At 73.3% G+C, this 55,901-nt stretch carries 49 protein-coding genes and 1 pseudogene (2 of these 50 cut by a window edge); 25 read left to right on the top strand and 25 right to left on the bottom strand.

The window, feature by feature from the left end; genetic code table 11:
* Positions 1-20, top strand: the 3' portion of a protein-coding gene (locus tag ABZ721_RS06190; RefSeq protein ID WP_358787402.1) for a polyprenyl synthetase family protein. 1,033 nt of this gene lie to the left of the window's left edge; 20 of the gene's 1,053 nt are visible here — the last part of the coding sequence; its start codon lies beyond the left edge, outside the window; it ends in the stop codon at positions 18-20.
* Positions 21-48: 28 nt separating this feature from the next.
* Positions 49-1,212 carry an oxygenase MpaB family protein gene (locus tag ABZ721_RS06185; protein WP_358787401.1) on the top strand — a complete coding sequence of 388 codons (1,164 nt, stop codon included), beginning with the start codon at positions 49-51 and terminating at the stop codon, positions 1,210-1,212.
* A gap of 16 nt (positions 1,213-1,228) precedes the next feature.
* Here ABZ721_RS06185 and ABZ721_RS06180 read toward each other — a convergent pair whose 3' ends face one another.
* Positions 1,229-2,455: a cation:proton antiporter gene (locus tag ABZ721_RS06180; RefSeq protein ID WP_358787400.1), complete on the bottom strand. Its 1,227-nt coding sequence runs from the start codon at positions 2,453-2,455 to the stop codon at positions 1,229-1,231.
* Positions 2,456-2,551: 96 nt separating this feature from the next.
* A complete protein-coding gene (locus ABZ721_RS06175; RefSeq protein ID WP_358787399.1) occupies positions 2,552-3,403 on the bottom strand; it encodes a LysR substrate-binding domain-containing protein in 852 nt (283 codons plus the stop codon).
* A gap of 81 nt (positions 3,404-3,484) precedes the next feature.
* Here ABZ721_RS06175 and ABZ721_RS06170 point away from each other — a divergent pair, with 81 nt between their 5' ends.
* The gene (locus tag ABZ721_RS06170) at positions 3,485-3,847 is read left to right on the top strand and encodes a DoxX family protein (RefSeq protein ID WP_358787398.1); all 363 of its coding nucleotides are present in this window, start codon (positions 3,485-3,487) and stop codon (positions 3,845-3,847) included.
* Positions 3,848-3,877: 30 nt separating this feature from the next.
* Here ABZ721_RS06170 and ABZ721_RS06165 read toward each other — a convergent pair.
* Both ABZ721_RS06165 and ABZ721_RS06160 read right to left on the bottom strand, forming a co-directional pair.
* Positions 3,878-4,843, bottom strand: a pseudogene (locus ABZ721_RS06165) (formylglycine-generating enzyme family protein).
* Positions 4,844-4,988: 145 nt separating this feature from the next.
* Entirely contained in the window at positions 4,989-6,383 is a 1,395-nt protein-coding gene (locus ABZ721_RS06160) for a sulfatase (protein ID WP_358787397.1), read from the bottom strand.
* A 542-nt stretch (positions 6,384-6,925) separates the two neighbouring features.
* On the opposite strand from ABZ721_RS06160, the gene ABZ721_RS06155 reads away from it, so the two are divergent.
* Genes ABZ721_RS06155 through ABZ721_RS06145 form a run of 3 tightly spaced genes read left to right on the top strand, consistent with a single transcriptional unit; the run spans position 6,926 to position 10,531 of the window.
* Entirely contained in the window at positions 6,926-8,287 is a 1,362-nt protein-coding gene (locus ABZ721_RS06155) for a bifunctional o-acetylhomoserine/o-acetylserine sulfhydrylase (protein ID WP_358787396.1), read from the top strand.
* Positions 8,284-9,480 (top strand): homoserine O-acetyltransferase, encoded by a 1,197-nt coding sequence (locus ABZ721_RS06150; RefSeq protein WP_358787467.1) that lies wholly within the window; start codon positions 8,284-8,286, stop codon positions 9,478-9,480. The genes ABZ721_RS06155 and ABZ721_RS06150 overlap by 4 nt, the downstream gene beginning before the upstream one ends.
* 25 nt (positions 9,481-9,505) lie before the next feature.
* Entirely contained in the window at positions 9,506-10,531 is a 1,026-nt protein-coding gene (locus ABZ721_RS06145) for a sulfotransferase (protein ID WP_358787395.1), read from the top strand.
* A 54-nt stretch (positions 10,532-10,585) separates the two neighbouring features.
* Here the strand turns inward: ABZ721_RS06145 and ABZ721_RS06140 are convergent, their stop codons facing one another.
* The 6 genes from ABZ721_RS06140 to ABZ721_RS06115 all read right to left on the bottom strand — a co-directional run bounded on the left by ABZ721_RS06140 (position 10,586) and on the right by ABZ721_RS06115 (position 16,445).
* The gene (locus tag ABZ721_RS06140) at positions 10,586-11,644 is read right to left on the bottom strand and encodes an LLM class flavin-dependent oxidoreductase (RefSeq protein WP_358787394.1); all 1,059 of its coding nucleotides are present in this window, start codon (positions 11,642-11,644) and stop codon (positions 10,586-10,588) included.
* Positions 11,641-12,402 carry a GNAT family N-acetyltransferase gene (locus ABZ721_RS06135; RefSeq protein WP_358787466.1) on the bottom strand — a complete coding sequence of 254 codons (762 nt, stop codon included), beginning with the start codon at positions 12,400-12,402 and terminating at the stop codon, positions 11,641-11,643. The genes ABZ721_RS06140 and ABZ721_RS06135 overlap by 4 nt, the downstream gene beginning before the upstream one ends.
* Before the next feature lie 2 nt (positions 12,403-12,404).
* On the bottom strand, positions 12,405-13,550 hold the full coding sequence (locus tag ABZ721_RS06130; protein WP_358787393.1) for an FAD-dependent oxidoreductase: 1,146 nt from the start codon (positions 13,548-13,550) through the stop codon (positions 12,405-12,407).
* A gap of 68 nt (positions 13,551-13,618) precedes the next feature.
* Entirely contained in the window at positions 13,619-14,647 is a 1,029-nt protein-coding gene (locus ABZ721_RS06125; RefSeq protein ID WP_358787392.1) for a transporter substrate-binding domain-containing protein, read from the bottom strand.
* A 38-nt stretch (positions 14,648-14,685) separates the two neighbouring features.
* The gene (locus tag ABZ721_RS06120) at positions 14,686-15,462 is read right to left on the bottom strand and encodes an amino acid ABC transporter ATP-binding protein (protein ID WP_358787391.1); all 777 of its coding nucleotides are present in this window, start codon (positions 15,460-15,462) and stop codon (positions 14,686-14,688) included.
* A complete protein-coding gene (locus ABZ721_RS06115; RefSeq protein ID WP_358787390.1) occupies positions 15,459-16,445 on the bottom strand; it encodes an amino acid ABC transporter permease in 987 nt (328 codons plus the stop codon). Before ABZ721_RS06115 ends, ABZ721_RS06120 begins: the two co-directional genes overlap by 4 nt.
* A gap of 870 nt (positions 16,446-17,315) precedes the next feature.
* On the opposite strand from ABZ721_RS06115, the gene ABZ721_RS06110 reads away from it, so the two are divergent.
* Both ABZ721_RS06110 and ABZ721_RS06105 read left to right on the top strand, forming a co-directional pair.
* Positions 17,316-18,239: a glutathione S-transferase C-terminal domain-containing protein gene (locus tag ABZ721_RS06110; RefSeq protein WP_358787389.1), complete on the top strand. Its 924-nt coding sequence runs from the start codon at positions 17,316-17,318 to the stop codon at positions 18,237-18,239.
* 123 nt (positions 18,240-18,362) lie between these two features.
* Positions 18,363-18,722 (top strand): hypothetical protein, encoded by a 360-nt coding sequence (locus ABZ721_RS06105; protein WP_358787388.1) that lies wholly within the window; start codon positions 18,363-18,365, stop codon positions 18,720-18,722.
* A gap of 57 nt (positions 18,723-18,779) precedes the next feature.
* On the opposite strand, the gene ABZ721_RS06100 is transcribed toward ABZ721_RS06105, so the two are convergent.
* Complete coding sequence (locus ABZ721_RS06100) at positions 18,780-20,495, bottom strand: sodium:proton antiporter (protein ID WP_358787387.1); 1,716 nt, start codon at positions 20,493-20,495, stop codon at positions 18,780-18,782.
* Positions 20,496-20,751: 256 nt separating this feature from the next.
* Here ABZ721_RS06100 and ABZ721_RS06095 point away from each other — a divergent pair, with 256 nt between their 5' ends.
* Positions 20,752-22,260, top strand: coding sequence for a serine/threonine-protein kinase (locus ABZ721_RS06095; RefSeq protein WP_358787386.1), 1,509 nt, complete (start codon positions 20,752-20,754; stop codon positions 22,258-22,260).
* Between the two features lie 34 nt (positions 22,261-22,294).
* On the opposite strand, the gene ABZ721_RS06090 is transcribed toward ABZ721_RS06095, so the two are convergent.
* Complete coding sequence (locus ABZ721_RS06090) at positions 22,295-22,837, bottom strand: DUF4383 domain-containing protein (protein WP_358787385.1); 543 nt, start codon at positions 22,835-22,837, stop codon at positions 22,295-22,297.
* 248 nt (positions 22,838-23,085) lie between these two features.
* Here ABZ721_RS06090 and ABZ721_RS06085 point away from each other — a divergent pair, with 248 nt between their 5' ends.
* Genes ABZ721_RS06085 through ABZ721_RS06075 form a run of 3 tightly spaced genes read left to right on the top strand, consistent with a single transcriptional unit; the run spans position 23,086 to position 26,474 of the window.
* Entirely contained in the window at positions 23,086-24,603 is a 1,518-nt protein-coding gene (locus tag ABZ721_RS06085; RefSeq protein WP_358787384.1) for a hypothetical protein, read from the top strand.
* A 55-nt stretch (positions 24,604-24,658) separates the two neighbouring features.
* Positions 24,659-25,831, top strand: coding sequence for a hypothetical protein (locus ABZ721_RS06080; protein ID WP_358787383.1), 1,173 nt, complete (start codon positions 24,659-24,661; stop codon positions 25,829-25,831).
* A 4-nt stretch (positions 25,832-25,835) separates the two neighbouring features.
* Positions 25,836-26,474, top strand: coding sequence for a TetR/AcrR family transcriptional regulator (locus ABZ721_RS06075; protein ID WP_358787382.1), 639 nt, complete (start codon positions 25,836-25,838; stop codon positions 26,472-26,474).
* Positions 26,475-26,504: 30 nt separating this feature from the next.
* On the opposite strand, the gene ABZ721_RS06070 is transcribed toward ABZ721_RS06075, so the two are convergent.
* Genes ABZ721_RS06070 through ABZ721_RS06060 form a run of 3 tightly spaced genes read right to left on the bottom strand, consistent with a single transcriptional unit; the run spans position 26,505 to position 28,971 of the window.
* Positions 26,505-27,275, bottom strand: coding sequence for a methyltransferase domain-containing protein (locus ABZ721_RS06070; RefSeq protein ID WP_358787381.1), 771 nt, complete (start codon positions 27,273-27,275; stop codon positions 26,505-26,507).
* Positions 27,276-27,280: 5 nt separating this feature from the next.
* Positions 27,281-28,117, bottom strand: a complete 837-nt coding sequence (locus ABZ721_RS06065) for an LLM class flavin-dependent oxidoreductase (protein WP_358787380.1) — start codon at positions 28,115-28,117, stop codon at positions 27,281-27,283.
* Positions 28,114-28,971: an alpha/beta hydrolase gene (locus ABZ721_RS06060; RefSeq protein WP_358787379.1), complete on the bottom strand. Its 858-nt coding sequence runs from the start codon at positions 28,969-28,971 to the stop codon at positions 28,114-28,116. The genes ABZ721_RS06065 and ABZ721_RS06060 overlap by 4 nt, the downstream gene beginning before the upstream one ends.
* Before the next feature lie 96 nt (positions 28,972-29,067).
* On the opposite strand from ABZ721_RS06060, the gene ABZ721_RS06055 reads away from it, so the two are divergent.
* Entirely contained in the window at positions 29,068-29,964 is an 897-nt protein-coding gene (locus ABZ721_RS06055; RefSeq protein ID WP_358787378.1) for a LysR family transcriptional regulator, read from the top strand.
* A 92-nt stretch (positions 29,965-30,056) separates the two neighbouring features.
* Positions 30,057-30,479 carry a PPOX class F420-dependent oxidoreductase gene (locus ABZ721_RS06050; protein ID WP_358787377.1) on the top strand — a complete coding sequence of 141 codons (423 nt, stop codon included), beginning with the start codon at positions 30,057-30,059 and terminating at the stop codon, positions 30,477-30,479.
* Between the two features lie 29 nt (positions 30,480-30,508).
* Here ABZ721_RS06050 and ABZ721_RS06045 read toward each other — a convergent pair whose 3' ends face one another.
* Entirely contained in the window at positions 30,509-31,156 is a 648-nt protein-coding gene (locus ABZ721_RS06045; protein WP_358787376.1) for a class I SAM-dependent methyltransferase, read from the bottom strand.
* A gap of 171 nt (positions 31,157-31,327) precedes the next feature.
* On the bottom strand, positions 31,328-32,605 hold the full coding sequence (locus ABZ721_RS06040; RefSeq protein WP_358787375.1) for an MFS transporter: 1,278 nt from the start codon (positions 32,603-32,605) through the stop codon (positions 31,328-31,330).
* A 169-nt stretch (positions 32,606-32,774) separates the two neighbouring features.
* On the opposite strand from ABZ721_RS06040, the gene ABZ721_RS06035 reads away from it, so the two are divergent.
* From ABZ721_RS06035 to ABZ721_RS06010, 6 genes are read left to right on the top strand one after another with little or no spacing between them, the layout of a single operon-like run.
* Complete coding sequence (locus ABZ721_RS06035; RefSeq protein WP_358787374.1) at positions 32,775-33,806, top strand: ABC transporter substrate-binding protein; 1,032 nt, start codon at positions 32,775-32,777, stop codon at positions 33,804-33,806.
* On the top strand, positions 33,796-34,932 hold the full coding sequence (locus ABZ721_RS06030; RefSeq protein ID WP_358787373.1) for an iron ABC transporter permease: 1,137 nt from the start codon (positions 33,796-33,798) through the stop codon (positions 34,930-34,932). Before ABZ721_RS06035 ends, ABZ721_RS06030 begins: the two co-directional genes overlap by 11 nt.
* Positions 34,929-35,720: an ABC transporter ATP-binding protein gene (locus ABZ721_RS06025; RefSeq protein WP_358787372.1), complete on the top strand. Its 792-nt coding sequence runs from the start codon at positions 34,929-34,931 to the stop codon at positions 35,718-35,720. Before ABZ721_RS06030 ends, ABZ721_RS06025 begins: the two co-directional genes overlap by 4 nt.
* The gene (locus ABZ721_RS06020) at positions 35,717-36,571 is read left to right on the top strand and encodes a DUF364 domain-containing protein (RefSeq protein WP_358787371.1); all 855 of its coding nucleotides are present in this window, start codon (positions 35,717-35,719) and stop codon (positions 36,569-36,571) included. Before ABZ721_RS06025 ends, ABZ721_RS06020 begins: the two co-directional genes overlap by 4 nt.
* Positions 36,568-37,605 carry a GHMP kinase gene (locus ABZ721_RS06015; protein ID WP_358787370.1) on the top strand — a complete coding sequence of 346 codons (1,038 nt, stop codon included), beginning with the start codon at positions 36,568-36,570 and terminating at the stop codon, positions 37,603-37,605. The genes ABZ721_RS06020 and ABZ721_RS06015 overlap by 4 nt, the downstream gene beginning before the upstream one ends.
* Positions 37,526-38,593 carry a pyridoxal-phosphate dependent enzyme gene (locus ABZ721_RS06010; protein ID WP_358787369.1) on the top strand — a complete coding sequence of 356 codons (1,068 nt, stop codon included), beginning with the start codon at positions 37,526-37,528 and terminating at the stop codon, positions 38,591-38,593. Before ABZ721_RS06015 ends, ABZ721_RS06010 begins: the two co-directional genes overlap by 80 nt.
* Here ABZ721_RS06010 and ABZ721_RS06005 read toward each other — a convergent pair.
* Positions 38,544-41,327, bottom strand: coding sequence for an AAA family ATPase (locus tag ABZ721_RS06005; protein WP_358787368.1), 2,784 nt, complete (start codon positions 41,325-41,327; stop codon positions 38,544-38,546). The genes ABZ721_RS06010 and ABZ721_RS06005 overlap by 50 nt on opposite strands.
* Before the next feature lie 148 nt (positions 41,328-41,475).
* Between ABZ721_RS06005 and ABZ721_RS06000 the strand changes: the two genes are divergently transcribed.
* Both ABZ721_RS06000 and ABZ721_RS05995 read left to right on the top strand, forming a co-directional pair.
* Positions 41,476-42,216, top strand: coding sequence for an ABC transporter ATP-binding protein (locus ABZ721_RS06000; RefSeq protein ID WP_358787367.1), 741 nt, complete (start codon positions 41,476-41,478; stop codon positions 42,214-42,216).
* Positions 42,210-44,657: an FtsX-like permease family protein gene (locus ABZ721_RS05995; protein WP_358787366.1), complete on the top strand. Its 2,448-nt coding sequence runs from the start codon at positions 42,210-42,212 to the stop codon at positions 44,655-44,657. Before ABZ721_RS06000 ends, ABZ721_RS05995 begins: the two co-directional genes overlap by 7 nt.
* A 13-nt stretch (positions 44,658-44,670) precedes the next feature.
* On the opposite strand, the gene ABZ721_RS05990 is transcribed toward ABZ721_RS05995, so the two are convergent.
* Entirely contained in the window at positions 44,671-45,330 is a 660-nt protein-coding gene (locus ABZ721_RS05990) for a helix-turn-helix domain-containing protein (RefSeq protein ID WP_358787365.1), read from the bottom strand.
* A 116-nt stretch (positions 45,331-45,446) separates the two neighbouring features.
* On the opposite strand from ABZ721_RS05990, the gene ABZ721_RS05985 reads away from it, so the two are divergent.
* Positions 45,447-46,568, top strand: a complete 1,122-nt coding sequence (locus tag ABZ721_RS05985) for a serine hydrolase domain-containing protein (RefSeq protein WP_358787364.1) — start codon at positions 45,447-45,449, stop codon at positions 46,566-46,568.
* Positions 46,569-46,589: 21 nt separating this feature from the next.
* Here ABZ721_RS05985 and ABZ721_RS05980 read toward each other — a convergent pair whose 3' ends face one another.
* The 5 genes from ABZ721_RS05980 to ABZ721_RS05960 form a co-directional block, all read right to left on the bottom strand.
* Entirely contained in the window at positions 46,590-48,341 is a 1,752-nt protein-coding gene (locus tag ABZ721_RS05980; protein WP_358787363.1) for a beta-galactosidase family protein, read from the bottom strand.
* A 111-nt stretch (positions 48,342-48,452) separates the two neighbouring features.
* Positions 48,453-49,937 carry a ricin-type beta-trefoil lectin domain protein gene (locus ABZ721_RS05975; RefSeq protein ID WP_358787362.1) on the bottom strand — a complete coding sequence of 495 codons (1,485 nt, stop codon included), beginning with the start codon at positions 49,935-49,937 and terminating at the stop codon, positions 48,453-48,455.
* Between the two features lie 33 nt (positions 49,938-49,970).
* A complete protein-coding gene (locus tag ABZ721_RS05970; protein ID WP_358787361.1) occupies positions 49,971-51,314 on the bottom strand; it encodes a sugar ABC transporter substrate-binding protein in 1,344 nt (447 codons plus the stop codon).
* An 80-nt stretch (positions 51,315-51,394) separates the two neighbouring features.
* Entirely contained in the window at positions 51,395-52,348 is a 954-nt protein-coding gene (locus ABZ721_RS05965) for a carbohydrate ABC transporter permease (protein ID WP_358787360.1), read from the bottom strand.
* Positions 52,349-52,350: 2 nt separating this feature from the next.
* On the bottom strand, positions 52,351-53,307 hold the full coding sequence (locus ABZ721_RS05960; protein WP_358787359.1) for a sugar ABC transporter permease: 957 nt from the start codon (positions 53,305-53,307) through the stop codon (positions 52,351-52,353).
* Positions 53,308-53,565: 258 nt separating this feature from the next.
* Between ABZ721_RS05960 and ABZ721_RS05955 the strand changes: the two genes are divergently transcribed.
* On the top strand, positions 53,566-54,663 hold the full coding sequence (locus ABZ721_RS05955) for a LacI family DNA-binding transcriptional regulator (protein WP_358787358.1): 1,098 nt from the start codon (positions 53,566-53,568) through the stop codon (positions 54,661-54,663).
* A 15-nt stretch (positions 54,664-54,678) separates the two neighbouring features.
* On the opposite strand, the gene ABZ721_RS05950 is transcribed toward ABZ721_RS05955, so the two are convergent.
* Positions 54,679-55,278, bottom strand: coding sequence for a TetR/AcrR family transcriptional regulator (locus ABZ721_RS05950; RefSeq protein ID WP_358787357.1), 600 nt, complete (start codon positions 55,276-55,278; stop codon positions 54,679-54,681).
* A gap of 110 nt (positions 55,279-55,388) precedes the next feature.
* On the opposite strand from ABZ721_RS05950, the gene ABZ721_RS05945 reads away from it, so the two are divergent.
* A protein-coding gene (locus tag ABZ721_RS05945; protein ID WP_358787356.1) for an NADP-dependent oxidoreductase crosses the window boundary here: on the top strand, positions 55,389-55,901 show its 5' portion. 498 nt of this gene lie beyond the right edge of the window; 513 of the gene's 1,011 nt are visible here — the first part of the coding sequence; the start codon lies at positions 55,389-55,391; its stop codon lies off the right edge, out of view.

Here is a 55,901-nt window from a genome sequence, read left to right as displayed (position 1 = left end):
CGACCGACCGCACCCACTGACGGCCCCCCACCCCACCGGAGCGAAACGATGACCTACACCCCGGCATCCCTCGACGCCCTGCGCACCCACGGGGACGAACTGGCCGACGCGACCGTGGCGACGCTGTTCGAGCGCGGGGAGGTCGGCACGTTCAACACCCTCATGCGCTACGTCTCCACCGTCGGCCAGGACCTTCCCGACGGGCTGCCCGAGGTCGCCCGCGAGTACCTGCACGCGACCAGCACCCCGCCGCACTGGGTGGACTGGGCCGAGATGGAGAAGGCCCGGCTGTTCTTCATCGACAACAACGTCCACATCTCCACCGCCCTGTCGTTCGCCGCGATGCCCGCCTGCTACGTCGTCCCCCACATCGCCCGGCTGCTGTCGGCCACCCACTCGCTGCAGTACCCCTCCAAGCGGATGGCCGAGACCGGGCAGTTCACCGTCTACCTGATGCAGCCCGACGCGTTCGAATCCGGCAGCCGCTTCATCCCCGCCGCGCAGAAGGTGCGCCTGCTGCACGCCTCGATCCGCCACCACCTGCAGCGCGAGGACCGCTGGGACACCGCGGCCCTCGGTACGCCGATCTGTCAGGAGGACATGATCGGCGGGCAGATGATGTTCTCCATCCAGGTCCTCGACGCCCTGCACCGCCTCGGTATCCACATGAGCAACGAAGGGGCCGACGCCTACTACTACGCCTGGAAGGTGGTCGGCGCCATGCTGGGCATCGACCAGGAGCACGTCCCGCAGGATCTGCGGGAGGCCCGCGTGTTCTCGGACCTGTACATGACCCGCCACATGGGCCCCAGCGAGGAAGGCGCCCAGCTCACCCGGCAACTCATCGACCTGTACGAGGAGGTCGTTCCCGGTACCTTCTTCGACCCGGTCGTGTCCGCGCTGATCCGCTACCTGATCGGGGACACCTGCGCCGACTGGCTGGCCGTTCCCCGCACCTCCTGGGACACCGTCGTCAAGGCGGCGCCGGCCCTGCTGGGGGTGCTGGAGAGCATCGAGGACCGCTCACCGCTGGCGGCCTGGGCGCTGGACCGGGTCGGGCACCTGACGAGCGTCCTCGAACTGTCGAGCCTCACCCGCGGCCGTGTCATGCACTACGCCATCCCCGAACAGCTCAAGGGCGACTTCGGCGTCAGCACCAGCGTGCCGCCCAGGAGCCGCTGGACCCCGCCGCCGGCGACCGTCACCGGGTGACCGCACGCCGGCCCGATCACCAGCACTCGGAGACCGCGGCCCCGTCGTCGGTCCGGTCGTCCGTCCTGCCGCCGGGCCGCCCGCCGGCGCGGATCCTGAGCGCGATCAACGGGAAGATCAGCACCGAGAGCATCGCCGCGCCGACCAGCGCGGCGGCCTCGCTCGAGCTGATCACCTTGTCGTCGAGGCCGATCGTGGTGATCGCGACGACCAGCGGGAGCGCGGTCGAGGCGTAGAGGGTCAGCGCCCGGCGGTCGGGCACGGACAGGTCCTTGGGGGCCAGCAGGTACACCGGCGCCCCGCGGACCAGCAGGAACAGGATCAGGAACACCGGCAGCAGGAGCAGCGCGCGGCCCCCGCCGAGCAGCGCGTCCAGGTCGAAGTCGATGCCGGTGACGATGAAGAACACCGGGACCAGGAAGCCGAAGCCGATGGCCTCGATGCGCTCCAGGGTCTGCGTGGCGCTCTCGGGGGAGGCCCCGGCCAGGATCAGGCGGGTGATCAGGCCGGCGGCGAACGCGCCCAGCAGGATGTCCACCCCGAAGCTCTCGGCCAGCGCCACCATGCCGACGAGCAGCAGCATGACCAGCCGGACCGAGAACTGCCCGCTGCTGTGCAGGGTCTTGGCGACCACGGTGGCGAACCACGGCGGCCGGGGGCGCAGGGCCCACACGATGGCCAGGGCGGTGACCAGTGCGAACGCGGCGAGGAGGGCGGCCGATCGGCCGGGGGAGCGGCCGCTGAGCAGCAGGGCGGTGGCGATGATGGGCCCGAACTCGCCGACGGAGCCGACCGCCATCATCACGGTGCCGAAGCGTCCGCCCAGGTCGCCGCTGTCGCGCAGGATCGGCAGGACGGTACCGAGCGCGGTGCTGGTCAGGGCGGTCCCGATGACCAGGCTCTTGGTCACCTCGCCGCCGGTGAGGGCGAAGGCGAGGCCCAGTCCCAGGGCCAGGGAGGTCAGCCAGGCCCAGGCGGAGCGGCGCAGGGTGTCGCCGCGCACCAGGCCGAACTCGATCTCGTAGCCCGCCAGGAAGATCAGCATCGCCAGCCCCAGCTCCGACAGCGCCTCCACCACCTCGCCGGGGTGCGCCCAGCCGAGCACGTCCGGCCCGATGAGCACCCCGAGCAGGATCTCGAAGATCACCAGCGGGACCGGCAGCCACCGGGCGAGCCGGAAGGCCAGTACCGGGGCCAGGACGGCGATGGCCATGATCAGGAGGAGCGTTCCCGGATGCGTCATGGGGACCATTGACGCGTGCGGGACGATTCGGGGCAATGCGCCGTGCCGCGCGGGCCGGACGCTTCACACCCCGGCGGCAGCACCGCGGCCGGGTGCTCAGCGGCGGTAGGCGGCGGTCGCGGCCTCGACGAAGGGGCGGATGAGGGGGTTGGGGTCGTGCTCGTTCCACGCGGCGACCACACGGCTCGGCGCCATGTCGATCAGCGGGACGACGGCCAGTTCCGGGGGCAGTTCGTGGCCGAGCGGGGCGAGGCCGACCGTGCCGTTCCACAGCACGGCCTGCAGGCACTCCTGGACGACGCGCACCACGGGCCCCTCGCGCGGCCGGCCGCCGTTCCAGTACGCCTGCCAGATCGGGTCGGTGCCGGGCGGGAACTGGAACCAGTGGCGGTCGTCCAGGGCGGCCAGGCGCAGCCGGTCGTGGCGGGCCAGCGGGTCGTCGGCGCGCAGCACAGCGCCCACCGGGTCGCTCCGCAGCTCACGCACCGTCAGGGCGGTCTCGTTGAACGGCGCCCGGGTCAGGGCGACGTCGACCAGTCCGGCGCGCAGTCCGCAGGTGGGGTCGGTGAGGTCGGTGTCGCGGATGCGGATGTCGAGGCCGGGGTGGCTCCGGCGGTAGGCGGCGGCCAGTCTGCCGGCTCCGGGGTCGGTGCTGTCGCCCAGGATGCCGACGGTGAGGGTCGCGCCGCCGGCTGCCGCGCTGACGCGCGCCCGGAGGCGGTCGGCCTGCTCCAGCAGGGCCCGCGCCTCGTCGAGCAGCACCGCACCCACCGGGGTGAGCGTGACGCCGGCCGGAGTGCGGGTGAACAGCAGGGCGCCGACCTCGGCTTCCACCTGTTTGATCGCCCGGCTCAGCGGCGGTTGGCTGATGTGCAGGCGGGCGGCGGCCCGGCCGAAGTGCAGCTCTTCGGCGACCGCCACGAAGTAGCGCAGGGTACGTAGCTCCACGCTGCAACGATACCTCCCGGGTATCAGCCTCGCGGAAGTGGTCTTGGACAGTCCCGGGGTGCCGCCCCGTGAATGGGACCCATGGACATCGCCTACTGGATCCTCGCCGGGCTGCTCGCCCTGTTCTACCTCTACGCGGGTGCGCTGAAAACGATCCGCAGCCGGGAGCAACTGCGGCCGATGATGGCCTGGGTCGACCGGATGCCGCTGCCCGCCGTGCGGGCGCTGGGGGTGGTCGAGATTCTCGGCGCGATCGGTCTGATCCTGCCGCCCCTGACCGGGATCGCCCCCTGGCTGGCTCTGGCGGCGGCCATCGGGTTCGTGCTCCTGCAGATCGGCGCGATCGCCGTGCACCTGACCGGTGAGGACCGCCAGGTCGCCATGAACGCCGGACTCGTCACCGCCGCGGCTGCCCTCGTGTGGACGGCCACCACGTGGCTGTGACCGAGCGCGGTGCCCGACCCGGCGGTGATGTCAGGAACGCGCCACTCGGAATCCGATGTTGCCCGTCGAGCTGTCGGGCGTGTTGGAACTGCGCGCTCCGACCCGGTAGCGGTTGCAGTACGAGACGTGGCACAGATGGGAGCCGCCGCGCATCACCCGCGCCGTCCCACCGGGCGGGCCGGTGGGCGCGGTCCGGGGGCCGGAGGCGTGGAAGTCGGGGCTGAACCAGTCGGCGCACTACTCCCAGACGTTGCCGACCGTGTTGAACAGGCCGAAGTCGTTGGGGCGGTGGGAGCGCACCGGTGTGGTGTCGTTGCGGCTGCCGGGCGCCGGCCGCGGGAAGTCGCCCTGCCATACGGTGAGCATTCTGCGCCCGCCCGGGGCGAGCTCGTCGCCCCACGGGTAGCGGCGGCGGGCCAGGCCGCCGCGCGCGGCGTACTCCCACTCGGCCTCGGTGGGCAGCCGGGTGCCCGACCAGGCGCAGTAGGCGAGCGCGTCGTGCCAGGAGACGTGGACGACCGGGTGCTGCTGGATGTCCAGGACGCGGGAGCCGGGACCGCGTGGGGCCCGCCAGTTCGCGCCCGTGACCGCCCGCCACCACGGTGTCCCGTCGACCGCGGGCGATCCGGCTCGCGCATGCGGCGGCAGGAAGCCGTCGAAGACGTAGCTGAACCCGAAGCGCTCCGCCTCCGTGACGTGGCCGGTGGCCTTCACGAACGACGCGAACTCGGCGTTGCTGACCGCGGTCGCGGCGACCGAGAAGGCACCCACCTCCACCTCGCGCACCGGGCCCTCCCCGTCGGCCGCGACGGCGTCGGGGTCGTCGGAGCCCATCCAGAACCGGCCGCCCGGCAGAGCGATCAGCTGCCGTCGGGCCCGCCGGGCCGGACCGTGCTCGGGGGCCGCGGGGTGCCCGGCGACCGGCTGCGGGTCCAGCGCGCCCCGGGCCGCCGGAGCGGCCGGGGCGCAGCAGGAGGGGTGCGGCGCGCTGGTCATGGCGGGAGCCTCCCGGGCACGGCTGGCGGGGTGGTCGACACGGCGAGGAGAACACGAGGAGAACCCGCGAGGAGAGCGGGCGAGGAGCGCCGGCGGGGCGGTGCGGGCACCGGGGCGGTGGGGACGCCCCGGTGCCGGTCCTGGGTCAGGCCGCGCGGTCGGCGGCCAGCTGCGCGGCCAGCGCCGGGATGCCCAGCCGCCGTTCGTCCGCGGGGGTGGCGCCGTGGAGCAGGTTGGTGAGCTGATGCGGGTCCGCCACGAGGTCGTAGTACTCGCGGAACTGCACCGCGCCGGTGCCTGCCTCCCGCCCGTTGTCGTCGGTGTGCAGGGCGTAGTACTCCGTGTACTGCTTGGTGGTGCTCTTGTAGGAGGACCAGGTGTGCGGGTTGCCGCCCGGCCCGCGGTGCCACCACTCGACCAGCAGGTGGTCGCGCTGCGCCGTGCCGAGCAGCGACGTCCCGTCGTGCAGCGGGTCGGGCGCGAGGCCGGCCGCGTCGAGGACGGTCGGCGCGATGTCGATGTTCGCGACCAGCCGGTGGTCCACGGTGCCGGAGCCGAGGCCGCCGGCCGGCCACGAGAGGTAGAACGGCACCTGCACCGCGGGCACGTACGGCACGGACTTGGCGCCCCAACCGTGGTCGCTCCAGCTGTAGCCGTTGTCCCCGAGGTAGATCACCAGGGTGTTGTGGAGCTGGCCGAGGGCGGCCAGCCTGTCATGCAGCGCCTTGACCGTGTCGTCGACCGACAGCAAGGTGCGCAGCTGGTTGCGGCGCACGGTCTGGCCGTCGGCCGGCGTGCGGTCGGCGTTCTGGATGTAGGGCGGCTTGTCGCTGCGGTCCGCCTCCGGCACCGACGGCCGGCCGTTCCAGGCGGGGACCGGGGTGTTGGCGTACTTCGGCTCCGGGGTGTTCGGGCCGTGCGGGGCCTTGGGCGCCACGAAGGCGAACCAGGGGCGGTGGTCGGTGGCCGCCTTGTCCAGGAACTGCAGCGCCCGGTTGCGGATGACGGTGGTGCTGTAGCCGGGCACCGTGCGCACGGTGCCGTTGTCGTTGTACGTGCCGTCGTTGTAGGTCACCGGCGCCGACAGCAGCCACTCCTCGAAGTACGGCGGGTTGTCGGTGTTGTGCCAGGCGTTGAGGTACTTGCCGAACAACCCGTTCCGGTAGCCGGCCTGTTGCAGGGCGCGCTGGAAGGTGGTCGCCTGGTCCAGGTTGTACGGGCTGCTGTTGTCCCGCACTCCGTGGTGGCGGGCGTGGCGGCCGCTGAAGATCGAGGACCGGGAGGGTGCGCACAGCGGGGTGGCGACGTGCGCCTGGGGGAAGTCGACGCCGCCGTCCACCAGCCAGCCGACCGTGTGGGGCGTGGCCCACTCGGTGTGCAGCGGCTGGTCGTCGGTGAGGATCACCAGGATGTTGGGGCGGGCCACCGCGGCGCTCGGCGCGGCGGCGGCCGTGCCGGCGAGGGCGCCGGCCGCCGCGACGGCGGTGGCGCCGGCGAGGAAGCCCCGCCGTCCGAGGTCTGGCTGGTCGTTCCGACTCATGGTGAAGGCCTTTCTCGTGGTGCGCCCGGCACGGCGCACGTAAGGCACGACAGGGGAGGGGAGACGGCAGCCCGCGGTGCGTCCACCGCGGCTCGCCGGAGCGAACCTAGGAGGGCCCGGGGCGCGGATCAAGGGCAAGGAGCGGGCCGCTACAGGCATTTCATGTGCTCGCAGCAATCCTGCAATCGGCGGGACGCGGCCTCGCCGGCGCCGCCGGCGAAGTGCTGGTGCGGACGTCGTCCCTGTGGTTGGCTTGGTCCATGACCCTGCTTGTGACCCGCCGCCACGTGGACTACGGGCGCGTCACCAGCACCGGTTGTCGCGCCGTGCGCTGACGCCACGCTCCCGGCGTCCTGCCGCCCTCTCCGGCCGCTGATCACCCCCGCCGCTCCGCGCCTCCCGTGCGCTCCGCGCCGTCCGCGCCATGCCGCGCGGCCCGGACGGCCGGCCCTGTCGTGCCGGCGTCCCGCCCGCACCTGTCAGCCCGCATGCCCGTCAGCCCGTAGGCCCGTACCTCTGTACGCCCGTACCCAGGGAGAACCATGAGCCAGCCCCTCGACTCCGTCACCGCAGGCCACACCCCGGAGGAGACCCCCGCAGGACCCGACACCTCGGCGTGGTCCTTCGAGACCAAGCAGATCCACGCCGGAGCCGCGCCGGACCCGACGACCGGGGCGCGGGCGGTGCCGATCTACCAGACGACCTCGTTCGTCTTCCGGGACACCCAGCACGCCGCCGACCTGTTCTCCCTCGCCGAACCCGGCAACATCTACACCCGGATCCACAACCCCACCCAGGACGTCTTCGAGCAGCGCATCGCCGCGCTGGAGGGCGGCGTCGCCGCCGTGGCGCTGTCGTCGGGACAGGCCGCGGAGACACTGGCGATCCTGACGGTGGCATCCGCCGGGGACCACATCGTCTCCAGCACCTCGCTGTACGGCGGTACCTACAATCTGTTCCGGCACACCCTGCCGAAGTTCGGCATCGAGGTCACCTTCGTCGACGACCCGGACGACGCCGAGGCCTGGCGGGCGGCCGTGCGGCCCAACACCAAGGCGCTGTTCGCCGAGACGCTGGGCAACCCGCGCGGTGACGTGCTGGACGTGCGGGCGGTGGCGGACGTCGCCCACGCGGCGGGCGTTCCGCTGATCGTGGACAACACGGTGCCCACGCCGTACCTCCTGCGGCCGATCGAGCACGGCGCCGACGTGGTCGTCCACTCGGCGACGAAGTTCATCGGCGGGCACGGCACCACCATCGGGGGCATCGTCGTCGACGGCGGCACCTTCGACTTCGGGGCGCACGCCGAACGCTTCCCCGACTTCAACGAGCCCGACCCCAGCTACCACGGCCTGCGCTACTGGCCCGCCCTGGGCCCGAGCGCCTACGCCGTCAAGCTGCGGGTCCAGTTGCTGCGCGACCTCGGTCCGGCCATCGCACCGCACTCCGCCTTCCTGCTCCTGCAGGGGGTGGAGACCCTCAGCCTGCGGATCGAACGGCACTCGGCCAACGCCCAGGCGCTCGCCGAGTGGCTGGAGCAGCGCGACGAGGTCGCGGCCGTCCACTACCCGGGGCTGCCGTCCAACCGGTGGTACGAGGCCGGGCAGCGCTACCTGCCGCGCGGCGCCGGCGCGGTCCTGAGCTTCGAGCTGCGCGACGGCGTCGAGGCGGGCAAGCGGTTCGTGGACGCCGTCGAACTCTTCAGCCATCTCGCCAACATCGGGGACGTGCGGAGCCTGATCATCCACCCCGCGTCCACCACCCACAGCCAGCTGGACGAGCAGCAGCTCGCGGCCACCGGTGCCGCTCCCGGCCTGGTGCGGCTGTCGGTCGGCCTGGAGAACCTCGCCGACCTCAAGGCGGACCTGGAGGCGGGCTTCCGCGCGGCCAAGGGCGTGTCCTGACCGGCGTCGCGGGCACCGCGGTCCTTCTCCCGCCGGCCTCCGGGGCCTGGCGGGAGGGGGACCCGCCCGGCGGCCGCCGGTGGCACGCGCGCACCGCGCCGCTGCCGCTGGAGGCCGGCGGTGAACTGCCCGGCGTCCGACTGGCGTACGAGACCTGGGGGCGCCTGGCGCCCGACGGCGCCAACGCGGTCCTGGTGCTGCACGCGCTGACCGGGGACAGCCACGTCACCGGACCCGCCGGGCCGGGCCATCGCACCCCCGGCTGGTGGCAGGGGCTGATCGGGCCGGGCCGCGCGCTGGACACCGACCGCTGGTTCGTCGTCGCCCCCAATGTGCTGGGCGGCTGCCAGGGCAGCACCGGGCCGGCCTCCCGGCGGCCGGACGGGCGGTTCTGGGGTGGGGACTTCCCGTTCCTGACCCAGCGGGACCAGGTCGCGGCGGAGGCCGACCTGGCCGACGCGCTGGGCATCGGTCGCTGGGCGCTGGTGCTGGGCGGCTCGATGGGCGGGATGCGCGCCCTGGAGTGGGCCGTGTCCCACCCCGAGCGCGTCGACGCGCTGCTGCTGCTCGCGTGCCCGGCGGCGGCGAGCGCCGAGCAGATCGCCTGGGCCGACATCCAGCTGCACGCCATCCGCGCGGACCCGAACTGGCGCGGCGGCCACTACCACGACGCGGGGCCCGGCCACGGTCCGCACGTCGGCCTGGGCCTGGCCCGCCGGCTGGCCCATGTGACGTACCGCAGCGAGCCCGAACTGCAGGCGCGGTTCGGCCGCAGCCCGCAGGGCGCCGAGGACCCGTGGCGCGGTGGCCGCTACCAGGTGGGGTCCTACCTCGACCACCACGCCGCCAAGCTGGTCGACCGGTTCGACGCCGGCAGCTATGTCGTCCTGAACGAGGCCATGAACAGCCACGACGTCGGCCGGGGCCGTGGCGGGACCGGGGCCGCGCTGCGCCGGGTCACCGCCAGGACGCTGGTCGCCGCCGTCGACACCGACCGCCTCTACCCGCCGGCGCACCAGGCGGAGCTGGCGGCCGGCATCCCGTCGGCCGACCGGCTGCGGGTCATCCGCTCCCCGTACGGGCACGACGGGTTCCTCATCGAGACCGGCCAGGTCGCGGCGCTGGTCCGCGAGCTCACCTCAGTGGGAGGATCGACGCCACCGGGCCGGGGCACGTCCCGCCCGGTTCCGTGAACCCCTGCCGAGGGAGCATCCGGCCGTGCGTCAGCTGACCTTCGTCGTCGGGACCGGCCGCACCGGGTCCACCGCGCTGTCCGGGCTGCTGCACGCCCATCCGGACGTGCTCAGCCTCAACGAGTACCTGGCGTCGGTCGGCTCCGCGGCCCTCGCCGACGGCAGCCTCGACGGCCGGGCGTTCTGGCAGCTGCTGGCCGCGCCCAACCCGACCTTCGAGACCATGATCCGCAGCGGGTACCCGATGCCCGAGTTCCTCTACACCCGCCGCCCCGGCCGCTTCGCGACGGCCACCACCGGCATCCCCGCCCTGTCCCTGATGGTCCTGCCCCATCTCACCGACGATCCCGACGCCCTGTTCGACGCGCTCGCAGCCCAGGTCACCGGCTGGCCCGCCCGCACCGCGACCCAGCACCACCACGCGCTGTTCGACGCGCTGTGCGCCCGGTTCGCCCGCTCCGCCGTCGTCGAACGCTCGGGGTACTCCGGCCACCGCATCCCGCGCTTGCGGGCGGCCTTCCCGCAGGCGCGGTTCGTCCACCTGTCGCGCAACGGGCCCGACTGCGCCCTGTCGATGAGCCGCCACCCCGGCTACCGGCTGATCTTCCTGCAGCGGGAGATCCTGGCCCGCGCCGGTGTCGCCCATCCGGCCGAACTGACGCCCGACCACGTTCGCTCCCTGCCGCCGGAGTTGTCCGCCCTGTTGGCGGACCGGTTCGACGCGGCCCTGGTCCGCGACCGCGCCCTGCCCACTCCCGCGTTCGGCGCCCTGTGGTCCGAGCTGGTCGCCGAGGCGGCCGGCCTCCTGTGCGAGGTGCCCGCCGCGCTGCGCACCACGCTCACCTACGAGGACCTGCTCGACGACCCGCGCCGGGAGCTGACCCGGCTGGCCGCGTTCGTCGGCGTCGATGCCCGTCCGGGCTGGCTGGAGGCGGCGGCCCGGACTCTGGACCCCGGGCGTGCCGGTGCGTCCTCGGGGCTGCCGGCCGCCGAGCTGTCCGCGCTGCGCGCCCAGTGCGTCCGAGGTGAGCGGGTGCTCGCGGGCGGGTGAGCGGGCTCCCCGGGTGGCGGCCGGCCCCGGGTGCGCCCGGGGCCGGGCGGTTCCTCAGGCGAGGACCGGGCCCCAGGCGAACGGCGGGTCGGGGATGTCACGGCGCAGGACGGGGGCGATGTCCGACTGGAAGAGCTCCAGCGAGGCGCGGTGCGCCGCGGGGTCGAGGCCGCTCGCGTCCGCCGGCAGATGGAGCACGCTGTGCCCGAACCGCTCGTGGTAGCGGTGCACCTTGTCGATCACCTGCTGGGGGCTGCCGATCAGGGCCGAGCTGCGCTCGACGAAGTCCTCCAGGGTCGCGAAGACCGGCTCGAGACCGAGCCGCTTCTGGAAGGCCAACTGCCCGGCGAAGACCGGCCGGTACGCGGCGACCGCCTCCTGGGACGTGCGGGCCGCGTGGTACCCGGCGCTGCCGGCGCCGACCACGGCCAGGGCGGGGTCGTGGCCGTAGTGGGCCCAGCGCTCGCGGTAGTGGCGGATGAGTTCGGCGTAGGGCTCGATGGGGTTGGTGACGTTGGCGGAGAACAGCGGGTCGCCGTAGCGGGCGGCCAGGTCGACGGAGTCGCGGCTGGTGGCGCTGCCGTGCCAGACCCGGACGGGCTGCTGGTACGGCCGGGGCCACACCTCGGCCGCGGTCAGGTGCGGCCGGAAGCGCGGCTCGGCGGTCACCTTGTCCTGCCGCCAGATCCGCCGGAACAGCTCGTAGCCCTCGGCGTTGCGGTCCCACTGGTCCTCGGCGGTCACCTGGAACAGCTCGCGCTGGGCGGTGCCGTTGCCCTTCCCGATGATCAGCTCCAGGCGGCCGGCGGACAGGTGGTCCAAGGTCGCGTAGTCCTCGTAGGCGCGGACCGGGTCGAGCAGGCTCAGGGTCGTCACGGCGGTGAACAGCCGGATCCGGGAGGTGAGCGCGGCGATGTGGCTGAGCACGACGGGCGGCGAGGAGGAGATGAACGGCCGCTCGTGGCGTTCGCCGACGCCGAAGCCGTCAAATCCGAGCTCCTCGGCGAGCACCGCGTTGTCGATCGCCTCCCGGAACCGGTCGTAGGTGGGCCCCAGGACCCCGGTCACCGGGTCGGGGGCGTGCACGATGAGGGTGATGGCCAGGAACTTCATGACGCCACCCGCCCGGCCGGTCCGGCGGCAGCGCCGCGGGGCGTCCGTACGCGGTAGAAGGCGGAGCGGCGGCGCAGGGTGAAGCCGAGGGACTCGTAGAGGGCGATCGCCCCGGTGTTGGCGGCGGACGCGTGAAGGAACGGGGTGTCGCCGCGGTCCCTGATGCCCGCCGCGACCGCCCGCACCAGCCGGGTGGCCAGGCCGCGGCCCTGGTGGGCGGGGTCGGTGCAGACCGCGCTGATCTCCGTCCAGCCCGGCGGGCGCAGCCGCTCACCGGCCATGGCGATCAGGCGTCCGCGGTGCCGGATGCCGAGGTAGGCACCGAGTTCGACGGTCCGGGGCAGGAAGGGGCCGGGCTGGGTGAGCGCGATCAGTTCCAGGATCTCGGGGACGTCGTCGGGGCCGAGCCGTACCGCGTCGGGGGCCGGTTCCGCGCGCAGCGCGGTGTCGACCAGTTGGACGCCCTGGATCTCGTCGAGGACCTCCCAGCCTTCGGGGACGGCGGTGACGCCGGAGACCGGTGTCGCCGTGTCCGGGCCGACGAGGGCGGCCAGGTCGTCCCAGGCGCCCGGATCACCCGGATCGGCGAGCGCGGTGAACGGGGAGACGTCGGTGGGGTAGCGGGCGGCACGGCCGGAGCGCTCGGCGAACCGGTGGTGCGGGCCGGTGAGCGCTGCCCAGGCGGGGTTGTCCAGGATGTGCGGGGGAGCGGACGCGGTCTGCGTCGGGAGTGAGAACCGGTGGGTGTCGGCGGCCAGGGTCAACGGGGGTCTCCGTTCGTGAAGCGTGGTGCGGGACGGCCGGGGCCGGCGGGCGCGTGGCGGCCGAGGGCGAACCGGTCCAGGCCCGGTGCGCCCCCGACGAGGTCCGCGGCGAGGGCCCCGACGAGGGCGGCGAACTTGAAGCCGTGGCCGGAGAAGCCCGCCAGGACGGTGAGCGGGCCCTGCCGGTCGATGACGAAGTCCTCGTCCGGGGTGGTGGTGTACAGGCAGGTGGCGGCGGCCGGGGCGGTGGCGTCGACGCCCGGCAGCCAGCGTGACGCGTACTGCCGCAGCCGCGCCAGGACCGCGGCGTCGACGGTGCGGTCGCGGTGGTCGGGGTCGACGACCGGGCCCACCCCGTGGAAGCCGACCTTGACGCCGTCGGTGCTGCCGAGGCCGTAGACCGCGGTGCCGGGCGGCAGCCCCGCTCCGGGGTGGTGGATGAAGCTGGGCCAGCCGAGCGCGTCGGCGGCGGGGAAGTGGGCCGGCTGTTCCTGGGTGACCCGCAGTGGCGGCAGGCCGGTGAGCGGGCCGGCGATCCGGCCCGGCGTCCAGCTCCCCGCGGCGAGCACCACGCCGTCGGCGATGACCGCCTCCTCGCCGTCGGTGATCACCTCGGCCCGCTCCCCGCGTACCGCGAGCCGGGTGACCTTGACGCCGTGCCGGATGCGGGCGCCGTGCTGCCGCGCCGCCTGCTGGAAGGCGGCGACCGCGTTGTCGGCGTGCAGGCGCCCCGCCTCGGGATGGAACAGGGCGCCGGTGTCGGCCCGCAGCCCCGGCCACCGCTCGGCCGCCTGCGCCGGGGTGAGGAGGTGCGCCGGGCGTCCGAGCGCGCTCAGCGCGTCGTGCAGGGCGGTGGTCACCGCGGCCGGGCCGTGGTCGACCGCGCCCGTCAGCTCCAGCAGCCGCCGCCCCGTCTCCTCCTCCAGCCTGCGCCACAGCGGCAGCGCCCGTGCGGCCAGCGCCACGTAGAAGGGATCGGGGTAGGCCAGCCGGAAGATCCGCGACGTGCCGTGCGAGCTGCCCCGGTCGTGGCCGGGCGGGAACTGCTCGAACAGTGTGACGCGTGCGCCGCGGGCGGCCAGGTGCCAGGCGGCGGACGAGCCCATGGCCCCGCCGCCGACGACGACGATGTGGCGTGACACGCGGGTGACTCCTTTCGTGGAGGCGGGGTGGGCCGGTCGCCCCCTCGGGCTGCCAGGCTGCCAGGCTGTCAGGAGTTGTCGAGCGGCAGCCCGGGAGGGTTGACCTGCGAGGTGGGGACGGCCTCGTTGGCCAGGTTCCAGGCGGCGAGCCACTGGGCGTACTGACCGTTCTGGATCAGGTGGTTGATCGCCTCGGCGATCGGCCGGGCCAGTCCGCTGTCCTTCTTGGAGGTGGCGGCGATCAGACCCTGCAGGGTGGTGCCCGCGCCGGAGATCGTGCCGGCGTTGCGCGTCGGACGGCTGGTGGAGGCGTTGCGGGCGACGTGGTAGGCGATGCCGGGGTTGGGGCCGAAGTAGGCGTCGATCTTGCCGCTGGACAGGGCCAGGTAGCTGCCGTTGAGGTCGGGGAAGTACTTGACGGTCAGCTGCTTGCCCTGCGCGCGCAGCTTCGCCTGCCACTCCAGGAGGATCTTCTCCTGGTTGGTGCCGGCCCCCACCGCGACCGTCTTGCCCGCGAGGACCTGGTAGTCGCCGGTGAAGGTCCACGTGCTGCTCTTGAGGGCCTCGAAGCCGAGGTTGTCCTGTCGGTAGGAGGCGAACTCGTACTTCTTCTTGCGTTCCTCGGTGTCGGTGATGTTCGAGAAGCCCACGTTGGTCCTGCCGCTGTCGATGCCGACGAACAGGTTCTCCCAGGTGAAGTTCTTCACCACGGGCTTGAGGCCGAGGACCGCCGCGACCAGTCGGCCGAAGTCCGGCTCGGATCCGGTGAGCGTGCGCTGGTCACTGCCGATGAAGTTCAGCGGGGCGGAGCCGGCCGGCAGGGCGCCGATGCCGATGACCAGCTCGCCGCTGTCAAGGACTGCCTTCGGCAGGTGGGCCCGGATCGCCGGGACCACCGGCACTGTGAGGTCGGTCTGCCGCGCGGCACCGTTGGACAGCGCGCCGACGGTGACCGTCCCGGGCGCGTTCTTCCCGGTGGAGGGGGCGGAGGCGGCGCTGTCGCCGCCGCAGCCGGCCAGCCCGGCGGCGAGCGCGGTGACGGCGGTCGCGGCGAGGAGGCCGCGGGAGAATCTGCTGCGCAGACGCGTGCTGGGCATGACGGTGTCCTTGTCCGGTGGTGGGGAGGGGTGCGGGGTCACAGGACCTTGCTGAGGAACTCTCTGGTCCGCGGGTGCTGCGGGCGCTCCAGCACCTCGGCGGGCGGGCCCTGTTCGACGATGCGTCCGCCGTCGAGGAAGACGATCCGGTCAGCGACCTCGCGGGCGAAGCCGATCTCGTGGGTGACGACGATGAGCGTGGTGCCGCCGCGCGCCAGGTCCTTGATGACGGACAGCACCTCGCCGACGAGTTCCGGATCCAGCGCCGAGGTCGGTTCGTCGAAGAGGATCACTCCGGGGCGCAGCGCGAGGGCGCGGGCGATCGCCACCCGCTGCTGCTGGCCGCCGGACAGCTGCCGCGGGTACGCGCCGCACTTGTCGGCCAGCCCCACCCGGTCCAGCAGGGTACGGGCCCGTGCCAGCGCTTCGGGCTTGCGCAGCAGTCCGGTGGCCACGGGGGCCGCGGCGACGTTGTCCAGCACGGTCAGATGCGGGAAGAGGTTGAAGTTCTGGAAGACGAAGCCGATCCGGCTGCGCTGGGCCAGGATCGCGCGCTCGCTCAGCTCCTTGAGCCGCTCGCCGTGCCGGCGCACGCCGATCAGTTCGCCGTTGAGACTGGCGTAGCCGACCTCCGGCTTCTCCAGGTGGTTGATCACCCGCAGCAGGGTGGACTTGCCGGAGCCGGAGGGGCCGACGATGACGGTGACCTCCCCGGGCCGCACCGTCAGGTGCACGCCGTCCAGCACCTGGTGCGCGCCGTACCACTTGTGCACGTCATGGACCTCGACGGTGGCCGGTTCGACATCGGTGGTCATATCCGCGCCTCCCGTTGTGCGCGGGCCCGCAGGTCCCGGGCCCCGGCACGCAGCTTCTGCAGCGGAGTCGGGGCGACGGTGCGCAGCGCGCCGCGCGAGTAGTGGCGTTCGACGTAGTACTGCACGACCGACACGACGCTGGTGAGGATCACGTACCAGACGGTGGCCACCAGCAGCAGCGGCACGATGTCGCCCGGGTAGGTGCTGCCCATGCTCTGCACCGAGCCGAACAGGTCGAGCAAGGAGACGTAGAAGACCAGCGAGGTGCTCTTGACCAGGCCGATCAGCTGGTTGACGTAGGAGGGGACGATGGCCCGCAGCGCCTGCGGGAAGACGATGCGGGCGAACTGGTAGCGCCCTGGCAGGCCCAGCGCGGCGGCCGCCTCGTGCTGGCCCTGGTCGACGGAGAGGATGCCGGCGCGCACCACTTCAGCGGCGTAGGCGGCCTCGTTCAGACTCAGCCCGACGACCGCGATCACGAGGTCCGTGGCCAGTTCGGACTCGTCGAAGCGGACGAACGCCGGGCCGAAGGGCACGCCGACGCTCAACGACGGGTACAGGGCACTGAAGTTGTAGAGGAACAGCAGCACCACGATCAGCGGCACCGACCGGAACAGCCAGATGTACACCCAGGCGGTCGCGCGCAGCACCGGACTTCTCGACAGCCGGGCCAGGGCGAGCAGGACGCCGCCCAGCAGCCCCAGCAGCGCGCTGTAGAACGCCACCTGCAGGGTGATGAGCAGCCCGTCGAGGATCACCGGCCGCACGAACCAGTACCGGAAGCGGTCCCACTGGTAGAAGGGGTTGGTCGCCAGGCCGTGGGCGACCTGCGCGACGAGTACCAGTACGACGGCGGTGAGCAGCCACCGGCCCGGGTGCCGCAGCGGCAGCACCCGCTGCGCGGACGGGGGCCGGGGCACGGGGGTGGGGGCGTCGGGCGGAGCCGTGCCCGAAGACACGGCGGCGCCCAGGGATTCGCTCATGGGAGGACTCCACGGGACAGCCCGTCGCACGGCGGCGGGCACACGCGCCGGCGCGCTGCGGACGGGAGGCGACACACGCCGCCGCTACGGCAGGCGGGCGTGGTTCAGGGCAGGATCAGCCTCGGCGAGCGGTGCTCGCGGTCGCGGTACACAGGGCGCTGCTGACGCGGAGCAGGTCGACGCAGCGGTTGCGGTACGCGGCGGCGCGGCCGTGACGTCGCCACGCGGCCATCCCGGGGCCTGCGTACATGTGCGTCACCGTCCCCGATCCGCCCCTGGGGGCCTGTGGCCTGCCGACGTCCTGCGGTCGCGTGCTCCTGCTGGTGGCTCTGCGGGTGGGTCCGCCGATGGTTCTGCGCCGTAACGTAGAAGGGTTCGCGCGGGAAAGTCAACGCCCGACCGACTGTTGGGACGGCGCCGTGGTGCCGTCCCGCCGTGTGCCCTGCGGGGTGCCGCAGCCTTCTTGACGGCCCCGCGGGCCCCGATCACACTGTGAGGGACGGTAACGATCGGCACAGGTCTCGGTACTGACGAGCCTGATGATGGGACCGGTGGAGATGCCGCGCAGGGGCAGTGGGGCGGGGAAGTCGAGCGGCTGTCAGCCGCTGCTGACCCGACGGCTCCACATCGACCTGCAGCGCGTCTGCAGCGCGACCCGGGTCCTGACCGTCTGACGGGACAGCTCCCGAAGGCGCACCCACCGGGCCGGGCGTCGTCCGCATTCCGACGCCGGGCCTCCAGGCGTCCTGCCGCCGGTGTCGATCCGGCACACCCGAGCTTTCTGCCAGCGGCGACGGCCCGGCACCTCCAGGCCTCGGGCCACCGGCGCCCTTCCGGCACCTGCAAGCTTCCTGCCCGCATTGGAGAGCCATGCCCGAGACCGCTCCGTCCCGCCCGCTGACCTGTCGCCCGGCGACCGTCGACGACTTCCGGCCCGCTCCGCCCCACCCCCTGGGCGCCGCGCCCGCCCGCCCGCCGCACTTCCGCAGCCGGATCGGCGTCGACCTCGCGGGCGGGTTCTACCCGGCCCCCGGCCGCTACCAGGTGTTCCTCACGCCCGGGTGCCCCCGCTCGCTGCGGGTGGCGATCACCCTGGACCTGCTCGCCCTCACGGGCAGCGCCGCCCTCACCGTCGTCCCCGTGTCGGCCGGGGTCCCCGGTCCGCTCGCCTCCCTGCGCAGCGCCTACGAAGCCGCCCGGTACCACTACGACGGCCCGCTCACCGTGCCTGCCCTGTCCGACCGCTGGACCGGACGCGTCGTCAGCAACCACACCCCCGACATCCTGCGCGACCTCGCCGACCACTTCGCGCCGCCCGGGTGCACCGGGCTGCCCCGGCTGCGCCCGCCGGCCCTGGTGGCCGACATCGACGCCGTCCGCCACCTCCTGGACGAGGACATCGCCGAGGCCGCCCAGCGCGCCGGCGCGGCCCCGGCGTCGCACCGCCGGGGGGAGGCGCTGGAAACGCTGCTGGCGGCGCTGGAGCTGCTCGACCGTCAACTGGCCTGCGGACCCTACGTGCTCGGCGACGACCTGAGCGCGGCGGATGTGGACCTGTGGGCGACCCTCGTCCACCTCGACCTCGTCGACCGCCTCCACCTGGACGCCGACGCGGTGCACGCCATCGCCCGGCACGACCACCTGTGGGCCTACGTCCGACGCCTCCACGGCCACCCGGCCTTCGGCGGCAACCTGCACGCCGACCGGATGGCGCGCCTGCACCGCCGCACGTGTCGCGGCCCGGAGTCGTCAGGTGCGACGATCCGGCTCCCCGGGGTCCTGGAGACCGCCTAGCGCACCTTGGAGCGTCGCGTCGCGCCCGCTGTCCTGCCCCGCCCACGGGGCCAACGACCTCCTTGGGGTGGCCTGTCGGCGGAAAGCGGGCGCGCCGGTGAGCGGGTCGCTACGGTGACTGCCATGGCGCCCGACGACGAGAACCACGCTGAACAGTGGCCGCTCCCTCCGTCCTGGATGTGGAGCTGTCAGGAGTGCACCGAGCTCTACAAGCAGATGAAGGGTGCTATCGAAGCAAGTGTGGCGGCGAGAAGCGCCGCGGGTCCGGGCGTCGACTACGACCCCATGGACATCGTGCTGACCAAGCAGCTGCGGCTCGCACGGCACATCGCCCTCACCCACGCCCCGGACGTGCCCGATGTCGATCCGGAGTGTGCCCGATGCGTGTCGGACGCCGCCACGCGTCCGGATGCCGACGAGTTCGTCCTGGAACACCGGGCGCGCCACCTGTTCATGCCGCCGATCGTGGCCGGCTTGATGTGAGCGCGGTCCCGGCGGGTGCCGTACGGCACGAGGCTCCCACCGGGACCTGCCCGCCGCTCACCCCTCCGGGTCCTGGAAGCGGGCCAGTTCGTTGTCGATCATGGACTGGGCGTAGGTGAGGACCCGGGAGTTGTAGGCGCCGGTCGAGCGGGCGGACAGCAGCCGGTCCTGCTCGGCGGCGGCCGCAGCCAGCATCAGCTCCTGGTACTGCTCCCGCGGGTCGACCCCGTCGGGGACGGTCCCGGTGCCGGTGGGCAGTCGGCGGCGGGCCGTGGTCACCGCGCGGACGTGCTCCAGCACGGCCGGGTCGTAGGCGGTGCCGTCGGGCCTGGTCAGGGCGGGGTCGGTCAGGACCTCGTCCGCTCGGGCCGACAGCTCGGAGACCAGCTCGCCGAAGGCGGCGCGGTCGGCGGCGTTGTCGTCGCCGGGCAGCTTCAGCGCACGGATCACCCGGGGCAGGCTCAGCCCCTGCACCAGCAGGGTGGTGACGGCCACGACGAAGGCGATGAGCAGCAGCTGTGCCCGGTAGGGGGTGTCGGCCGGCAGCGTCTGGGCGGCGGCCAGCGTGATCGCGCCGCGCATCCCCGACCAGGCGATCACCATCCCGCCACGCCAGCCGAACTTCTCGTTGATCCTGAACTCGGCGTCGCTCCTGCCCCGCTTCAGCCGGTGCTCGAAGCGCTTCGGGTCGGCCTTGTGGAACCGCTGCGGCAGCTCCTCGCCGCTGCTGAACCGGTCGGCGAGATCGTCCAGCGCGGTCCGGAACCCCTCGGCCTTGTCGGCGTCGTGCCGGAGCGAGGCGACCAGGGGCGCGACGAACAGCATGCGCACCGCGATCGCCAGCAGCGAGGCCAGCAGCCCGATCCCGACGGCGTGCGCGACGCTCTGCCCGGCGTCCTGGGCCTGGTCGATCAGGGTCCTGAGCTGGAGTCCCATCAGCAGGAAGATCGCGCTTTCGAGCAGAAAGGAGGCGGTCTGCCAGTTGATGTCCTCGGCGAGCCGGTCCCTGGCCCGCAGGAAGCGGGGGCTGAGATGGCCGCTGACCAGCCCGGTCACCACGACGGCCAGCACACCGGAGGCGCCCAGCGCCTCGGCGGGCAGGAAGGCCAGGAACGGCACCACGAACGAGACGGCCGCGTTGAGCACGGTATCGCGGAGCCGGCCCCGCACCAGGACCGTCACCAGGCCGACCAGCACCCCGGTGAGCGTGGCGAGCACCACCGACAGCACGAAGTCGGCCCCCACCTTCCACAGGTGCACCGTGGAGGTCATCGCGGCGGTCGCCGAGGCCAGCAGGACCAGCGAGGACGCGTCGTTGACGAGCCCCTCGCCCTCCAGGATGGTCATCAGCCGGGACGGCAGCCCGAGCCGTTTGCCGATGGAGGTCGCCGCGACCGCGTCGGTCGGGCTGATGATCGCGCCGAGGGCGTACGCGGCGGCCAGCCCGAGGCTGGGCAGCAGCCAGGAGAACAGGTACCCGGCGCACAGCGTGGTGCCGGCCACGAGCAGCACCGCCAGCCGCAGGATCGCCTTGAGGTCGCGCCGGAAGTCGATGGCGGGCATGTGCACCGCCGAGGCGTACAGCAGCGGCGGCAGCACCACGGTCAGGACGAGTTCGGGTTCGACCTCGACGTGCGGCACGCCCGGCAGGAAGCTGAGCGCGATCCCCACGACGACCAGGGCCAGCGGGGCGGCCACCCCCAGCCGCCGGGCCGCCGCGGCCACGGCCACGATGCTGATCACGCCGAACACGGCGATCAACGTCAGTTCCATCCGTCACTCCCATCCGCCACCGCCCCGCAGGCAGCTCGACGGCCGACAGTACGACGACGGGCCTGCTCACCCGCGCGCCCACGCCGACGTGCCGCGGGCGGGGGTGAGTCGCACACCCCGTCAGCGCCGGGCGCCGCACGGTCCGTCCGGCCCGAACCGCCGTGCGGATCTTCCGCAATAGTCCCTTTGATGGCGGAAAGCCTGCCCGGCACGCGGGGCACCGTTACCCTCCGAAGGAGCGGAAGGGGGCGCGCTGTTGAGCGGTTCGGGCGATGTCATCGGTGGGCGCTTCGAGTTGCTGGGGCGGCTCGGCTCCGGCGGGATGGGAACGGTGTGGCGCGCCAGGGATCTGACCCTGCACCGTCAGGTCGCGCTCAAAGAAGTCCTGCCGGCCGGCCTCCCGGCCGGCGACCCCGTCCTGCGCGGGAGGGTGCTGCGCGAGGCGCGCGCCCTCGCGCAGCTCAGCCACCCCCACGTGGTGACGATCCACGAGGTCGTCGAGGAGGGGCCCTATCCGTGGCTGGTCATGGAACTGGTGGCGGGTCCCTCCCTGCAGGAGGCCATCGCGAGCGCTCCGCTGCAGCCGCACACCGCCGCCGGGATCGGCCGCGACCTCCTGTCGGCGCTGCGGGCCGCGCACGCGGTGGGCATCCACCACCGGGACGTGAAACCGGCGAACGTCCTCCTGCGCGCGGACGGCCGGGCCGTCCTCACCGACTTCGGCATCGCGGGCGTGCAGAACGCCACGGCGCTGACCATCACCGGCCACCTCGTCGGCACCCCCGAGTACATGGCTCCCGAGCGCATCCGCGGCGAGGAGGGCAATCCCGCCTCCGACCTGTGGTCACTGGGCATGCTGCTGTATGTCGCGGTCGAGGGCGTCAGCCCCCTGCGGCGCTCCACCGCGCTGGCCACCCTCGCCGCCGTGCTCGACGAACCGGTGCCGCCGCCGTCGCGGGCCGGGCCGCTGGGGCCCGTCCTGGCCGGACTCCTGGTGCGGGACCCCGGGGCGAGACCGGACGCGGCACGGTTGGACGCGCTGCTCGCGGAGGTCGCGGCGGCTACGCCGGGCTCCGTGCCGACGCGCCCGGCGACGCGGCCCGACGTGCCGCCACCCGCGCCCGCCGCCCGGCGGAAGCGGCCCGCGCTGCTGGCGGTCGTGGCCGTCACCGTCATCGCGGCGCTCGCGAGCGGCCTGGTGTACGCGCTGCGGGACCGCGATCCGGGGCGCACCGGCGGCCAGGCGCCGCCCGTCTCCTCGAGCACCGGCGCGGGCCCCGGGGCGGGCGGGAGCGCGACGCGACCCACGTCGTCGTCCACCGCCCCGAGCACCGTGCCGACCACTACCGCGACCTCGCCCACCTCACCGGTGAGCGTCACCTCGTCCAGCCGCACCGCGACTGTCGACAACGCTCCCCCCGGTGAGGCGTCCGCCGACACCTGGATAGCGCAACTGTGGTCGGAGCCGGTCACCTCGGGACCGGCTGCCCGCGACCGGCAACTGGCGATCGTACGCCGCCAGGTGCCGGAGGCGGTCGTCCTGCGCAGCGACGACTTCGCCTCCCTGCGGGCGGGCTACTGGGTGGTCTACGCCCCCGGCCCGTTCGCGAACGGCAGCGCGGCCGTGGCGTTCTGTGCGGCGCGCGGCCGCACCACGCCGAACCAGTGCGTGGGCCGCTACCTCAGTCACCGTGCGGCCGACATCGTCCACATCTGCCGCCCCACCGCGGACGGTCCTCCGGCCGGCGGCTGCCGGCGGCGCTGACCCGCGGTGCGCGATGGGGCCGTGCCGTTGCGGGCTACGGGTGGCGAGGGGCGGAGTGGGATCCGCCGCGGGTCAGGGCCGGGGTCTTGGCGCGGTCCGGGGAGGTGGTGCGGGCGTGCTCCGGGTGGCGCTGCCGCCAGTAGGGGTTGTCGTGCGGCAGCCCGCCGCTGACCCGCCCGTACATGCCGAACGTGGCGACGAGCAGCCCCATGACGAAGCTGAACAGCACGTTGGGCATGCGGAACGCCAGGTAGTTGAAGGAGCTGTCGAGGACGGCGAGGTTCACGAAGCCGCTGAGGATGAACAGGCCGCCCACGACGATCTCGATGGTCGAGGCGACGTTGCCTCCGATGATCGCCGCGCCGATGAGGACGGCGCCGAAGATCAGGGACAACACGCTGAGCAGCCCGTTGCTGGACAGGCCCGCGATGTTGCTGCCGGTGGTGTCGAAGAAGCTCAGCTGGTCGATGAGCCCCAGGATCCCGAACACCAGCAGGATCAGCCCGCACAGGCCCGCGCCGTAGCGGTAGACGGTCCGCAGCCGATGGTCGAGGGGCAGTTCGTCCTGCAGTTTCATGGCGGCCTCCGCTGGTTCGCTTGCTTGCGTCCGCTCGGAACCCCGGGTCCGGGCAGCCGGCGGCCGTCCTGTCCCTGCGTCGTCCCTATGTCCCAATATCGCGTATGGCCGCCAGGCGCGCCCGTTGGAAAAGTCCGCTCCGGTCCGCGCCGGCAGTGGCCGGAAGGCTGGCACCTTCAGGCCGCAGCTGCTACTTTCCCCACCCATCGATCATACATTCAGTCATGAAATGTATGAATGGAGGCGGCATGCGGGGACGGACGGCCGTGGTGCTCGGCGGCAGCGTGGCGGGTTTGTGCGCCGCGGGCGTGCTCGCGCGCCACTTCGACAAGGTGATCGTTCTGGAGCGGGACCGGCTGCCACCGGACGCGCAGCACCGGCGGGGCGTACCGCAGAGCAAGCACCCGCACTTCCTCCTCAACTCCGGGCGGCGGGCGATCGGCGAGATCTTCCCCGGGTTCGAGGAGGCGCTGATCGCCGCGGGCGGGATGCACCTGATGCCGTCGATGGACGCGGCCTACTGCGAGAACAGCGGCTGGGCCCCGCGCAAGACCGGTTCGATGACGATGGTCTACAGCTCCCGCGTGCTCATCGAGCGAGTCCTGCGCGACAAGGTCCGCGAGCTGCCGGCCATCGAGATCCGCGAGGGCGTGACCGTCACCGGGCTCCGGTCCACCGGCGGCGGCACCGCGCGCGGGCGCGTCGAGGGGGTCGAGTACCGCGCGGGCGACGACACCGGCCACCTGCCCGCCGACCTGGTCGTCGACGCGCTGGGACGCGGCTCCTCCGTCGCCGACTGGCTGACCGCGGCGGGGTGGCCGGCGCCGCCGGAGCGGACCCTGGACGCCAAGGTCACCTACACCTCGCGCTGGTACGACCTGCCGCCCGCCGACCGGCGCCCGCCGTCGTGGTGGTGGAAGCACCTGGTCGTCACCCCGACCCAGGACACCGGCGACCATCCCGAGGAGCACGAGTTCCTCAGCAACTTCTTCCCCATCGAAGGGGACCGCGCCATCGTGTGCATGGGGGCGTGGGGCCTGCGCATGCCGCGGGAGGCCGAGACCTTCGAGGCCGCGGCGGACCGCGTGCGCGCCACGTCCTTCGGGCGGGCGATGCGTGCCTGCACGCCGACCTCCGAGGTGCACCTCACCCGCTCGACCGGCAACAAGTGGCGCCGCTACGACCTGCTCGACCAACCCCCGCTCGGGCTGGTCTGCGTCGGTGACTCGATCTGCGCGTTCAACCCCTTCTACGCCCAGGGGATGAGCTCGGCGGCTCGCTCCGCACTCATCCTCGCCGAGATGCTGCCGGGCCGTGACGTCCTCGACCGCGCCTTCCTCCGCGCGTTCCTCGCCCGGCAGAAGGAGTCACTCGACGTCCCCTGGATGCTCGCGATGGCCCGCGACCAGGCCTATGACTTCGCGACCGGCAGCGAGGTCGTCGCCCCCTGGCGCCGCAGGCTGGCCGCGCGCCTCAGTTGGCCGGTCTTCAACGCCATCAACGCCACGAGCCGCGAGGACGCCTACGTCGAGCGGACGTTCGCCGAGGTGTTCAACCTCGACAAGTCCCTGCGGCAGATGACCACCGATGCGCGGTTCTGGTTCGGCATCGCGCGCTACGCGCTGCGCCGGCGGCTCGGACGCACGGTCGTGCCCGGCGGATTCGACGACCAGCAGGACCCGCCCGGCACCGACTTCACCGACCTCGCCGGCCGGCACCGCACCGGCGGCCCGCCGCCCGCCGCGGCCGACCTCGTCAAGGACTGACGCCACCCGGCAACGTCCGGCAGCGACCGACCACGACCGACCCGAGGGGCGATCAATGAGCTATTCGTGCGACGCAACCGCCGAGCGCCTCGCGGAAGGGCTCGGCTTCTCCTGCCACGACGCCGAACCCCTCGTGGAGTTCCGCAACCCGTTCGGGCTCGCCAACGGCACCATGCCGTTCCTCGAACTGCTGGTCATCGGCGGCGCGGTGTTCGCCCTCGTCCACGCCTGGCGGCGGTGGCGGCGCGACGGCGACCCGGTCAACATCTCGCTGTGGTGCGCCTCGCTCGTCTACCTCGCGGTGATCGAGCCGCCGCTGTACTTCCCGGCCTGGTTCGGCCTGGAGGAGCACGTCGGGTTCATCTTCTCCCACAACGTGTTCACCGTGCAGTTCATGTACGACCGGCTGCCGCTGTACATCGTGGCCTTCTATCCGGCGCTGTCGCAGCTCGCCTACGAGGTGGTCCGGGTCCTCGGCGTGTTCGCGCGGCGCGGGCCCCTCGTCGGGTCGCTGGCGGTCGCCTTCGTCTGCCAGGTGTTCTACGAGATCTTCGATCAGCTCGGACCCCAGCTGAAGTGGTGGGCCTGGAACACCGACAACAAGATGATCAACGCACCATCGCTCGCCTCGGTCCCGATGAACAGCATGTTCCTCTTCGCCTCGGTGTCCTTCGGCGCGATGACCTACCTGGTCGTCCGGCTGGTCGGCGCGAGGGACGGCCGCGGCCCGCTCACCGGCCGGCGGATCACCCTGCGCACCGTGGCCGCCGGGGTCCTGACACCGTTGGCGATGGCGGTCGCCGGCGTGCCCAGCAACCTCTTCCGCGGCGGGGACCAGCTCGGGGTCCAGCGGGCCGTCATCGGGGTCGAACTCGCCCTCGTCTGGATCGTCGGCCTCTGCCTCCTCGCGGACGCGTGGCGCGCGCGGCGCACCGAGCCGCTCGCGCAGACGCCGCCCGCGGGGGAGCCACCCCCGGGGGAGCCATACCCTGCGCACTCCCCGCTGTTCGCACGGACCTATCCGGCGCTGTACCTCGGCGTCCATCTCGTCCTCTGGCTGGTGGCCCTGCCGGCCTACTTCACGGCGACCGGCGGCATCACCGAGCAGGGCACGCCGGTCGGCAGCCTCTGGTACACGGTGCTGTGCGCCGTCGCCGCGACCGGACTCGTCGTGGCCGTGACCGTTGCGACCAGGTCCCGAAGGACGCGGGAGCCTGTGCGATCCTGAGGCCATGGGGCATCACGGCTGGGGAGGCAGGCCTCCCGCATCGGACGCGGAGGCCCGCCAGCGCATCATCGACGCGACCGCCCGCTGCATCGACCGGCACGGCGTCACGAAGACGACCCTGTCCGACGTCGCGGGCGAACTCGGCGTCACCCGCCAGACCGTCTACCGCCACTTCGGCCGGCTCGGCGACATCATCGGCGAGGTGGCCGCGCAGGGCGCCGCGTCGTTCGTCGACCTGATGATCGCGCACCTGCAGGGGATCACCGACCCGGCCGAAGCCGTGGTCGAGGGCATCGTCTTCTGCGTTCGGACCATCCCCACCGAGCCACGCCTGAGCCTTCCGCTGCAACTCGGGGACACCACCGCCTTCGGCCGCGGCGCCACCACCAGGGACACCATCGCCTACGGCGCGCAGATGCTGCGGCGCTTCCCCGTGGACTGGGCCGCCGCCGGTATCGAGGAGGAGGATCTCGACGGGCTCGCCGAGATCATCATGCGGCTCCTGACGTCGCTGCTGGAGCATCCGAGCGACCCGCCGCAGGATGAAGCGCGGCTGCGCGCCTTCCTCACCCGCTGGCTGGCCCCGGCACTGTCCCGGCCCGCCGCACCCGCGCCCGGCCCGCCGGCGCGGGCGGAGGTCTGAGCGGGGAGCCCCGGACCGGGCCGCGCCCGGTCAGTGACGGCGGACGGCGGTGACGATCCAGGCGCGCGAGTCGAAGTACACGCCGTCCTCGGTGCTGTGGGCGTCCAGGACGGCCCGCAGCCGCGCGCGGGCCTGTTCGGCCGCCGCGGTGTCGAGGCCGCCCAGCAGGTCGTCGACCTCCCACAGGTTCAGCACGGCGTCGAAGGCGGTGGCGGCGTCCGGGCCGTAGTAGACGGGCTCGTGCACGTCGGTGAACCCGATGTCCGTGAAGCCGGCCGCCGTCAGGACGCCTTCCACGACGGTCGGGTCGGCGAGGGAGAACGGGTCGGGGCCGTGGGAGGCGACGGGGGCGTCGCTGACGCTCCGGCGGATCTCGGTCGCCCACTCATTGCGCTCGCGCTCCTGCCAGAGCAGCAGCACCAGCCGTGCGGTGGGGCGCAGCGCGCGGCCGATGTTGCTGAACGCGGCGACCGGGTCGGCGAAGAACATCGTGCCGAACCTGCTGATGCCGAGGTCGAAGGAGGCCGGGGGGAAGTCGTGGTGCTGGGCGTCCGCCTGCTGGTAGCCGACGTTGGTCAGGCCCTCGGCGTCGGTGAGCCGCCGGGCCCGTTCGAGCATGGGCGCCGAGACGTCGACGCCCAGCGCGCTGCCGCCGGCGGCGGCGCGGGCGGCCTCCCGCGTGGTCTGGCCCGTGCCGCAGCCGATGTCGAGCACGCGGTCGTGCGGGCCGACGCGGGCGGCGGCACGGAAGAGGGTGTTGTGCCGACGCAGTTCCGCGTCGTAGTCGAACGGCTCGGACATCACCGTCACCGGATCCTTTCGGTGCCCACGTCGGCCGGGCCGTCGCGCAGCACGCCGCGTACCTGGTCCAGCGACATTGTCTCCGGTGCGAACTCCGCCAGCCACCATGTGGCGCCCGCCTCGGCGTAGGGTGCCGGATCGGCGCCGGGCGGCAGGGTGGCGGCGATGTCGTACCGGGTCGTACTCGGCCGGCGCAGTGCGGCGACGGTGGTGACGACAGCGGCCAGCTCGTCCGGGTGCTGGAGATCGACCGGCACGAAGCCGTCGTGCCGGGCGGCGCGGTGCAGCGGTCGGACGTTCCCGGGACGTCCCGCGGCCCACACCGGCACCCCGGGACGCTGCACGGGCCGGGGGAGGAAGGTGACGTCGTCGACGGTGTAGTGCGCGCTGTGGTGGTGCACCGGTTCGCCCGACCAGGCCGCGGTGAGAATCTCCAGCGACGCGTCGAGCATCCGGCCCCGCCGCCGGTCGTCGAGTTCCTCGCCGGTCGCCCGCAGCTCCCCGGCGAAGCGATCGCTGCCGAGGCCGACGCCGAGGGTGAGGCGGCCGCCGCCGAGCCGGTCCAGCGTCGCGGTCTCCCGGGCGACCTTGGCCGGTCGGCGACGGGCCAGGGGCGTGACCATGGGGCCGAACCGGAGGCGTTCGGTGGCGGTGGCGATCGCCGCCAGCGTGATCCACGGGTCCGCCGCCCGCCGGACCGGTTCCCGCCAGCGCAGGTGGTCCCAGACGAACACGCCGTGCCAGCCGGCCTCCTCCGCCTCGGCGGCCAGTCGCGCGACCGCGACCGGATCGGCGAGTTCGTCGAAGAGCGGCAGCCAGAGCGCCGACCGCAGCCCGGTCATCGTCGGCCGCCCGCGGTGTGCTGGAGCAGGGCCGGGACGAACACGTCCCACAGCGGCTCCGGCAGGTCGTGGCCGGCGCCTTCGAGGACCAGCAGGCTCGCGCCGGGAATCGCGTCGCGCAGTGCGTGAGCGTGGGGGAGCGGGAACAGCGGGTCGTGGTCGCCGTGCGCCACCAGGGTCGGCGCCTTGATGGCGGCGAAGTCGCGGGACACGCCGTCGGTGTCCATCGCGTAGTGGTTGACGAGCATGGACGCGACGTCGCGCGTGCGGGCGACGTCCCGTTCGACCAGGGCGCGCGTGGCGGTCGGGTCGAAGTAGGGCGAGCCGCCCGAGCACGCTCGGGCCGAGGCCACGACGAAGTCCACCACCGCTCGGGGGTCGGCGGGGTCCGGATCGGCGGGGACGCCCTGCATGAGCGTGTCCGACGACGGCGGCAGCCCGTCCGCGCCGTTGGAGGTGGAGACGAACGTCAGCGTCTCCACCCGGTCGGGGTGGTCCACGGCGATGATGAGCCCGATGTCGCCGGACATGGACCGGCAGACGATGTGGGCGCGCTCGACGTGCAGCGCGTCGAGGATGCCGAGCGCGTCCCGGGCCAGGTCGGTGGCGGTGTAGCCGGGCCGGCCGGGCGGGTAGCTGGTGGACCTGCCGGTGTCGCGGTTGTCGAAGCGGATGACGTACCGGTCGCCGCGTGCGATCTGCTCGCACATCCCGGCTTCCCACCACAGCATCGAGGCGCTCGCGCCGTCGATGAGTAGGACGGCCGGGTCCGCGGGGTTTCCGTAGGTCTCGATGCACAGCTCGACGTCGTTGATGCGGACGAGCTGCTCGCCGTGCGAAAGGTGAGGGGTCATGGAGGCAACGCTAGACTCGGCAGTGCATCGTGAAAAGCGATGGTTTCCGATCGAGTCAATCGTGTTGAGCGATGAAAGTGCCGGGGGTGGGCGCTCATGTCCGAGGTGGAACTGCGGCATCTGACCGCGATGGCCGCCGTGGCCGACGAAGGGTCGTTCGGGCGCGCCGCCGCGCGGCTCGGGTACACCCAGTCGACGGTGAGTCAGCAGATCGCCGCGCTGGAGCGGGCCGTCGGCGGCGCCGTCTTCGACCGGCCGGGCGGCCCGAAACCGGTGCGGATCACCCCGCTCGGCTCGGTGGTGCTGGCGCACGGACGCGAGCTGCTGGCGAGGGCCCAGGCGCTGGCGGCAGCCGTCGACCGGTTCAAGGCCGGTGACGGCCGGATCGACATCGGCACCTTCCAGAGCGTCTCCAACGTGATCCTGCCGGTGCTCGTGCGCAGGCTTCGGGACGAGCACCCCGGCTGCGACATCCGGCTGTTCGAGGAGGAGACCGACCAGCCGCAGGTCGACGAGCTCGACCTGATGTTCTTCGACGGGCGCGTCGACGGCGACGTCGAACACCGCAAACTGCTCGACGACCCCTACCGGCTGCTGGCGCGCCGCGGCACCTTCCCCGACGGCCCGGTGCACCCGGCCCACCTCGACGGCGCCCCGATGGTGGCCCACCCGCCGATCTGCGACCAGGCCCGCATGGAACAGGCCCTCGCCCGCCGCGGCGCCCGGCCGCACATCGTGTGCCGCACCGCGGGCAACGAGACCGTCGTGTCGATGGTGCGCGCGGGCATGGGCTCGGCGATCCTGCCGCAACTCGCCCTGCACGGCGCCGATATCAGGTCCGACCCGGCGCTGAGCGTCCACGCCCTCGAACCGGCGCTCCCACCCCGCGAGATCTTCCTGCTGTGGCAGGCCCACCGCACCCACTCCCCGCTCGCGGCCCGCGCCATCGAGATCGCCACAGACGTCGCGGACCACCTCACCGGGCAGGCCTGACCCGACGAGGTGCGCCGGGCGCCTCGGGCGGGTTCGGCCGTGGCGAGGGAAGGAATCGGCTGCCGCGGCTGTTCTGCGCAGGGAGTGAACTCATGGCGGCACGACCGAAGGGTGAGATGGTGTCAGTGGTGTTCGACGAAGAGACACGCAAGCTGCTGGACGGGAAGAACTTCGCCACCGTCGCGACGCTGAATCGGGACGGCGGGCCGCAGACCTCGGTGGTCTGGATCGCGCGGGACGGGGACACGGTGCTGTTCTCCACCACGGCCGGGCGGCAGAAGGGGCGCAACCTGGCCCGGGATCCGCGGATCAGCCTGACCGTCTTCGACACCGAGAACCCCTATCACGCGGTCGACATCCGCGGCACGGTCGAACTGATCGAGGACCGCGAGAAGGCGCTGCCGCGCGAGCTGGCGCACAAGTACCTCGACGAGGAGCCGCCGCCCGAGTCGGAGGACGTGCTGCGGCTCATCGTCCGGGTGACGCCGCAGAAGATCACCAGTTTCTCCGCCTGACCCCCGGGGAGTGCGGGCCCCGGTCCCGCTCAGCCTTTGCGGGCGAGCAGTTGCACCTCCTGGAACTGCCGCCGGTCGGTGGGCTGGGGCTCGCGGACCATCCGGGCTGTCTCGTGCAGCCCGGCGGTGCGCAGGACCGCCGCGAGATGATCCGGCGACCACCGGTAGGCGGGCGCGACGGTGTGGTCGAAGCCCTGCGTCGGGTGCGAGGGGCCGTCGCTGGCCGAGAAGCCGATCAGCAGGTGGCCGCCGGGTGCCAGCACGCGCTGGAACTCCGCCAGGATGAGCGGGAGTTCCGGTGGCGGCGTGTGGATGACGGACCACCGGGAGAGCACGCCGCCCAGAGCGCCGTCGGCGATGTCCAGAGCGGTCATCGAACCCACGTCGAACCGCAGGCCCGGAAAGGCCTGCCGCGCCAGCTCGATCATCGCAGGCGAGGCGTCGACGCCGAACGCCGCCAGCCCCAACCCGTCGAGGTAGGCGGTGACATGACCCGGCCCGCACCCCAGGTCCGCGATCTGCTCCTTGCCACTCGCGCTGACGACCTCGGCGAAGGCACTGAGCATCGCCCGGTCCAGGGGCCTGTCCCGCAACGAGTCGCGAAACAGCTCCGCGTAGGCGGGGGCAGCGGCGTCGTACGCCTCGCGGGTGGCACCGAGGCCATCGTGTTCGACCATGCCCGCGACAGTACTTCCCGGCACTGACACGAGCCGGGGGAACACCGCTCCTCCCTCCCGCGCGCTGACCTCGGCCACCCAGCGGAGGGGCTTCCGGTGCTGACACGGCTCACTCATGATGGTGGCGCCCTCATGGGTCAGATCTGTGTCCGACTCGGGCGCCGGCCGGGATCACTTCGAGCCGGATCGGGCCGGTGCCGGGGTCGCGGACGGGGGCGGGGTGCGGGTGAAGTGGCGGGTGGTCGGGACCAGGGCTGCCGCGGCCGGGACGAGGAAGCAGGCGGCGGCGCACAGGGCGAGTACGGGTGTGGTGCCGAAGGTGTCGATGGCCGGGACGATCAGTGCCAGGCCGACCGGGGCCAGGCCGTAGGAGACGAGGAAGTCCAGCGAGGAGACGCGGGCCAGTTTGTCCGGGGCGACCTCCCGTTGGGTGGCGGTCAGCCAGGGCACGTTGAACAGCTCGATCCCGATGCCGGCCACCACATACGCGCCGACCACGACGAGCGGGGTGACCGGCAGCATCAGGCTCAGCGGGGCGAGGCCGTACAGGGCGAGTGCGGCCAGGGCGGACCAGCCCTGGGAGCGGGGGCGGTAGCGGGTGGTGAGTACGGCTCCGACGAGGGCGCCCAGGGTGTAGGCGGTCATGGCCGAGGCCAGTACCCATTCGGTGTGGTAGCGGTCGCGGCTGATCAGGGGCAGGGCGACGCTGGTGGCGGAGTAGCCCAGTGCTATGACGCCCGTCAGGGCGCCGAGGCCGGCGACGAACCAGGGATGGCGGCGTGCTTCGCGTACGCCGTCGACGAGTTCGGCGCGGAACGAAACGCGCTCCGGCGGGTGGCCGGCGGGCTTCGCGTCCGCCCCGCGCCCGGGAACGAACGCGGCGACCAGCCACAGCAGGCCGACGCCCAGCAGCAGCGTGGCGCTGCCGACGAAGGCCGACAGCAGGGCGGTCACCGCCGGTCCCGCCAGCGTCGAGGTGCGGACCGCCAGGGTGATCGCGGCGTTGGCCTGCTGCCGGTGCGCGGCATCGACCACTTCCGCGGTGAGTGCCTGGAAGGCCGGGCGGCACGCGCCCTGCCCGGCACCGGCCAGGGCGCCCGCGACCGACATCACCACCAGTGACCGGCCGAGCCCGAGGGCCAGAAACGGTGCGGCGACCGCCGCCGCGAGCGCCGACCACCGCACCACCGCCCGGCGGGAGTGACGGTCGGCCAGCACTCCGCCGACCGTCACGGCGGCGAGGAACCCGACGGTCCGCACGGCGAGTACCAACCCCAGTTCGGCGGTGGACAGTTCGCGGTGCAGGACCGCCAGGCCCAGCACGAAGGGCAGTGCCCAGGTGGCGAGGCCTGACGCGGCGGTGCCCGTCCACAGCCGCAGGAAGGCGAGGTCGCGCAGCACGGACCCGGTCTGCGGCGCCGGTGCCTCGGGTGCGGGTGATGTCCTCACGGAAGTGCTCCTCGTCTGACGGCAGGCGCTCGGTGGGCCGGGGCGGCGCTCGGCCTGCGGTGGACAGAACCGTACCTGGTTATTGGAAACGATAACCATTAGCGTATGGTGTGGACGCGGCACCCCCTCCCCGGTGCACGCCGCACCGCCCTGCGAATCCGGAGAACCCATGCGCCACCGCAACAGACCCGCTGTCGCCGCCCTCGCCATCGCCCTGACCTGTGCGGCGGCAGGCTGTTCACCGGCCGGCAACACCGCCGCGAAGAGTGGTGAGTCGGCTGCGAGCACCACCACCGTCATCAGCAGCTGCGGCCGGCAACTGGCCTTCGCCCAGCCGCCGACGCGCGCCCTCACCCTGGACCAGACCTCGACCGAGACCCTGCTGGAACTCGGCGTGCAGGACCGCATGACCGGCACCGCGAACCTCAAGACCAAGATCCCGGCGCGGTACCAGGACGCGTACCGCACGGTCCCGGTCGTCGCACCCAAGATCGCCACCGGTGAGCAGGTGCGCGCCGCCACCCCCGACTTCGTCGTCGCCTCCTCCACCGACCTCTACACCAAGGACCGGGCCGGCACCCGCGAGGAGCTGGCGGCACTCCGCCTCCCGACGTTCGTCAGCGCGGTGGACTGCCCGCAGCACAGTGCGCGCGGAACGACACCGTTCGAACTGCTCTTCTCCGACTACGAGAAGCTCGGCAAGGTATTCGGCGTCGACGAGCGCGCGGCGCGGCTGGTCGCCCAGCAGCGTGCCGCCGTCGCCGCAGCCGGCGCGTCCGCCTCCACGACCACCCCTCGCGGGACGCCGCCGACCGTCGTCTACCTCTACTCCATCTTCAACGGCATGCCCTACGTGGCGGGCAGGACCGGACTGCCCAGTGAGATCAGCCGCATCGTCGGCGCGAAGAACGCCTTCGACGACGTGAACGAGGACTGGCCGGAGGTCTCCTGGGAGGAAGTGGCGCAGCGCAACCCCGACTTCCTCGTCATCGGCGACCTGTCCGAACGCGGCCGCCCCGGCGACAGCGCCACCGAGAAGCGCGCCATCCTGGCCAAGGATCCGGCGATCTCCCGGCTCCCCGCGGTCCGCGACCACAGGATCATCGAGGTCCCCGGCATCGAACTGGACCCCTCGGTCCGCTCCGTGCACGCGTTGGCCCTGGTGGCGGCCGGAATGAAGCACCTCGGCCATGCCCGTTGACCCGGGCGCGGTGGACCTGCTGCACCCGGCGGCCCGCCCGCTGCGGAGCGCCCCGGGCGGACCCGTGCTGCCCGCAGATCCGGCATCCCGGTCCGGCCGCTTGGCCACGGTCCGGTCCACCACGCTCCGAACCGCCGTACTCGCCGCCCTGCTCGGCGCTTTGGCGGCGTCGGTCGCCGCGGGCGTGCGCATCGGCACCGCCGCGGTGGGATGGGGGGAGCTGGCCCGGGTGTTCGGCACCCACCTCGGCCTGGACGTCGAGCCGCTGCCGCCGCTCGTGGACTCGCTCGTCTGGGACCTGCGGCTGCCCCGGGTCCTGCTGGCCGCCCTGGTCGGCGCGTCGCTCGCCGTGTGCGGCACGGTGCTGCAAGCCGTCACCCGCAACGCGCTCGCGGATCCCTACCTGCTCGGCGTCTCCTCGGGCGCCTCGGCCGGAGCCGTCCTGGTGGTGGTGCTCGGCGTCGGCGCCGGCACGCTCGGCAGCACCGGAGGCGCCCTGGCCGGCGCCCTGCTCTCCTTCGGCCTGCTGCTCCTGCTGCTGCGCCGCACCGGCCTGGACTCCGTCCGGATCGTCCTCACCGGCGTGGTCGTCGGACAGCTCTTCACCGCGGTGACGTCGCTGATCCTGATGGCCTCCGCGGACGCCGACACCACCCGCGCCATCACGCACTGGCTGCTCGGATCGATGGCCCCGGCCCGCTGGGACGCCGTCGCGGTCTGCGCCGTCGTCCTGCCGATCGGCCTGGCGACGGTCTGGATGCACGCCACCGCCCTCGACGCCCTGGCCTTCGGCACCGACACCGCCGCCTCCCTGGGGATCGCCGTGGCCCGCACCCGGCTGGTGCTTCTCGTGGTCACGGCGGTGCTGACATCCGTGGCGGTCGCCACCGTCGGCGCCATCGGCTTCGTCGGACTGATCGTGCCGCACGGGATGCGGTTCCTCGTCGGCCCGCTCCACCGCGTCCTGCTCCCCCACACGGCGCTCGCCGGCGCGGTGTTCCTGGTGTGGACCGACGCCCTGGCACGCGTCGCCTTCGCACCCCGCGAGGTGCCGGTCGGCGTGCTCACCGCGCTGCTCGGCGTCCCCCTGTTCCTTCTCGTCCTGCGCCGGAGGGGGGAACTGTGAGGATCACCGCGGAAGGACTCAGCTGGTCGGTGGCGGGCCGACGTGTCGTCCGGGACGTCGACCTGGACATCGAGCCCGGCGAAACCGTCGGGCTGCTCGGTCCCAACGGCTCGGGAAAGTCCTCCCTGCTGCGCTGCCTGGCGGGACTGCGCGCCCCGGACACGGGCGCGATCCGCTACGACGGCCGCCCCATCCGGGACTGGGACGCCCGCCGCATCGCCCGCCACATCGCCTTCGTGCAACAGGACACCGCCCTCGACACCGACCTGCGCGTCACCGACGTCGTGGGGCTGGGCCGGACCCCGTTCCGTGACCGCTGGCACCCGCCGGACGCCACCGACCGCGCGGTCACCGCCGCCGCCCTGCACCGGGTGGGGCTCACCGAGCACGCCCGGCGCTCCTGGAAGACGCTGTCCGGCGGCGAACGCCAGCGCGTCCACCTCGCCCGCGCACTGGCCCAGCAGCCCTACGGCCTCCTGCTCGACGAGCCCACCAACCACCTCGACATCAGGCACCGGTTGGAACTCATGCAACTGCTCACCGACACCCCCCAGACCGTTCTGGTGGCGCTCCACGACCTCTCGCTCGCCGCCCGCTACTGCGACCGGCTGCTGCTGATGCACCACGGACACCTCGTCGCCGCCGGGCGCCCCGCCGCGGTCCTCACGGCGGAGAACCTGGCCACCGTCTTCGAGGTGGACGCCGAACTGACCTTCGACCTCGCGCACCACCCCACCGTGGCCTACCGCGGCCCCTTGCCCCGGGTCGCCGGGGCACTTCTCCGATGACAAGGACCTCCATGGACACCCGTACCGCCCCGCCCCTGACCGTCGACGACCTCACCGCGGCCGTCCTGGCCGGCGCACACGGCCCCCTGCCGTCCACCCTCGCCGCCACCAGCGTCTTCTGGATACACCACGGCACCCGGCTCGCCCTCGGCACCACCACCTACCTCAACCAGTACGTCCTGGTGCGGCTCGGCGCCTCCTTCGGCGGCTGCGCCTTCGAGGCCGGGGAGGTCGACCCGGCCGTCTGCCGCGAGTTGTCGGGCAGCTCCCTGGACGTCCTGCTGCGCGAGGCGCCCCGCCCGCTGAGGATCGCCGCGCTGGACGCGTACCTCGCCGAGCAGCACCCCCACCACCGGGCCGCCGCAGCGCGCGAGGCCGAGCCGGTCCTGCTGCCCGCCGGCACCCCCGAAGTGCGTGCGCAGGCCCGCGACGCGGCCATCGCCGGGCTCCTCGACATCGACGCCGGTGCCCGGGTGGGCCTGATCGGCGTCGTCAACCCGCTGCTGGCGGCCATCCGTCGGCGCGGCGGCGAGCCACTGCCCTGCGACCTCAACCTCACGGCGACCCAGTGGGGCGACGTCGTCACCCCCGACATGCACCAGGTGCTGGACCGCGCCGACGCCGTGGTGGCCACCGGCATGACCCTCGGCAACGGCACGTTCGACACCCTCGTCGACCGGTGCCGCAGCCGCGGCATCCCGCTGATCGTGTACGCGCAGTCCGGCAGCGCGGTCGCCCGCGCCTTCCTCGGCGCCGGGGTCACCGCCCTGTCCGCGGAGCCCTTCCCCTTCTCCCAGTTCAGCGCCGAGCCGACCACCCTGTACCGCTACCGCGCCACGGCCGGCGCATGAGCGCCGCCGACCACGGGGGGAGCGGTGCGGAGCGGTTCGGGACGGGCAGCGCCTCCAGCCACCACGGCGAGCTGCTCCAGGGCGTCTTCCGCGATGCCGCGGGCCGCCGGTGTGCCGGCCTGGTCACGCTGCCCATGGCCGGGCTGGGAAGCCGCGCCCGGTTCACCCGCCGCCCCGGCACCCCGCCCGAGCGGCTCACCGTCCGGCCCGCCGACCGCGCCAAGGCCGAGCGTGCCGCGACCCTCGCCGTCCGCGAGTGCGCGCGGCGGCGCGGCGAGCCGCCGTGCGGGGGCGAACTGCGCCTCGCCGGGGGCATTCCGGTCGGCCTGGGCATGGGCAGCTCGACCAGCGACGTGATCGCCGCGGTGCGCGCGGTGGCCGACTCGTACGGCACCTGGCTGCCGCCCGACACCATCGCCACGCTCGCCGTCCGCGCCGAACTCGCCTGCGACCCCCTCATGCTCGACGCCCGCCCCGTGCTCTTCGCCCAGCGCGAGGGGCGCGTCCTGGAAGTGCTCGGCCCGCGCCTGCCACCGCTGGTCGTCGTGGGCTGCGTCCTGAACAACGCCGAACCCGTGGACACCCTCGCCCTTCCCGCCTGCGCCCAGGACGATACCGACCTGCGCGCGTACGAAAGCCTGCGCACGCTGCTGCGCCGGGCCGTGGCGACCCGCGACGTCCGACTGCTCGGCGAGGTCGCCACCGCCAGCGCGGTGCGCGGGCAGGAACGCCTGTGCCACCCGGAGTTCACCGCCCTCACCGACATCGCCCCGCGCGTCGGAGCCGTGGGCGTGCAGATCGCGCACAGCGGCGCCGTCGCCGGCATCCTGCTCGATCCCGCGGCGCCCGGCCTGCGGCACCGGATCGACAGCTGCGTCCGGGCGCTGCGGAGCAACGGCATTCCCGTCACGCGCACCTTTGCGACCACCCCCGCCACGACGAAGGAGACCCAGCGTGGACCAGCACATCGCGGAGGCGATCGGCCGGCCGGACCTCGTGCGCCTCGACGATCGGCTCATCTGCCTGCGCTTTGAGACGATGAAGGTCGTCTCCGCGCTCGCCGCGGTCCGCCGGCTGCTCGACACCGGGGCGATACGGCGCGGCGACACCCTGCTGGACAGTTCCAGCGGCATCTACGCCTACGCCCTGGCCCTGGCCTGCCACCGCTACGGCCTGCGGTGCCACATCGTCGGCTCGACGACCATCGACCACACCCTGCGCACCCAACTGGCCGTGCTGGGTGCCGTCCTGGAGCAGATGGAGCCCTGCGACGACCTGAAACTCGACCAGAAGCGGAGGGTCGCCCGGGTCCACGAGATCCTCGCCGACCATCCCGAGTACCACTGGATGCGCCAGTACCACGACGACATCCACTACCTGGGCTACCGGGCCATCGCCGACCGGATCGGCAGGGCGACGGGAGGGGCGGCGCTCACCCTCGTCGGGGGAGTGGGGTCGGGAGCCTCCACCGGGGCCCTGGCCCGCTACCTGCGCGCCGCGTCGCCGGACGTCGAACTCGTCGGGGTGCAGCCCTTCGGCAGCATCACCTTCGGAGCCGGGCACGTGGCGGACCCGGACATCATCATCGCCGGCATCGGCAGCTCGATCCCGTTCGGCAACGTCGACCACGCCGCGTACGACACCCTGCACTGGGTGTCCTTCGACGCCGCCGTGGCCGGCAGCGTCGACCTGCTGCGCCGGCACGCGGTCTTCGCGGGCCTGTCCAGCGGCGCGGGCTACCTCGCCGCGCGCTGGGAGCGGGACCGGTCGCCGGGGCGCACGGTGTTGTTCGTCGCCGCCGACACCGGCCATCGCTACGCGGACACGGTCTTCGCCCGGCACGGCACGGCCCTCGCCCTCGACGCCCTCGCGCCCACGGCCGTCGTCACTCAGGACGAACTGGCCCTGCCCTGGTCGCGGATGCACTGGAACCGGAGCGCGGGGCGGCAGCCCCCGCAGCCCGACGCCCCGCTCACTCCGTCAGATCGAGGCCGGCGAGCTGGGCGCGGCTGGTCACGTTGAGCTTCGGGAAGGCGCGGTAGAGGTGGTAGCTGATGGTCTTCGGGCTCAGGAACAGCTGCGCGCCGATCGCCCGGTTGGTCATGCCCGTCGCGGCGAGCCGGACGATCTGCAGTTCCTGCGGGGAGAGCTGCGCCAGCAGACCGCTGCCGCGCCCGTCCAGCGGTCCCGTCGCGCCCGCCGCGCGCAGCTCCGCGCGGGCGCGGTCCGCCCAGGGGGCGGCGCCCAGGCGCTCGAAGGTGTCCATGGCGGCGCGGAGGTGGAGCCGGGCGTCGGTCTTGTGGCGCTCCCGGCGCAGGCGCTCGCCGAAGAGCAGCCGGGTTCTGGCCGCCTCCCACGGGCGGCCGCTGTCGGCGTGCAGGCGGACGGCGCGGCCGAACAGCTCGTGCGCGGTGCCCCAGTCGGGCTCCACCAGCGCCCGGCACCGGTGCAGCACCGCGTCGGCCCACGCCAGCTCGGACGCGTCGGCCCACTGGGCGAACTGTTCCAGCGGCGCGCGGGCCGGCCGGCCGAGCCGGGCGGCCGCCTCGACACGGTCCGGTGCGCAGTACACGCTCTGGATCTGGCGGCGGACGGGGCCGGCCTGCACCGCCTCCAGGCGGTCCAGGGCCTCCGCGAACCGGCCCTGCCCGAGGTCCCCCAGCGCCAGCGCCCACTGCGCCCACGCCAGGCTGTTGACGATGCCGGTGGCGTCGAAGTGGTCGTGGCAGCGGGCGGCGAAGTGCGCCGACCGCCGGTGGTCGCCGCGCACCGCCCAGATCCAGGCCAGCATCCCCTCCAGGTAGCCGGCCCGGTTCGGCTGGCCGGTGTCGGCGGCGAGTTGCAGGCCCTCGCTCGCGGTCGCCTCCGCGTCGCGGAAGCGGCCGAGGTACAGCTCGGAGGCGGCGAGCGTCAGGTGTGCCAGCGGCAGCCAGCCGACGTCGCCGCGGGCCCGGCACTCGGCCGCGACGGCGGCGGAGATCTCCCGCCCGGCCTCGAAGTCGCCGACCAGCCCCGCGACGAAGGCGGCGTTGATGCGCAGCGCCGGGGTGCCGGACGGGTTCCGGCGGGCGTCGGCCACCAGCGTCCGCATGGTCGGCAGGGCGTGTGCGGGCCCGCGCTCCAGGTACACGGCCGCCCCGGTCACGGCCGCCACCGCCGGGTCCAGGCCGTCCTCGGGCCGGGGCCGCAGCGCGCCGAGGCGGTCGGCGGCCTCCCGCAGCCGGAGGGGATCGCTGAGCTGCCAGGCGTTGCGGGCGGCGTCGACGAGCATCAGGCCCGCCTCCACGCGCACGTCGGCGGCGACCCCGGCAGCGGTGACCCCGCTACCGGTGAGCGCGGGACCGGTGTGGGCGGGGTCGGGTGCGCCGGATTCGACGAGCGCGTCCGCGGCGGCGACCAGCAGCTCGTGGGCCATCCCCGGAGCTCCGTCGTCGAAGGCGGTGCGGGCGCGCAGCGCCTGCAGCCGGGCCCGCGTCCGCGGCTCGCTCGTGATGCGGTCGGCGGCCTCGATCAGCGCCTTGGCGCGCGGGGTGAGGCCCGCGGTGGCGGCGGCGTCCGCCGCGGCGGCGAGGCGGCGCGCTCGCGCGGCCGGGTCGCGGGTCAGCTCGGCGGAGCGCTCCAGGGCCGCGGCGGTGCCGGCGTGTCCGTGGCGCTCCCTGGCCCGGCCGGCGGCCTGCTCCAGGGCGAGTGCCGCCTCCTCGTCGGGGCCGGTCGCCGCCGCGGCCAGGTGCCAGGCCCGCCGGTCCGGCTGCTCCCGCAGCACCTCGGCGAGCGCCCGGTGGGCCGCCAGGCGCGACGGGCGGGAGGCGGCGTGGAACGCGGCGCCGCGCATCAGCGGGTGGACGAACGACACCCGCCCGGCGGCGACGTGGATCATCCCGGCCCGCTCGGCCGGGTCCAGCGCGTCGGGTCCCGCGCCCACGTCCGCGGCCGCGCGCACGATCACGTCCAGCTCGCCGCCGTCCTCGGCGGCGGCGATCAGCAGGGCTGTCCGGGTCCCGGCGGGCAGCGCCGCGATCCGTGCGCGGTACGCCTCCTGGATGCGGTGCGGCAGCGGCAGCGGCTGCGGGCCGTACGCGTCGGCCGTGCGGGGCAGCGCGAGCAGGGCGAGGGGGTTGCCCGCGCTCTCCTCCATGATCCGGCGGCGCAGCGGGGGGCCGAGCTCCGGTGACCGCTCCGCCAGCAGCCGTGCACTGCTCGCGGGGTCCAGGCCGGCCAGCCGGAGTTCGGGCAGCCCGCCCGGGTCGAAGCCGTCGCGGGCGCCGAGGACCAGGGCGATGCCCTCGGCCTGCAGCCGGCGCGCGGCGAACAGCAGGGCGCGGGCCGAGGCGTGGTCGAGCCAGTGCGCGTCGTCGACCAGGCAGAGCAGGGGTGCGTCGGCGGCCAGTTCCGCCAGCAGGGACAGCACCGCCAGACCGACCGTCAGCTGATCGCCGCTGCTGCCGGGGCCCAGGCCGAACGCGGCCCGGAGGGCGGCGGCTTGCGGTTCCGGCAGCGCGTCGATCCGGTCGAGCGCGGGACGCAGCAGCAGGTGCAACGAGGCGAACGGGATCTCGGCCTCGGTCTCGATGCCGGTGGTCCGCACGACGGCGACCCGGTGCCGGTGCCGGGCCTGGTCCTCGGCGTACCCCAGCAGCGCGGTCTTGCCGATCCCCGGCTCGCCCCGCACCACCAGCACGCCGCTGCGGCCGGCGGCCGCGCCGTCCAGCAGCGCGTCGAGCACCCGCTGCTCCGCCGCCCGCCCCCGAAGCGTCATGTGGCCGTGCCCCTCACCCCGATCGTCCGGGCCGATCCTAGTCACCTGTCCGATACCGGCCTCGCCGTGGCCCTCGTAGCGTCCTGGGCACGGCGGAGCGCCCCGGGGGCGCGGTGAAACGGGACGGATGTGCGGTGCGGTGAAAGCCATGGACGGAATCGATACCTCGGTCGTACTGGAGTCGGTGACCAGGAGCTATCCCAACGGGGACGGAAGGATCACCGCGCTCGACGGGCTGACGGCCCGCTTCGCCCACGGCACCTTCACCGCGGTGATGGGCCCGTCGGGTTCGGGCAAGTCGACGCTGCTGCAGTGCGCCGCCGGACTCGAACGGCCCACCTCGGGCCGCGTCGTCGTGGCAGGCCAGGACCTGGCGCGACTGAACGACCGGAAGCTGACGCGGTTGCGGCGTGACCGGATCGGGTTCGTCTTCCAGGCGTTCAACCTGATGCCGTCGCTGACGGCGGCGCAGAACGTCGCCCTGCCGCTGCGGTTGGCCGGCCGGCGGCCCGACCCGCACACCGTCCGGCAGGGTCTGGCGGCGGTGGGACTGGCCGACCGGGCGGGTCACCGGCCGGCGGAGCTGTCCGGGGGCCAGCAGCAGCGGGTGGCGATCGCCAGGGCGCTGGTGACCAGGCCGGCCGTGCTGTTCGCGGACGAGCCGACCGGCGCCCTGGACGCGGGTACCAGCCGCGAGGTGCTGCACCTGCTGCGCACGCTGGTCGACCGGCACGCGCAGACCCTGGTGATGGTCACCCACGACCCGGCCGCGGCCGCCTGTGCCGACCGGGTCCTGTTCCTCGCCGACGGGCAGGTCCGCGGCGAGCTCACCGACCCGGACCCGGACGCGGTCGTGGCCCGGATGCTGCTGCTGGAGGCGTCGTGCTGACCATCACCCTGGGCACGCTGCGGACCCGCTGGGTCTCCTTCCTGGGCTGCTTCGCCGCGCTGGCCCTCGGCACGGCACTGATCGCCGCGATGGGGCAGGTGCTGGCGAGCACCGTCGGCACACCGGACCGCGCGCCGCAGCGGTACGCCGCCGCACCGGTCGTCGTCGTCCCGGACGGGCAACTGACCGTGCGGCGGCAGCGGGGCACGACCGCCGAGCCGCTCGCGGAGCCGCCCGGCCTTCCCGCCGGGCTGGCCGCCGCCTTCCCCGGCGCGGTCGTGGACCGGGTCTTCCCCGCCCGCCTCGACGGCGGTCCGCCGGCCGTCGGCCGCCCCTGGTCGGCCGCGCGCACCGCGCCGCAGCGGCTCACCCAGGGCCGCGCACCGGTGGGCAACGACGAGATCGCGGTGAGTGCGTCGGCCCTCGCGGCCGCCGACGCCGCGCCGGTCGGCCACCGCGTCGCGGTCGTCACCGCCGACGGCGCGCGGGCGTACACCGTCGTGGGGGTCACCACCGCGGGCCCGCAGGGCACGGTCTTCTTCGCCGACGCGCACGCCGCGGCGCTCTCGCCCCGCGTCGACGCCCTCGCGCTGTGGCAGCCGGCCGCCGCGGTGCGTGCCGCGGTCGGCGACCGCGCGAGGGTCCTCTCCGGCCAGGACCGTGCGCTGCCCGACCCGGCGCGCTCCCAGGACCGCGCCGCGAGGAACAACGCCGACACCGTCGTCGGGATCGCCGGCGGGTTCGCCGCGTTCGTCTCGGTGTTCGTGGTCTCGTCCACCTTCGCGTTCGCCGTCTCGCAGCGCCGCCGCGAGTTCGCGCTGCTGCGGACGGTCGGGGCGACCCGGCGCCAGGTACGCCGCATGGTGCACGCCGAGGCGTGGTCCATCGCGCTCGTCGCCTCCGCACTGGGCGCCCTGATCGGCCCGAGCGCCACCGCACCGCTGCTGCACTGGCTGATCGGCCACGAGATGGCGCCCGCGTGGACGGTGCCGAGCGGCTCGCTCGTCCCGTCGCTCGTCGCGTTCCCCACCGGGGTGCTCGTCGCGTTGCTGGGGGCGGCGGCCGCGGCCCGGCGGGCCGGGCGGGTGGCCGCGGCCGAAGCCCTGCGGGAGGCCGCGGTGGAGTCGCGGGCGATGACGCCGACCCGCTGGGTGCTGGGCCTGGGCGCGCTCGGCACGGCGCTGGTCTGCATGGCGGTGGCCGCGGTCGGCGATCCCGCGTCGGCCGCCCACAACAAGTCGGCGATGCCCAACGTCATGCTGCTGCTCGCCGCCGCCGGACTGCTCGCCCCCGTGGTCGTCGGTCCCGTCACCCGGCTGCTCACCGCGCCGCTGCGGCGGTCGCGGGGCGCCACCGCGACCGTCGTTCCCGCCGCCGTGCTCGCCTCGGCCCGGCAGGCCGCCATGACGGCCGCGCCCGTCCTGATCACGGTCGGACTGACCGCCGCGCTGCTGGGCGGGGCCGCGATGGGCGACGCGGCGAAGGCCGCGATGCGGACGCGGCCCGTGCGGGCGGAGTACCTCGTGCTGCCCGCCGCCGGGTCGGGCCTGGACCGGCAACTCGTCGATCGGCTGCGCGCGTTGCCGGGTGTGGAGGTCGCCACCGCGGCACAGACCAGCCTGTACACCCTGGAGGGCGGCACCGCGCTCATCCAGCGCCCCGTCGAGGCCGTCGACCCGGCGACCCTGCCGGCCGTGCTCGACGTCCCCCTGGCGGCCGGCTCGTTCGACGGCCTGGACGACCGTACCCTGGTGGTCTCCGCCGACTGGGGCCGGCGGATCGGTGACAGCGTGCCGCTGTGGCGCGCCGACGGCAGCAGGACCGCCCTGACCGTGGTCGGCGTGCTCGGCAACGGCGCCGACGCGGAGGCCTACGTGACGCGGGCCCACGCGTTCTCGGCGCTGCCGTCGATCGCCTACGTCAAGCTGCGCGCCGGGACCTCGCCCGCCACCGCCGAGGCCCTCCTGCGGGAGACGACCGCCGGGCACAACGCGCACGCGGTGACCAGGGCTGCGTGGATCCGGGACACCGGGGTCGGCCGGCAGTCCGCGAGCCGCGTCGGCCTGTTGGCCGTCCTCGCCATCATCCTCGCCTACACCACGATCGCCCTGGTCAACACCGTGCTGATGGCGGCGGCCGACCGGGCGCCCGAGCGGCGTGCGCTGCGCCTGCTCGGCGCGCAGCGGACTCAGGTCCTGGGCTTCGTCGCGGCGGAGGCGCTGCTGGTCGTGGCGATCGGCGTGGTGCTGGCCGGCGGCACGGCGCTGCTCGCCTTCGCGGGCCTGTGGGTTTCCCTGGTCCAGGTCGCGGGTCCCATCGGTGTCGGCCTGCCCTGGCCGGCGCTCGCCGCGGTCACGGCGGGCTGCACCGTCCTCGCGGTGCTGGCCTCGGTCGGGTCGGCGGTGCTCGCCGACCGTGGCGGCCCGGTGGCCGGGGGCTGATCCGCGCGGCGGGCTACTGCGGGCCGATGGCGGTCTCGAGGTGGGCCAGCTGGGCGGCGAGGATCTCCTCGAACGCGGCGCGGCGGTCCACTCCCAGGGGGCGGAGGTCGCGGGCGAAGTGGGCCAGGGCCGGGAAGTGTTCGGGGTCGGCGCCGAGTACCGCGACGCGGAACAGCTCCCGGCCCTGTTCCAGCTCCGCGGGGGTGACGGTGCTGATCCCGGCCTCGGAGGCGATCAACGCGGAGATGAGGACGGCCATGCGGTGGTAGTACGCCGGGATCGCCGCGTCGGGCAGGCCCGACGCGCGCAGCGCCTGCAGCACCTCCTCCATGACCAGCCGGGATCCGGTGCCGCTCGACGCGTAGCGCCCCCAGATCGAGGCGAGTTGCGGCTGCTCGCCGAAGGCTTCGCGCAGGTGCAGGGCGAGGGCCAGCAGGCGCTGCTTCCAGTCGCCCTCGGCGCGGTAGCCGTTCATGGCGGACAGCAGGATCCGGTCGGCGACCGCGCGCAGCAGTTCGGTCTTGCTGCGGAAGTGCCGGTACAGGCTGGAGGAGTCGGTGCCGAGCGCTGCCGCGAGCTTGCGCACGCTGAACGTCTCGGCGTCGTCCGTGCGCAGCAGTTCCGCCGCCGCGTCCAGGATCTCCTCGGTCGACCAGCGCCTTCGGCCTGTCATCGGACCCCTCTCGTCGGATTTCAGCCTAGCCTATGCACTTGGTGTTGCACGCACTGCGTGCATAATGAGGACATGGGCGTGCCGCCCGGCCCGCCGCCGACGAGGGGACGCGTGTCATGGGGAAGCCACTGGATCCGGCGGCGTTGGACGCCGCACTGCGCAACGTCCACCGCGCCGGGATGCCCGGCCTGTTCGCCGAGGTGCGGGACGGCGAGCAGGTCTGGCGCGGCGCCGCGGGGGTCGCCGATGTCGCCACCGGCCGCCCCGTCACCGCCGATCTGCGCCACCGCGTCGGCAGCATCACCAAGACCTTCACGGCGGCGGCGATCCTGCAGCAGGTCGAGGGCGGCCTGATCGGTCTGGACGCGCCGATCGGCCGGTACCTGCCGAAGCTGGTGCCCGGCGAGCGCGGTGACGCGATCACCGTGCGGATGCTGCTCAACCACACCAGCGGCCTCGCCGAGTACCTCCCGTACGCCTATCCCTCGCTCCGGGCGTTCCCCGACCTCGCGAAGACCACGCCGCAGAGCCTGGACGACCACCGGTTCACCCGCTTCGACCCCGTCGAGCTGATCGCGATGGGCGTCTCCGCGCCCGCCGTCGGCACCCCGGGCGGCGCGCTGGGGCTGTACTCCAACACCAATTACCTGCTGCTCGGGGAGCTGCTGGAAGAGGTGACGGGCACGACGGCCGCGCGGTACCTCACCGAGAACGTCATCGACCGCGCCGGGCTGTGCGACACCGAACTGCCCGCAGGACCCCATCCGCGCGGGCCGCACTCGCAGCTGTACGAGGCATGGTTCGGCATGATCGACCCGCCGCGCGACTTCAGCGTCTTCGACATGTCCTGGGTCGGGCCGGCGGCCTCGCTGATCTCGACCGTCGCGGACCTCAACCGGTTCTTCCGCCGGCTGCTCGCCGGCGAGATCGTCAGCCCCGCGTCGCTGGCGCAGATGCAGCGCACCGTCCGGGTCGTCTCCCAGGAGGGCAGGACGATCGACTACGGCCTGGGCCTGCACCCGATGGAGGGCACCGCCGGTGGGGACACCTTCTGGGGCCACGGCGGCACGGTCTGGGGCGCCGGCGCGCTGACCATGATCCGTGCCGACGGCGCGCGGCAGCTGTCGGTCGCGGTGAACCTGCAGCGGTGGAACCGGCTGGACGCCGCGGGCAGGCCGCAGCCGCACCCCGTCGACGGGGCGCTGGCGGAGCTGTACCGCGTGGCGCTGCACGGCTGACGGGTGCGGGCCTGCCCGGTGTCACTGCTCGGTGGGGCCCAGGTCCGGGGTCGGGCGCAGAGCGACGGTCCGGGGGCGGTGGGCGGCGTGCAGTTCGAGCACGACGATGTCGTTGGCGCCAGCCCGCAGCACCGGCCCCGGCACGTACAGCGACCGCTGGGGGCCGCGTGACCAGTAGCGGCCCAGGGCGAACCCGTTGATCCAGGCGTTGCCCTTCGTCCAGCCGTCCAGGTGCAGGAAGGTGTCGGCGGGCTCGGCGAGGTCGACGGTGCCGCGGTGGAAGGTGGGCCCGGTCGGCGTCGTGGTGGTGGTCGTGAACGGCAGGCGTGCCAGGGAGGTCAGCGGCAGCGGCCGGCTGGTCCACGCGGTCAGCGCGGCGCCGTCCAGCAGGACGGCGCCGAGCAGGCCCTTGCGGTCGTGGATGCCCGGACCGTAGTTGACCCGGCCCTGGTTCTCCACCAGGACGCTGAGTACGGCGCCCGCGCGCGGCACGTCGAAGGCGAGGGCCCGCTCGTGGTTCTCGCGCTCCAGCACCCCGGCGGGCCGGCCGTCGACGAACACCTGGGCACGGTCGCGGATCCGCTCCACCTCCAGCAGCGCCGGCCCCGCCGCCGGCAGCACGGTCTCGTACAGCACGAACCCGAAGTCCTGCCCGAGCTCCTCCATCGTCAGCGGCCGCTGGGACGCCACCGCGTCGCCCAGGTCGCCGGCGCAGGCGAGCAGGGAGGCACTGTCGGTGAGCGCGACGCTGTGCGGGGCGAGTTTGGGCCCGGGGTCGGGGACGGGCTCCGCGGGAACCGGGGCGTACTTGGCGAGGACCCGGCGGAACGCGGTGAACTTCTCGGTGGGGTCGCCGGCTTCGTCCAGGGGCGCGTCGTAGTCGTAGGAGGTGACGGTCGGACGGTAGGTGTGCTTGTCGTTGGCGCCGTTGGTGAAACCGAAGTTGGTGCCGCCGTGGAACATGTAGAAGTTGACCGAGGCCCCGGTCGCGAGCAGTTCGTCCAGCTCCTGGGCGGCCTGGGCCGGATCGCGTACGACGTGGTGGGCGCCCCAGCGGTCGAACCAGCCGTTCCAGAACTCGGCGCACAGCAGCGGGCCGTCCGGCTGGTGGGCGCGCAGGGCGGCCAGGCCCTGCGTCGAGCGGCTGCCGAAGTTGGCCGTCGCGAGCACTCCCGGCAGGGCGCCGCGCTCCAGGTCGTCCGGCTGGTCGCAGGTGAACAGCGGTACGTCGACCCCGCACCGGCGCAGCGTGGCGGCCAGGTGCTCCAGGTAGCCGGTGTCGTCGCCGTAGGCCCCGTACTCGTTCTCCACCTGCACCGCGAGCACCGGGCCGCCGCGGCCGGCGACGTAGGGCCGCAGGGGGGCGAGCAGTTGGGCCAGGTAGCGGTCGAGTGCCGCCAGGAAACGGGGGTCGCGGCTGCGCAGGGCGATGTCCGGCTCGGCCAGCAGCCAGGACGGCAGGCCGCCGCCTTCCCACTCGGCGCAGATGTACGGGCCCGGTCGGAGCAGCACGTGCAGCCCCTCGGCCGCGGCCAGCTCCAGGAAGGCCGGCAGGTCCAGTCCGCCGTCCATCCGAAAGGTGCCCGGGCGCGGCTCGTGCAGGTTCCACGGCACGTACGTCTCGACGGTGTTCAGGCCCATCAGGCGGGCCTTTCGCAGGCGGTCCGCCCACTGCTCCGGGTGGACGCGGAAATAGTGCAGTCCTCCGGACAGGACCCGGAAGGGTGCGCCGTCGAGCCGAAACCCGTCGTCGTCGAAGTCAAGAACGGGCATCTGCGAGTGCTCCTGTGCCGAAGGGGGTGGGCGGGTGCCGGCCGCGCGGAGATGGTCCGCGCGGCCGGCCCCGTGGTCGTGCAGGCTGCTGGGGTGCTGGGCGGGGGAGTGCTACAGGGTCTGCCACCGCTGGTTGTCGCCCGCCCAGCAGTCGTAGAGCTGACCCTTGGAGGTGGCCTGGTCCAGGTCGAGGCAGCGGCCCGACTGCACGCCGCGGATCGTGCCGTCGGAGGAGAAGGTCCACTGCTGGTTGGCGCCGCCGTTGCAGTCGTAGATGCCCACCGCGCTGCCGTTGGCCGTGGCCTGGCCGCCGACGTCCAGGCGCTTCGTGCCGTTGTAGACGGTGAGCCCGCCCGACGGCGTCCTGGTCCAGCGCTGGTTGGCGCCGCCGTTGCAGGTCCAGCCCTGCACCTGGGTGCTGTTGGTGTGGGTGGCGCCGGGGACGTCGAGGCAGCGGTCGGCGCCGCCGAGGCTGCGCAGCGGGCCCGTGTGCGCACCGGGATCGGCGCCCCAGGCGTACCGGAGCCGGTCGATGCCGCTGATGTTGCGCACACCCAGTGACAGGTCGGTACCGCTGCCCTGGAGGGTGAACAGGGAGTAGTAGTCGTAGGTGGGCCGCTCGTGGTGCGGGCCGCCGAGGGCGGGCCAGTAGACCGCGCCCAGGCCGAGGGCGCGGACGGTGTCGGTGTCGGCGCGCAGGTAGCGGACGAAGTTGTCGGTGCTGTTGGTCGCGTTGTAGTCCGTGCCGTCGTCCATCGGTGCCCCGAACTCGTCGAGGACGGTGCGGGAGGCGCAGCCGCCGATGCCGTCCTTGAAGTGGGCGACCCACTGCTCGTAGGTTTTGGCGCCGCTCATGAAGGCGTAGTGGTGGTAGGACAGGTACGTGCCGTCCAGGCGGCTGTCGCCGCACACGGGCTTGACGTCCCCGTTGTAGCCGGCGCCGCTGACGAAGACCCGGTTGCGGGGGACCGCGGGGCGGTCGGCGAGCCAGGTGGCGGCGACGTTCGCCCACTCGGTGGCGCTGTAGCCGTGGGGCTCGTTCATCGGCTCGAAGTAGACCAGGCCGTTGGCGCCGTACTGGGCGATCACGGTGTTCCACATGGTGTTGTAGGCGGCCGTGTCGACGATCCGGCCGCCCGAGGACGCGCCGTCCTCCCAGTAGGACAGCACGACCTTGAAGCCCTTGGCGGTCGCGGCGTCGATCGCACCGGTGTAGGCGTTCCACCAGGTGGTGCCGACGGAGCGGGTGTTGACGGGCAGCCGCACGGTGTTGGCGCCGAGGGTGCTGAGGAACCCGTCGTAGACGGCGTCCGCCTTGGCCCGGACGGTGGCGTAGCTGTCGGTGGCGCTCAGCCCTTCGAGGACGAGGGGCCCGTCGACGTAGTTGTCGCCGGGCCGCGCCCAGTTCACCCCCTGGAACTGGGCGGCGGCCAGTTGCGGGGTGTCGGCCGCGGCCGGGGACGTGCCGGACAGAGCGGTGAGCGGTGCGAGCAGCGGGACGGCCAGCAGGCAGGCCAGGACGCGGCGGACGGTGCGGGACAGTACGGTGCGGGACGGGACGGGGGAGGGGCGGCGCAGGAGGACGGGACGGGGCATGGCTCTCCCTTTCTGTGAGGCGGTGCCTCGGGGCTACTTGACGGTGAAGCCCTGGTCCTTGGCGTACTTGAGGGAGGCGTCCTGCCACGCCTTGAGCCCGCTGTCCAAGGTGGTGCCGCTGACGTACGCCTTGCCGACGGTGTCGTTGAAGACGCTGTTGGCGTAGACCTGGAAGGGCAGGTAGGACCATCCGGGGGCGACCTGGGCGGCCGACTGCGCGAGCACCTGGTTGATCTTCTGGTTGCCGAAGTAGGGGTCCTGCTTGTTCTGGAACGCCGGGGAGTCGAGCTGCCGGGTGGTGGCGGGGAACGCGCCGGCGTCGACCCGGCTCTGCGCGCCCGCGTCGACGGTGGCGTACCGCAGGAAGGCGTAGGCGAGCTTCTTGTTGCCACTCGCCTCGGTGAGGGCCAGCGAGCTGCCGCCGTTCTCGGCGGTGGTCCTCCCGCCGCTCCGCCACTGCGGCATGGGTGCGACGCGCCACTTGCCGGCGCCGCCCTTGACTCCGGATTCGAGCGGTCCGGGCATCCAGGCACCGGTGACGAGTGAGGCGATGGTGCCGTCGCCCAGCCCCTGGTACCAGGCATCGCTCCAGGCGGTGACGGGGGAGAGCAGCTTGCCGCTGACGAGCTGCTGCCAGGTGGCGGTGAACTTCCTGGTGCCGGCCTCGTCGAAGTTCACGCCGACCTGGGTGCCGTCGACGGTGTAGGGCTTGCCGCCGGCCTGCCAGATCATGCTGGTGGTGAATCCGGCATCGCCGGTGTCACCGGTGAGGTACGCCTTGGGGTCGGCCGCGTGCAGCTTCCTGGCCGCGGTGAGGTACTCGTCCCATGTCGTCGGCACCGCGATCCGGTGCTTGTCGAAGACTTCCTTGTTGTAGAACAGCGCCATCGGGCCGGAGTCCATCGGCAGGCCGTACACGCCCTTGCCGCCACCGTGCACCGCTCCCCACGGGCCGGGGGTGAAGGTGGCTTTGAGCTGGTCCGCGCCGAACGGCGTGAGGTCGGCGACGGACTTGGCGAGCGTGAACTGCGGCAGGGCGTAGTACTCGATCTGCGCCAGGTCCGGGACCCCCTTGCCGGCCTTGACCGCGTTCTGCAGCGCCGTGTACTGGTCCTTGTTGGTGCCGGCGTTGACCAGCTTGACCTTGACCTTGGGGTACTTGGCCTGGAAGTCGGTGACGACCTTCTGCAGGGTCGGCTCCCACGCCCAGACCGTGATGCTGCCACCGGTGTCCAGGGCGGCCTGGAGGTCGGCGGCGGACGCGGGCTGCGCGCCGGCCGCGTCCGGGGAGTCGGAGGATCCGCAGGCGGTCGCGGTGAGAGCGACCGACAGGACGGCCGCGCCCAGCAGGAGGGCGCGACGGCGGGCTATCGCCATGGAGGAAGTCCTTTTCATGAGGGTGTCGTCAGGCGGGGAACGGGTGCGGGGAGGAGTGGAGGGCTGGTGCCGTGCGCCGGCTACCCCTTGACGCTTCCGGCGGCCAGACCCGACTGCCAGTACCGCTGCAGCAGCAGGAACGCCGCGATCAGGGGCACGATGGTCAGTAGCGAACCGGTGATGACGAGGTTGAACACCACATCCCCGCCGACGGTGGCGGCCTGGGCGTTCCAGCTGTTGAGGCCGAGGGTCAGCGGATACCAGTCGGGGTCCTTCAGCATGATCAGCGGCAGGAAGTAGTTGTTCCAGGTGGCGACCACGTTGAAGAGCAGGACGGTGACCATGCCCGGTGCCAGCATCGGCATGCTGATGGAGAAGAACGCGCGGAACTCACCGGCGCCGTCGATGCGGGCCGACTCGAGGATCTCCTTCGGGACGGCGTCGGTGGCGAAGGTCCACATCAGGTACAGGCCGAACGGCGAGATCAGCGATGGGATGATGATCGCCCACGGAGTGTCGGTCAGCCCCAGCTCGGAGAACAGCAGGAACGTGGGGACCGCCAGCGCCGTACCGGGCACCGCGACCGCTCCGATGACGGTGGCGAAGACGGCCTTCTTGCCGGCGAAGTCGAACTTGGCGAGCCCGTACCCGGCGAGCGTGGCGAGCAGGGTCGCGCCGCCCGCGCCGACCACCACGTACAGCAGGGTGTTGAGCAGCCAGCGGGTGAAGATCCCGTCGTTGTAGGTGAAGGTGTCGGCGATGTTGCCGAACAGGGCGAAGTCGCCGTCGAACCACAGCCCGAAGGAGCCGAACAGGCCCTGCTGCGTCTTGGTCGCGTTGATCGCCAGCCAGGCCAGCGGCAGCAGCGTGTAGACGAGCATGATCGCCGCCAGGGCGGTCAGGGTGGCGCTGCGCCGCGTGGGGCGAGCGCTGCGGCGGGTGGCGCGGAGGGTGAGCGGGCCGGACGGCGACCGGGCGCCGGGGCGCCGGGTCGGGCGGGGCCGGTGGCCGAGGCGGGGAGTGGTGGTCGCCATGGTCAGAGTTCCTTCCGCATGCCGCGCAGCTGGACGGCGTAGGCGATGACCATGGTGATCACGCCCATGACGATGGCGATGGTCGCCGCGTAGTTGAACTGCTGGCCGGCGAAGGACAGCGAGAAGGCGTACAGGTTGGGGGTGAAGTCGGACGTGATCGCGTTCGGTGCCAGGTTCTTGAGGATGCTCGGCTCGTTGAAGAGCTGGAAGCTCCCGATGATCGAGAAGATCGTCGCGATGATCAGCGCTCCGCGCAGCGCCGGGAGTTTGATCGCCCGGACGATCCGCAGCTGTCCCGCACCGTCGATCTCCGCGGCCTCGTACAGCGCCGGATCGACCGTCCGCAGCGCCGAGTAGAGGATCAGCATGTTGTAGCCCACGAACTGCCAGGTCACGATGTTGCCGATGGACGCCAGCACCAGGTCGGGCGAGAGCGGGTCCGGGAGGGTGATCCCGAACGCGTCGTTGAGGTTGCCCACCAGGCCGAAGCGCGTGCCGTACATGAAGCCCCACAGGAGCGTGGCGACGACGGCCGGCACCGCGTAGGGCAGGAACACCGCGATCCGGAAGAAGCTCGATCCGTACAGGCGCCCGCTGTCGACGGCCAGGGCGAGCAGGAGCGCGAGGAACAGCATGATCGGCACCTGGACGGCCAGGAAGGCCGCCACCCGGGCGAAGGACGACCAGAACTGCGCGTCGCCGAACGCCTCTGTGTAGTTGTCGGCGCCGACGAAGCTCGTGCCGCCGATCAGCCGGGTCCGGTACAGGCTCAGGTGGATCGAGTATCCGATCGGCGCCAGGAAGACCAGGGCGAACACCGCCATGAACGGCCCGACGAACTGCCAGCCGGTCCACGACCGCCGCCCCGCCCGCGACCGCTGCCCGGAGGCCGTCGGCCGTGCCGGGGCCGGCGGCCGTGCGGCGGGGCGCGCCCCTGCCTGTGGTAGTGCGGCCACCATGTCGCTCCTCGCTCCTCGCTCCCGGGGCACCCGCCGTCCGTCCGGGCGGCGCGCTGGTGTTTACGTAAACATCGTGCCGAGCACAAGGCGCCGATCCGAGCCGTGCGGGGAGGCAGGGCAGCCGGGGCGGCGCGATGTTTACGTAAACTTGTGCGGTAGCGTGGCACCCGTCACGGCGATCGGTCAAGGTTTCGCGGACGTTACGTTTGCGCCGCCGCGCCGGACGGCGACGGGTGGACGGACAGGAGTGAAGGGGCGATGGACCTGAGTGAGCGGGGAGCACAAGATCCTGTTCCTGCCGGCGGCGCGCAGCGCGGCGGCTCGGGCATACCGGGCGGACGCCGCAAGCAGCGGGTGTCCATGGCCGACGTCGCCCAGCGGGCGGGGGTGTCCTCCCAGACCGTGTCGCGGGTGTCCAACGGCCATCCCGGAGTCATCGGCTCGACCCGCGAGCAGGTGCTCACGGCGATGCGCGACCTGGGCTACCGTCCCAACAGCGCGGCGCGCGCCCTGCGGTACGGGCAGTTCAACACCATCGGCGTGATCCTGCACGGCCTGTCGACCACCGGCAACAGCAACACCGTGGAGGCGATCGCGACCCAGGCCGCCGCCGAGGGATACGCGATCACGCTGATCCCCGTCGACATCCCGACCCAGGACAACGTGCTCGGTGCCTTCACGCGGATGGGCGAACTGGCCGTCGACGCCGTCATCGTCTTCATGGAGATCCACCTGCTCGACGCCGGCAGCGTGGCGCTGCCGCCCGGCGTGCACGTGGTCGTCGTGGACTCCGACGCCGGCGACCGCTACCCGGTCGTCGACACCGACCAGGCGGGCGGTGCCCGCCGTGCCGTCAGCCATCTGCTCGACCTGGGACACACGACCGTCTGGCACGTGACCGGCCCGGAGTCGTCGTACGCGAGCGAGCGCCGGGCCCGCGCGTGGCGCGCGGTCCTGGAGGACGCCGGGCGGCCGGTGCCGCCGCCGCTGCGCGGCGACTGGTCGGCCGACTCGGGCTACGCCGCCGGCCTCGTCCTCGCCGACGAGCCGCAGTGCACCGCGGTGTTCGCCGCCAACGACCAGATGGCCCTCGGCCTGCTGCGCGCCTTCCACGAGCGCGGCCGGGCGGTCCCCGGCGACATCAGCGTGGTCGGCTTCGACGACATCCCGGACGCGGCCCACTTCATCCCGCCCCTGACCACCGTGCACCAGGACTTCGCGGAGGTCGGCCGCCGCAGCGTGCAGGAAGTCCTGCGCCAGATCCGCGAACACGACGTCCCGCGCTCCGGCACCGACATCGTCGCGACGCGCCTGACGGTCCGCGACAGCACGGCGCCGCCGCCGGGGCCCGCGTAGCGGCGCGGCGCCCCGTCAGCCGGGCTCCTGCGTGGGGCGGTTCCGGTCCTGCGGGGCGTCGTTGATCGCGGCGCCGGTCAGGATGGCGCTCGCGACGACGTCGAAGAGGCGGTCCGCGCGGGGCGTGAGCGAGGGCTGGTCGCCGAGCCAGGCGAGCATGGCGATCAGCGCGAACAGGTCGGCGCCGTCGATATCGGTGCGCGCCGTGCCCGCCTCCTGGGCGCGGGTGAGGAGTCGCGCGCCGGCAGCGCGCAAGGTGACGCACGAGGCGTGGAGGGCGGAGTCGGTGTCCTCGATGGCGGCCGCCATCAGCACGGTCACGCCGCGGTACTCGGTGGTCCAGGCGACGCAGTCGCGCAGCCACACGACGAGAGCCTCCTCGGGCGAGCCGGACGTCTCCAGCTCGCCCGCCTTCGCCGTCAGTTCGCCGAAGCTCGTGTGGAGCAGCGCCTCCAGCAGCGCCTCGCGGGTCGGGAAGTGGCGCAGCAGCGTCGCGAGCCCGACGTCGGCCCGGCGCGCGATGTCGCGCAGCGACACGTCGACGCCCTGCTCGGTGATGGCGCTGCCCGCTACCGCGAGCACCTGGTCGCGGTTCTTCCTGGCGTCGGCCCGCATCTGCCCCTCTTGACTATCCGGATCACTGGTCCATATATTCGGATCAGTGGTTCATTTATTTGGATCGCTGATCCGGATAAGACTATCCCGCAGCGGGGCAGGAGCGAACAATGACGACACACACGATGAGGGCGATCCGGCTGCACGAGCACGGCGGCCCTGAGGTGCTGCGCTACGACGAGGCCCCGATGCCCGAGCCGGGGCCGGGTGAAGTGCTGGTCCGCGTGCACGCGGCCGGCGTCAATCCTCCCGACTGGTACCTGCGCGGCGGGCTGACCACCATGCCCGGCGAGACGGAGTCGACGGTCCGCCTGCCGGTGATCCCGGGCACGGACGTGTCGGGCGTGGTCGCCGCCGTCGCCGCGGACGTCGACACCTTCGCCGTGGGCGACGCGGTCTTCGGCCTCCTGCGCTTTCCCAGCTTCCACGGCAGCGGGTACGCCGAGTACGTGGCCGCGCCCGCGGCGGACCTCGCCCGCAAGCCGCCCGGCCTCGACCACGTGCACGCCGCCGGGGCGCCGATGGCGGGGCTGACGGCGTGGCAGTTCCTGATCGCGGCCGGACACGACCACCCGTCGCCCTTCCAGGCGGCACCCCATCGCCCCACCGCGCTCGGCGCCGGC

The organism is Streptomyces sp. NPDC006733, from assembly GCF_040636125.1.
In the GTDB taxonomy this organism is placed as follows: Bacteria; Actinomycetota; Actinomycetes; order Streptomycetales; family Streptomycetaceae; genus Actinacidiphila.
This window is presented reverse-complemented; position numbering and strand designations above follow the sequence as displayed.

Coding starts and splice junctions, on each gene's coding strand:
- ABZ721_RS05970 (WP_358787361.1), bottom strand. CDS start 51,314: ATGGCGATAGCCCGCCGTCGCGCCCTCCTGCTGGGCGCGGCCGTCCTG.
- ABZ721_RS06000 (WP_358787367.1), top strand. CDS start 41,476: ATGGACGGAATCGATACCTCGGTCGTACTGGAGTCGGTGACCAGGAGC.
- ABZ721_RS06120 (WP_358787391.1), bottom strand. CDS start 15,462: ATGACCACCGATGTCGAACCGGCCACCGTCGAGGTCCATGACGTGCAC.
- ABZ721_RS05980 (WP_358787363.1), bottom strand. CDS start 48,341: ATGCCCGTTCTTGACTTCGACGACGACGGGTTTCGGCTCGACGGCGCA.
- ABZ721_RS06080 (WP_358787383.1), top strand. CDS start 24,659: ATGAGCTATTCGTGCGACGCAACCGCCGAGCGCCTCGCGGAAGGGCTC.
- ABZ721_RS05950 (WP_358787357.1), bottom strand. CDS start 55,278: ATGCGGGCCGACGCCAGGAAGAACCGCGACCAGGTGCTCGCGGTAGCG.
- ABZ721_RS06185 (WP_358787401.1), top strand. CDS start 49: ATGACCTACACCCCGGCATCCCTCGACGCCCTGCGCACCCACGGGGAC.
- ABZ721_RS06105 (WP_358787388.1), top strand. CDS start 18,363: ATGGCGCCCGACGACGAGAACCACGCTGAACAGTGGCCGCTCCCTCCG.
- ABZ721_RS06050 (WP_358787377.1), top strand. CDS start 30,057: ATGGCGGCACGACCGAAGGGTGAGATGGTGTCAGTGGTGTTCGACGAA.
- ABZ721_RS05960 (WP_358787359.1), bottom strand. CDS start 53,307: ATGGTGGCCGCACTACCACAGGCAGGGGCGCGCCCCGCCGCACGGCCG.
- ABZ721_RS05975 (WP_358787362.1), bottom strand. CDS start 49,937: ATGCCCCGTCCCGTCCTCCTGCGCCGCCCCTCCCCCGTCCCGTCCCGC.
- ABZ721_RS06090 (WP_358787385.1), bottom strand. CDS start 22,837: ATGAAACTGCAGGACGAACTGCCCCTCGACCATCGGCTGCGGACCGTC.
- ABZ721_RS06115 (WP_358787390.1), bottom strand. CDS start 16,445: ATGAGCGAATCCCTGGGCGCCGCCGTGTCTTCGGGCACGGCTCCGCCC.
- ABZ721_RS05985 (WP_358787364.1), top strand. CDS start 45,447: ATGGGGAAGCCACTGGATCCGGCGGCGTTGGACGCCGCACTGCGCAAC.
- ABZ721_RS06075 (WP_358787382.1), top strand. CDS start 25,836: ATGGGGCATCACGGCTGGGGAGGCAGGCCTCCCGCATCGGACGCGGAG.
- ABZ721_RS06140 (WP_358787394.1), bottom strand. CDS start 11,644: ATGAAGTTCCTGGCCATCACCCTCATCGTGCACGCCCCCGACCCGGTG.
- ABZ721_RS06170 (WP_358787398.1), top strand. CDS start 3,485: ATGGACATCGCCTACTGGATCCTCGCCGGGCTGCTCGCCCTGTTCTAC.
- ABZ721_RS05990 (WP_358787365.1), bottom strand. CDS start 45,330: ATGACAGGCCGAAGGCGCTGGTCGACCGAGGAGATCCTGGACGCGGCG.
- ABZ721_RS06110 (WP_358787389.1), top strand. CDS start 17,316: ATGCCCGAGACCGCTCCGTCCCGCCCGCTGACCTGTCGCCCGGCGACC.
- ABZ721_RS06160 (WP_358787397.1), bottom strand. CDS start 6,383: ATGAGTCGGAACGACCAGCCAGACCTCGGACGGCGGGGCTTCCTCGCC.
- ABZ721_RS06020 (WP_358787371.1), top strand. CDS start 35,717: ATGACAAGGACCTCCATGGACACCCGTACCGCCCCGCCCCTGACCGTC.
- ABZ721_RS06015 (WP_358787370.1), top strand. CDS start 36,568: ATGAGCGCCGCCGACCACGGGGGGAGCGGTGCGGAGCGGTTCGGGACG.
- ABZ721_RS06100 (WP_358787387.1), bottom strand. CDS start 20,495: ATGGAACTGACGTTGATCGCCGTGTTCGGCGTGATCAGCATCGTGGCC.
- ABZ721_RS06155 (WP_358787396.1), top strand. CDS start 6,926: ATGAGCCAGCCCCTCGACTCCGTCACCGCAGGCCACACCCCGGAGGAG.
- ABZ721_RS06065 (WP_358787380.1), bottom strand. CDS start 28,117: ATGACCGGGCTGCGGTCGGCGCTCTGGCTGCCGCTCTTCGACGAACTC.
- ABZ721_RS06180 (WP_358787400.1), bottom strand. CDS start 2,455: ATGACGCATCCGGGAACGCTCCTCCTGATCATGGCCATCGCCGTCCTG.
- ABZ721_RS06085 (WP_358787384.1), top strand. CDS start 23,086: ATGCGGGGACGGACGGCCGTGGTGCTCGGCGGCAGCGTGGCGGGTTTG.
- ABZ721_RS06045 (WP_358787376.1), bottom strand. CDS start 31,156: ATGGTCGAACACGATGGCCTCGGTGCCACCCGCGAGGCGTACGACGCC.
- ABZ721_RS06125 (WP_358787392.1), bottom strand. CDS start 14,647: ATGCCCAGCACGCGTCTGCGCAGCAGATTCTCCCGCGGCCTCCTCGCC.
- ABZ721_RS06060 (WP_358787379.1), bottom strand. CDS start 28,971: ATGACCCCTCACCTTTCGCACGGCGAGCAGCTCGTCCGCATCAACGAC.
- ABZ721_RS06035 (WP_358787374.1), top strand. CDS start 32,775: ATGCGCCACCGCAACAGACCCGCTGTCGCCGCCCTCGCCATCGCCCTG.
- ABZ721_RS06030 (WP_358787373.1), top strand. CDS start 33,796: ATGCCCGTTGACCCGGGCGCGGTGGACCTGCTGCACCCGGCGGCCCGC.
- ABZ721_RS06055 (WP_358787378.1), top strand. CDS start 29,068: ATGTCCGAGGTGGAACTGCGGCATCTGACCGCGATGGCCGCCGTGGCC.
- ABZ721_RS05955 (WP_358787358.1), top strand. CDS start 53,566: ATGGACCTGAGTGAGCGGGGAGCACAAGATCCTGTTCCTGCCGGCGGC.
- ABZ721_RS05965 (WP_358787360.1), bottom strand. CDS start 52,348: ATGGCGACCACCACTCCCCGCCTCGGCCACCGGCCCCGCCCGACCCGG.
- ABZ721_RS06005 (WP_358787368.1), bottom strand. CDS start 41,327: ATGACGCTTCGGGGGCGGGCGGCGGAGCAGCGGGTGCTCGACGCGCTG.
- ABZ721_RS06070 (WP_358787381.1), bottom strand. CDS start 27,275: ATGTCCGAGCCGTTCGACTACGACGCGGAACTGCGTCGGCACAACACC.